Annotated in this window: 37 protein-coding genes (1 of these 37 running past the window's edge); 23 read left to right on the forward strand and 14 right to left on the reverse strand. The window is 66.9% G+C overall.

All coding sequences use genetic code 11. From position 1 onward, the window contains the following. The 6 genes from WJU27_RS18700 to WJU27_RS18725 form a co-directional block, all read right to left on the reverse strand. Positions 1–13,337, reverse strand: partial view of a filamentous hemagglutinin N-terminal domain-containing protein gene (locus tag WJU27_RS18700; protein WP_341423061.1) — the 5' portion only. It extends 6,544 nt beyond the left edge of the window; only the first 13,337 of its 19,881 coding nucleotides appear in the window; its start codon is at positions 13,335–13,337; its stop codon lies beyond the left edge, outside the window. 185 nt (positions 13,338–13,522) lie between these two features. Further along, positions 13,523–15,058, reverse strand: a complete 1,536-nt coding sequence (locus WJU27_RS18705; RefSeq protein ID WP_157257253.1) for a ShlB/FhaC/HecB family hemolysin secretion/activation protein — start codon at positions 15,056–15,058, stop codon at positions 13,523–13,525. Between the two features lie 106 nt (positions 15,059–15,164). Continuing rightward, positions 15,165–16,187 (reverse strand): trypsin-like peptidase domain-containing protein, encoded by a 1,023-nt coding sequence (locus tag WJU27_RS18710; protein WP_341423062.1) that lies wholly within the window; start codon positions 16,185–16,187, stop codon positions 15,165–15,167. Between the two features lie 64 nt (positions 16,188–16,251). Then, on the reverse strand, positions 16,252–16,809 hold the full coding sequence (locus tag WJU27_RS18715) for a flavin reductase family protein (RefSeq protein ID WP_341423063.1): 558 nt from the start codon (positions 16,807–16,809) through the stop codon (positions 16,252–16,254). Positions 16,810–16,844: 35 nt separating this feature from the next. Beyond that, positions 16,845–17,426 (reverse strand): PEP-CTERM sorting domain-containing protein, encoded by a 582-nt coding sequence (locus WJU27_RS18720; RefSeq protein WP_341423064.1) that lies wholly within the window; start codon positions 17,424–17,426, stop codon positions 16,845–16,847. A gap of 223 nt (positions 17,427–17,649) precedes the next feature. Beyond that, positions 17,650–19,425 (reverse strand): glutamine--tRNA ligase/YqeY domain fusion protein, encoded by a 1,776-nt coding sequence (locus WJU27_RS18725; RefSeq protein ID WP_341423065.1) that lies wholly within the window; start codon positions 19,423–19,425, stop codon positions 17,650–17,652. Positions 19,426–19,891: 466 nt separating this feature from the next. Here WJU27_RS18725 and leuA point away from each other — a divergent pair, with 466 nt between their 5' ends. Then, entirely contained in the window at positions 19,892–21,598 is a 1,707-nt protein-coding gene (gene leuA, locus WJU27_RS18730) for a 2-isopropylmalate synthase (protein WP_445928444.1), read from the forward strand. Between the two features lie 9 nt (positions 21,599–21,607). Here leuA and WJU27_RS18735 read toward each other — a convergent pair whose 3' ends face one another. Next, a complete protein-coding gene (locus WJU27_RS18735; RefSeq protein ID WP_304011526.1) occupies positions 21,608–22,021 on the reverse strand; it encodes a SoxR reducing system RseC family protein in 414 nt (137 codons plus the stop codon). Positions 22,022–22,500: 479 nt separating this feature from the next. Here WJU27_RS18735 and nifA point away from each other — a divergent pair, with 479 nt between their 5' ends. After that, entirely contained in the window at positions 22,501–24,144 is a 1,644-nt protein-coding gene (nifA, locus tag WJU27_RS18740) for a nif-specific transcriptional activator NifA (protein WP_341423066.1), read from the forward strand. Positions 24,145–24,176: 32 nt separating this feature from the next. Here nifA and WJU27_RS18745 read toward each other — a convergent pair whose 3' ends face one another. The 3 genes from WJU27_RS18745 to WJU27_RS18755 are packed head-to-tail and all read right to left on the reverse strand — an operon-like array spanning position 24,177 to position 26,410. After that, on the reverse strand, positions 24,177–24,419 hold the full coding sequence (locus WJU27_RS18745) for a hypothetical protein (RefSeq protein ID WP_020166000.1): 243 nt from the start codon (positions 24,417–24,419) through the stop codon (positions 24,177–24,179). A 14-nt stretch (positions 24,420–24,433) separates the two neighbouring features. Further along, positions 24,434–24,868: an Ohr family peroxiredoxin gene (locus WJU27_RS18750; RefSeq protein ID WP_341423067.1), complete on the reverse strand. Its 435-nt coding sequence runs from the start codon at positions 24,866–24,868 to the stop codon at positions 24,434–24,436. 30 nt (positions 24,869–24,898) lie between these two features. Next, positions 24,899–26,410 carry a protein adenylyltransferase SelO gene (locus WJU27_RS18755; protein ID WP_341423068.1) on the reverse strand — a complete coding sequence of 504 codons (1,512 nt, stop codon included), beginning with the start codon at positions 26,408–26,410 and terminating at the stop codon, positions 24,899–24,901. A gap of 253 nt (positions 26,411–26,663) precedes the next feature. Between WJU27_RS18755 and WJU27_RS18760 the strand changes: the two genes are divergently transcribed. The 17 genes from WJU27_RS18760 to WJU27_RS18840 all read left to right on the forward strand — a co-directional run bounded on the left by WJU27_RS18760 (position 26,664) and on the right by WJU27_RS18840 (position 37,685). Then, positions 26,664–28,226 (forward strand): flavin monoamine oxidase family protein, encoded by a 1,563-nt coding sequence (locus WJU27_RS18760; RefSeq protein WP_341423069.1) that lies wholly within the window; start codon positions 26,664–26,666, stop codon positions 28,224–28,226. Positions 28,227–28,392: 166 nt separating this feature from the next. Further along, entirely contained in the window at positions 28,393–29,967 is a 1,575-nt protein-coding gene (gene nifB, locus WJU27_RS18765; RefSeq protein ID WP_020165996.1) for a nitrogenase cofactor biosynthesis protein NifB, read from the forward strand. Positions 29,968–30,020: 53 nt separating this feature from the next. Then, positions 30,021–30,230 carry a 4Fe-4S binding protein gene (locus WJU27_RS18770; RefSeq protein WP_019916611.1) on the forward strand — a complete coding sequence of 70 codons (210 nt, stop codon included), beginning with the start codon at positions 30,021–30,023 and terminating at the stop codon, positions 30,228–30,230. Positions 30,231–30,237: 7 nt separating this feature from the next. Further along, the gene (locus WJU27_RS18775) at positions 30,238–30,663 is read left to right on the forward strand and encodes a HesB/IscA family protein (protein ID WP_020165995.1); all 426 of its coding nucleotides are present in this window, start codon (positions 30,238–30,240) and stop codon (positions 30,661–30,663) included. Between the two features lie 10 nt (positions 30,664–30,673). After that, the gene (locus WJU27_RS18780; RefSeq protein ID WP_341423070.1) at positions 30,674–31,234 is read left to right on the forward strand and encodes a hypothetical protein; all 561 of its coding nucleotides are present in this window, start codon (positions 30,674–30,676) and stop codon (positions 31,232–31,234) included. Beyond that, on the forward strand, positions 31,231–32,031 hold the full coding sequence (locus tag WJU27_RS18785; protein WP_341423071.1) for a 4Fe4S-binding leucine-rich repeat protein: 801 nt from the start codon (positions 31,231–31,233) through the stop codon (positions 32,029–32,031). The genes WJU27_RS18780 and WJU27_RS18785 overlap by 4 nt, the downstream gene beginning before the upstream one ends. Continuing rightward, positions 32,024–32,377, forward strand: a complete 354-nt coding sequence (locus tag WJU27_RS18790) for a nitrogen fixation protein NifZ (protein WP_341423072.1) — start codon at positions 32,024–32,026, stop codon at positions 32,375–32,377. The genes WJU27_RS18785 and WJU27_RS18790 overlap by 8 nt, the downstream gene beginning before the upstream one ends. After that, positions 32,370–32,639, forward strand: coding sequence for a nitrogen fixation protein NifZ (locus tag WJU27_RS18795; protein WP_029143858.1), 270 nt, complete (start codon positions 32,370–32,372; stop codon positions 32,637–32,639). Before WJU27_RS18790 ends, WJU27_RS18795 begins: the two co-directional genes overlap by 8 nt. A 14-nt stretch (positions 32,640–32,653) precedes the next feature. Next, positions 32,654–33,025 carry a DUF3024 domain-containing protein gene (locus WJU27_RS18800; RefSeq protein WP_341423073.1) on the forward strand — a complete coding sequence of 124 codons (372 nt, stop codon included), beginning with the start codon at positions 32,654–32,656 and terminating at the stop codon, positions 33,023–33,025. After that, positions 33,022–34,158: a cysteine desulfurase family protein gene (locus tag WJU27_RS18805; protein WP_341423074.1), complete on the forward strand. Its 1,137-nt coding sequence runs from the start codon at positions 33,022–33,024 to the stop codon at positions 34,156–34,158. The genes WJU27_RS18800 and WJU27_RS18805 overlap by 4 nt, the downstream gene beginning before the upstream one ends. Positions 34,159–34,188: 30 nt before the next feature. After that, positions 34,189–34,404, forward strand: a complete 216-nt coding sequence (nifT, locus tag WJU27_RS18810; protein ID WP_019916619.1) for a putative nitrogen fixation protein NifT — start codon at positions 34,189–34,191, stop codon at positions 34,402–34,404. 1 nt (position 34,405) lies between these two features. Then, positions 34,406–34,669: a hypothetical protein gene (locus WJU27_RS18815; RefSeq protein ID WP_029143857.1), complete on the forward strand. Its 264-nt coding sequence runs from the start codon at positions 34,406–34,408 to the stop codon at positions 34,667–34,669. 14 nt (positions 34,670–34,683) lie between these two features. Continuing rightward, positions 34,684–35,832 carry a DegT/DnrJ/EryC1/StrS family aminotransferase gene (locus WJU27_RS18820; protein WP_024300787.1) on the forward strand — a complete coding sequence of 383 codons (1,149 nt, stop codon included), beginning with the start codon at positions 34,684–34,686 and terminating at the stop codon, positions 35,830–35,832. A 21-nt stretch (positions 35,833–35,853) separates the two neighbouring features. Next, positions 35,854–36,687, forward strand: a complete 834-nt coding sequence (locus WJU27_RS18825; RefSeq protein ID WP_232416080.1) for an SIR2 family NAD-dependent protein deacylase — start codon at positions 35,854–35,856, stop codon at positions 36,685–36,687. Positions 36,688–36,719: 32 nt separating this feature from the next. After that, positions 36,720–37,016: a 2Fe-2S iron-sulfur cluster-binding protein gene (locus WJU27_RS18830; RefSeq protein ID WP_020165988.1), complete on the forward strand. Its 297-nt coding sequence runs from the start codon at positions 36,720–36,722 to the stop codon at positions 37,014–37,016. A gap of 50 nt (positions 37,017–37,066) precedes the next feature. Beyond that, a complete protein-coding gene (locus WJU27_RS18835) occupies positions 37,067–37,300 on the forward strand; it encodes a hypothetical protein (RefSeq protein WP_296813149.1) in 234 nt (77 codons plus the stop codon). Between the two features lie 19 nt (positions 37,301–37,319). Further along, positions 37,320–37,685: a hypothetical protein gene (locus WJU27_RS18840; RefSeq protein ID WP_296813150.1), complete on the forward strand. Its 366-nt coding sequence runs from the start codon at positions 37,320–37,322 to the stop codon at positions 37,683–37,685. Between the two features lie 12 nt (positions 37,686–37,697). Here the strand turns inward: WJU27_RS18840 and WJU27_RS18845 are convergent, their stop codons facing one another. After that, positions 37,698–37,997: a DUF6156 family protein gene (locus tag WJU27_RS18845; protein ID WP_341423075.1), complete on the reverse strand. Its 300-nt coding sequence runs from the start codon at positions 37,995–37,997 to the stop codon at positions 37,698–37,700. Positions 37,998–38,019: 22 nt separating this feature from the next. Here WJU27_RS18845 and WJU27_RS18850 point away from each other — a divergent pair, with 22 nt between their 5' ends. Further along, the gene (locus tag WJU27_RS18850; RefSeq protein WP_198291268.1) at positions 38,020–38,181 is read left to right on the forward strand and encodes a hypothetical protein; all 162 of its coding nucleotides are present in this window, start codon (positions 38,020–38,022) and stop codon (positions 38,179–38,181) included. A 28-nt stretch (positions 38,182–38,209) separates the two neighbouring features. Here WJU27_RS18850 and WJU27_RS18855 read toward each other — a convergent pair whose 3' ends face one another. From WJU27_RS18855 to WJU27_RS18865, 3 genes are all read right to left on the reverse strand, one after another. After that, positions 38,210–38,641, reverse strand: coding sequence for an ArsC/Spx/MgsR family protein (locus tag WJU27_RS18855; RefSeq protein ID WP_341423076.1), 432 nt, complete (start codon positions 38,639–38,641; stop codon positions 38,210–38,212). Between the two features lie 109 nt (positions 38,642–38,750). Next, on the reverse strand, positions 38,751–39,344 hold the full coding sequence (locus WJU27_RS18860; RefSeq protein ID WP_341423077.1) for a hypothetical protein: 594 nt from the start codon (positions 39,342–39,344) through the stop codon (positions 38,751–38,753). Beyond that, entirely contained in the window at positions 39,325–39,792 is a 468-nt protein-coding gene (locus tag WJU27_RS18865) for a group II truncated hemoglobin (protein ID WP_341423078.1), read from the reverse strand. The genes WJU27_RS18860 and WJU27_RS18865 overlap by 20 nt, the downstream gene beginning before the upstream one ends. A gap of 457 nt (positions 39,793–40,249) precedes the next feature. On the opposite strand from WJU27_RS18865, the gene nifH reads away from it, so the two are divergent. The 3 genes from nifH (at position 40,250) to nifK (ending at position 44,359) form a co-directional block, all read left to right on the forward strand. Next, complete coding sequence (nifH, locus tag WJU27_RS18870) at positions 40,250–41,125, forward strand: nitrogenase iron protein (protein WP_029143855.1); 876 nt, start codon at positions 40,250–40,252, stop codon at positions 41,123–41,125. A 109-nt stretch (positions 41,126–41,234) separates the two neighbouring features. Further along, a complete protein-coding gene (gene nifD, locus WJU27_RS18875; protein ID WP_020165979.1) occupies positions 41,235–42,689 on the forward strand; it encodes a nitrogenase molybdenum-iron protein alpha chain in 1,455 nt (484 codons plus the stop codon). A gap of 110 nt (positions 42,690–42,799) precedes the next feature. After that, complete coding sequence (nifK, locus tag WJU27_RS18880; protein WP_024300794.1) at positions 42,800–44,359, forward strand: nitrogenase molybdenum-iron protein subunit beta; 1,560 nt, start codon at positions 42,800–42,802, stop codon at positions 44,357–44,359. The last annotated feature ends 762 nt before the right edge of the window (positions 44,360–45,121 follow it).

Consider the following 45,121-nt stretch of genomic DNA (forward strand, 5'->3'; position numbering starts at 1 on the left):
GCCACGGTGAAGCTGCCGGTGTTGACGAAGCGGATCGGGCTCCAGAAATTGAAGGTGCCGTTGCCCTGCTTCACCAGCGTGCCGGCATTGACGAAGCTGCCGGCGCTGCCGCTCTGGTACCAGGCGCCGCCATTGGTGTTGCTGGCGGTATCGATGTACAGCGTCGCGCCGGCGGCATTGGTGAAGGTGGCGTTATCGCCGAGATAGAAATAGCCGCCCGGCTTGTAGAGGCTGCTGTTGCCGGAGGCGTTGGTATGCACCATGGAGCGGCCGTTGAGACCGAACGAGTTGCCGCCGGAGAGCTGCAGCACGCCGCTCACGGTCAGCGTGCCACTGCCGCTGACATCGCCACCGGTCCATTCGTAGCGACCCGTCAGCGCGTTGTCGCCGCTGCCGGCGAGATAGCCGCCGCTCTGCCGCACGGTGATACCGAGGTCAAGGCCGTCGGCCAGCATCAGCGTTCCGCCACTGATCATCAGCGGACCGCTGCCGGAGAAGGTCGCTGCCGCGCCCGCGTTGGCCGTTACCGTGGTTCCCGGGGCGGTGACGATTTCAAGGCTGCCGTTGGCGCCGATGACGTGGTGGCCTGCGAGCAGATGAGCCGGCGCGGTCGTGCTGATCACACCGAGCGTGACGCGTCCCTGTTCGATCTGCAGCGTACCGTTCTGCGTCAGCGCGGCCAGGCCGAAGCTGCCGAAGTCGAGGCGACCGCTGCCCGACTTGATCAGCGTGCCGGTATTCACGAAGCTTCCGGCGCTGCCGGAGTCGTGGTCGATGTACATGACGCTGCTGCTGCCGGCCACGTCCAGCCGCAGTACGCCGCTGTTACGGAACACGGCGCCGTTTTCGAGATTGAAGCCGCTGGCTGACGTGTTGGCGATGCGGCTGTCGCCGCTCGCATTGACGTGGTCGAGCAGCGTGCCGTCGCGCAGATAGACCGTCGTGTTGCCGGTCTGCAGGAAGCGGCCGCGTTGCGTCAGCGTGCCGCCGCCGTTGATCGTGCCACCGGTCCAGCTCAGGTCGCCGGTCACCTCGGCGGCGTTGGCGCTGCCGATGGACAGCGTGCCGCTGCTCAGTTCGACGTCGGCGGCGACCGTCGTGCCATGACCCAGCACCAGCGTGCCGCCGCCGACGGCCAGAACGCCATTGCCATTGACGGCGAAGCCGCTGGCGGTGGTCGTGCTCCCGGCGCGCACCAGCACGCGTGCGCCGTCGGCGATGGCCATGCTGCCGCCGAGCGCGATCGATGTGCCACCGAACTCCACCGTGCCGGCGTTCACCGCGAAGCTGCCGCTCTGGTTGAAGGCGAGGGAGCCGTAACTGCCGAAGTCGACGCGACCTTCGCCGCTCTTGACCAGGGTGCCGGCGTTCTCGAAGCGACCGCCGCTGCCCGCGTCGTGGTCGATGTACATGATGCTGCCGGCGCCGGCGGTATCCAGCGTGAGCACGCCGGTATTGCGGAATACGGCACCGTTCTCGACGTTGAAACCGCTGCTCGACGCGTTGGCAATGCGGCTGTCGCCGGCGGTGTTCGTGTGCAGCATCTGCAGGCCGTCGCGCAGATAGACCGTGGTGTTGCCGCTCTGGATGAATGCGCCATTCAGCGTCAGCGTACCCGCGGTAGCCAGATCGGCCGCCCGCACGGTGCCGCTGTTCCAGATGAAGTCGTCGTTCATCGTTGCCGAGCCGGTCAGTGACAGCGTGCCGGATGCCTGCGTATAGGCCACGTCGATGCGCGCGCCATCGGCCAGCGTCAACGTACCGGACTCGTGCAGCAACTGACCGTCACCGGAGAAACGTGCCGTGGCGCTGATCGTGCTGGTGTGCGAACCGGTGAGCTGCAGCGCGGTACCGTCCGCCAGAGCGGTGTTGCCGGACAGCAGATGGCCGCTGCCGCCCTGGACGATGATGCTGCCCTGCTGGAGGTTGAGCTGACCGGCCTGTTGCAGGCGGGTCGGGTTGTAGATGTAGAGGGCGCCGCTGCCGGTCTTGTTCAGCGTGCCCTGGTTGTGCAAGGTCCCGCCTGCGCCGCTGCTGTAGTAGGTGCCGAAGTTGCCGCCGCTGGTATCCACCGTCAGCACGGCGCCTGCGGCATTGCGCAGTTCGCTGGTTCCGCTGAGGTAGAAATAGCCGCCCGTCTTGGCGATGCGGCTGTTGCCGCTGGCATTGGTGTGTACCAGCGTCGTGTCGTTCAGTCCGAAGGAGTTGCTGCCGCCGCCCACGTTCAGTACGCCACTCAGCGTGAAGGTGCCGCCGCCGCCGATGTTGCCGCCGGTCCAGTCGAGATCGCCGCTTGCTGCGGTCGAGCCGGCAACGTTCAGGGTGCCGCCGCTGAGCGCAACGTCGGAGCTCAGGCTGCTCAGGTTCAGGTTCAAGGTACCCGACACCACCTCGATCCGCGTCTGTCCCTGGTCGGCGTTCAGATTGGCGGTGTGGCCAGCCACTCGCAGCAGCGACGAAGGCAGCGCAAGTGCCGCGTTGTAGTTGACCGTGCCGCCGCGGATGTCGATCGCGTCGAACGCCAGCCCGGCGCCGGCGAAGGTGCTGGTGCCGTTGTTCTGCACGAAGCTTGCGACGTGACCGGCACTGTTCGCGACGAACTGGCTGCTGCTGTTCAGCGTGATCAGATCAAGGTCGAGCGGCCCCTGTGCAGTGAGCCGGCTGCTGCCGTTGAGCGTCAGGCTGCCGGTGACGCGGGTGAGTCCGGCGACGGTGAGGGTGCCGCCGTTCATCGTCAGATTCTCTTCCGACAGCAGCGAGCCGACGGACCAGTCGCCGCTCGATATCGTGATCGTCGGCGTCACGCCGACGCGGTCCGCGATGACGGTCTGTGTCGGGTCGTTGGGCGCCACGCCGAGTGACCAGTTGGTACCGGTGGCCCAGTCGCCACTTGCATTGCTGATCCACTCGTTGATGCCGGTCAGTGCCGAACCGATACCCAGCAGGAAATTGCCGTTGCCGTAGTAGCTGCCATAGCCGAAGCCGGCCGGCACGTCGAGCGATGCGAACTGCGAACTGCCGACGCGCGAGCCGAAACGCAGCACGCGGAACGCCTCAGTGCTGCCCGGGGTGAATCCATTCACGTGCGTGGCCTGCAGCGTACCTCCGAAGGTGAGGCCGCCCGAGACATCTACGGCACCGTACTCGCTGCCGCGCGTGCGCCCGCCAATGTCGATACGCAGCGTGCTGTCCTGCGTCAGCACCAGATTGCCGCTCAGGTTCAGCACGCCGCCCTCGGCGAATATCGTTCCGGTATTGGTCAGCGTGCGTCCGCTGGCGTCGAAGGTGCCGGCGCCGCGCAGCAGGCCCGTGCTGATGAAGCTGTCGCCCGCGTGGAAGCGACCGCCGGCCAGGCGCAGCGTGCCCGTGTTGGTCCACACGTCCGTGCTGGCCCAGCTGTTCAGCGAAATTTCCTTGCCGGCGGTGTTCGCGGAAATGGTGCCGGCGTTGGAGCCGTTGTTGCCGAAGTAGATGTGACCGCCGTTGGAGCCGGCGACGGTGACGCCGGCGCCGATGGACAGCGAGTAGGAGCCGGAGCCATAGCCGAGGTAGTTCGCCGCGCGCACGGCGTTGTGTGACCCGCCGAAGAGGACGGAGCCGTTGCCACCGATGGACCAGGCACCCGAGGTGCCGCGCAGGAAGGTCGAGTTGCCGCTGGAGGCGAGAGTGACTTCGGCGTTGTCCAGCGTGAGTGCGCCGACGATGTTCAGGTCGCCGTTGTTGGCGATGGTCATGCGGCCGCTGTCGGCGACGCCGGCGACATTGGCGAGGGTGACGTTGGCAAGCGCCGCGCCGTTGCTGCCGCCGAAGGACGAACCGGAGAAGCCGGCGTAGCCGGTGTTGAGCGCGCCGCCGTCGGCGTTGTTGATGCGCACGACGCCACCGGAAATGGTGCCGCCGGAGGCGAGGGCGCCGGTCGCGCCGTTGAGCAGCAGAGTCGAGTTGGCGTTGTTGAGCGTGCCGACGAGGTTGAGCGCGCCGCGGTCGGCGTCGGCCGGGCGGACGAGGGTGTTGAAGGAGGCAGTATTGAAGGAGCCGCCGAGGAAGAGGATGCCGGAATCGAGCCTGAGGGAGCCGGAGCTGGACCAGGTGTCTGCGGTGGTGAGGATGCCGCCGTTGGCACGCAGGGTGCCGGAGTTGTTCCAGGTATCGGTGGTGGCCCAGCTCTGGACGAGGATTTCCTTGCCGGCGGTGTTCGCGGAAATGGTGCCGGCGTTGGAGCCGTTGTTGCCGAAATAGATGTGGCCGCCGTTGGAGCCGGCGACGGTGACACCGGCGCCGATGGACAGCGAGTAGGAGCCGGAGCCATAGCCGAGGTAGTTCGCTGCGCGCACGGCGTTGTGCGACCCGCCGAAGAGGATGGAGCCGTTGCCACCGATGGACCAGGCGCCCGAGGTGCCGCGCAGGAAGGTCGAGTTGCCGTCGGAGGCGAGAGTGACTTCGGCGTTGTCCAGCGTGAGTGCGCCGACGATGTTCAGGTCGCCGTTGTTGGCGATGGTCATGCGGCCGCTGTCGGCGACGCCGGCGACATTGGCGAGGGTGACGTTGGCAAGCGCCGCGCCGTTGCTGCCGCCGAAGGACGAACCGGAGAAGCCGGCGTAGCCGGTGTTGAGCGCGCCGCCGTCGGCGTTGTTGATGCGCACGACGCCACCGGAAATGGTGCCGCCGGAGGCGAGGGCGCCGGTCGCGCCGTTGAGCAGCAGAGTCGAGTTGGCGTTGTTGAGCGTGCCGACGAGGTTGAGCGCGCCGCGGTCGGCATCGGCCGGGCGGACGAGGGTGTTGAAGGAGGCAGTATTGAAGGAGCCGCCGAGGAAGAGGATGCCGGAATCGAGCCTGAGGGTGCCGGAGCTGGACCAGGTGTCTGCGGTGGTGAGGATGCCGCCGTTGGCACGCAGGGTGCCGGAGTTGTTCCAGGTATCGGTGGTGGCCCAGCTCTGGACGAGGATTTCATTGCCGGCGGTGTTCGCGGAAATGGTGCCGGCGTTGGAGCCATTGTTGCCGAAGTAGATGTGGCCGCCGTTGGAGCCGGCGACGGTGACGCCGGCGCCGATGGACAGCGAGTAGGAGCCGGAGCCATAGCCGAGGTAGTTCGCCGCACGCACGGCGTTGTGTGACCCGCCGAAGAGGACGGAGCCGTTGCCACCGATGGACCAAGCACCCGAGGTGCCGCGCAGGAAGGTCGAGTTGCCGTCGGAGGCGAGAGTGACTTCGGCGTTGTCCAGCGTGAGTGCGCCGACGATGTTCAGGTCGCCGTTGTTGGCGATGGTCATGCGGCCGCTGTCGGCGACGCCGGCGACATTGGCGAGGGTGACGTTGGCAAGCGCCGCGCCGTTGCTGCCGCCGAAGGACGAACCGGAGAAGCCGGCGTAGCCGGTGTTGAGCGCGCCGCCGTCGGCGTTGTTGATGCGCACGACGCCACCGGAAATGGTGCCGCCGGAGGCGAGGGCGCCGGTCGCGCCGTTGAGCAGCAGAGTCGAGTTGGCGTTGTTGAGCGTGCCGACGAGGTTGAGCGCGCCGCGGTCGGCATCGGCCGGGCGGACGAGGGTGTTGAAGGAGGCAGTATTGAAGGAGCCGCCGAGGAAGAGGATGCCGGAATCGAGCCTGAGGGTGCCGGAGCTGGACCAGGTGTCTGCGGTGGTGAGGATGCCGCCGTTGGCACGCAGGGTGCCGGAGTTGTTCCAGGTATCGGTGGTGGCCCAGCTCTGGACGAGGATTTCCTTGCCGGCGGTGTTCGCGGAAATGGTGCCGGCGTTGGAGCCATTGTTGCCGAAGTAGATGTGGCCGCCGTTGGAGCCGGCGACGGTGACGCCGGCGCCGATGGACAGCGAGTAGGAGCCGGAGCCATAGCCGAGGTAGTTCGCTGCGCGCACGGCGTTGTGCGACCCGCCGAAGAGGACGGAGCCGTTGCCACCGATGGACCAGGCGCCCGAGGTGCCGCGCAGGAAGGTCGAGTTGCCGTCGGAGGCGAGGGTGATTTCGGCGTTGTTCAGCGTGAGCGCGCCGACGATGTTCAGGTCGCCGTTGTTGGCGATCAGTACCTTGCCGGCATCCGCAGCGCTGCCCAGTCGCGACAGCGTGACATTCGACAGCGTGCCGCCGGTCGCCCTCAGTTGCGATCCCAGCATCAGCTGAAGCGCACTCAGCGTGCCGCCGCTCATCGCGCTGCCGCTGCCCGCGGTGATCAGGCGGCCACCGGCAATGGTGCCGCCGCTCAGTGTCAGGGCGCCGGTTTCCAGCTGGGTGCCGATGTTCAGCGTGCCGCCCGACATGGTCAGGCGGCCGTTGATGACCGAGTCGTCGACCAGCGTCAGCGTGCTGCCGCTGATGACGATGTTCTCGTTCGAATAAAGACTGTTGACGACGAAGTTGCTGGCCGGCGAGGTGTTGCGCACGGTGACGGTCAGGTCGCCTGCCTGATCGATCACCACGTCGTTCTGTGCGCCCGGAATGAAGCCGCCAGCCCAGTTCGACGCGACGTCCCAGAAGCCGGAGGACTGCGCTATCCAGGTGCTGGCGATGCTGCCGGTGGCGAAGCTGATGGCGTTCGAGAAACTGGTGGCGGTGAGGCCCAGTGTGCCGCTGTCCACAGTGTCGAACGTGCCGCTGAGGCAGCCGTCGGCACCGCAGGACAGCACGGTGTAGCGATCCTGCGCGCCGAAGCTCAGGCCGTTGGCCGGTGCGAGGCGCAGGTCGCCGTCGAGTGCGGCGTTGCCGCTGACGACCAGGTGGTCCTGCTCGGCCGCGAGCGTGCCCAGCACGTCGGCCTCGATGATGCCGCTGGCGGTCTGGGCATAGTGGCCGGTGAGGGTCAGCGTGCCGGCTGCGCCGTTGCCCCCCGGGCGCAGCGTGCCGGCGTTGGTCAGCGTGGCGCCGCCGAGATTGATCGTGCCGCTGCCCTGGACGACGCCGTCGTTCTGCAGCGCGCCGGCGATCAGCGTGGCACCGTTGAACACATCCAGCGTGCCGGCATTGACCGGGAAGGCGCTGGCGGTGAGCACGCCTTCCTCGACCCGCAGCGTGCCGCTGTTGGTCAGCGGCATCGCCAGCGTCACGGCAGCGGTGCCGGTCTTGCGCAGCAGGCCGGCGTTGTCGATGCGCCCGCTGCCACTGAAGGTGAAGCCGGTACCGCCAGCGATCTCGAACTCGCCGGACGCGAGTACGGACAGGCGGCCGCCGTCCTGGATCTGCAGAGCGCTGGTAGCCGAGGTCGTCCGCGCGGTGCCGGCGATTTCCAGCGTTCGTGTCAGTGTCTTGGCGCTGGTGGTCAGGAAGCGACTGCTGCCATTCAGGCGCGTGACGCCGCTGCCGCCCATGCTGCCGCTGCTCCAGTCGAATCCGGTGTTCACGCTCAGTGTGCCGACACCATTGATCGATCCGGAGGTGAAGCTCAGCAGACCCGACCCGTTGATCGCGCTGTTGCCGCTGGTGCTCAGCGTCGCGCCGGACAGCTCGAACAGACCACTGCCGATGCTCGCCGATTCGCCGCTATTCAGTGTCAGCAGGCCGGAGTCCGCACGCACGCGTGCGCTGCCGGTGGACGAGAACACGGCGCCGGCGATGCTGCTGCCCGCCGTATTGCCGTAGATCGACAGCACGCCGCTGCCTGCGGTGAAATTGCCGCGCAGGTCGAGGTAGCGGATGTAGGCGACGCCGCTGCCGGCGGACTTCGATACGGTGCCGAGGGCGACGATGCCGCCGCTGCCGCCATTGCTGGTCGAGCGCTCTATCCGTACGTCGTCGCCGAGGGTGAGCGTATGTCCGGCGGCGATTTCAAGGGTGCGGTTGAGCGTGCGAACGGGATTGCCGGTGAGGCTGGCCGAGGTGACCAGGCGCGTCGTGCCGCTGCCGGCCATGATGCCGCCGGTCCAGTCGAAACCCGAGGCGATGGTGAGCGTGCCGGCGCCGTCCACCGTACCGGCCACCTGGCGGAAAGTGCCACTGCCGACGATGGATGCGTTGCCAGCGGTCGACAGCGTGGCACCGTGCAGTTCAAGACTGCCGGCGGAAACGGTGGCCACCTGTCCGATGGTCAGCGTGAACAGGCCCGAGTCGAGGCGCAGCGAACCACTGCCGCTGGTCGAGAACGCGGTGCCGTCCAGGCTGGTTCCCTGCGTGTTGCCGGTCAGCGACAGGATGCCGCTGCTGGCCGACAGATTGCCGCTGATGTCGAGGTAGTTCAACGACGCCGTACCGGTGCCGGCGGACTTCGTGAACAGACCCAGTGCGACGATGCCGCCGCTGCCTCCGCTGCTGGTCGAGCGGTTCAGCGCGACGCCGTCGCCGACGGCCAGCGTGCGGCCGGCCGCAATCTCCAGCGTGCGGTTGACGGTGCGCGTACCGCTGCCGGACAGCGTCACGTCGCGCAGCAGGCGCGTGGTGCCGCTGCCGCTCATCGATCCGCCCCCAGTCCAGTCGAAGACCGACGCGATCGACAGCACCGCGCTGCCGGCCAGCGTTCCGCCACCTGACAGCAGCAGGCGGCCGTCACCGGTGAAGGCGCTGTCGGTATCGACGCTCACCATGCCCGAATCGAGATGCAGCTGTCCTTCGCCATTGAGGTCGAAGCTGCCGGCCAGGCGGTTGCCGACATTGCCGTCGGCGCGCAGCGTCAGTTCGGTACCGGCGCCGAGCACGATATCGCCGTCGGCATCGGCGCTGAACAGTGCGCTGCCGCCGTTGCCCGACGCCAGATAGATGAGGCCGTTGCTGGCGGAAGTGCCCAGCGACCCGCCAGCGGCGACGTGCAGATGACCGCCATTGTTCAACTGCAGGTAATAGCCGCTGGTGTTGCCGAAGACCAGACTGCCGGTGACGTCAAGCCGGCGGCCGAGGTACTTGTAGGCACTGGTGTTGTCTATCGTGCCGTTGCCGCCGACGGTGGTCGTGCCGCTGCCGGTCATCGTGCCGCCAGCCCAGGTGAAGGCGCCACCGATGTCTACGTTGCCGCTGCCGCCGAGCGTGCCGCCTTCCATGCGGAAGGCGGAATCGATGGTCAGTGCGTGATTGGCGTTGAACGTGGCGCCGCCGCTGAGGCGCAGCCGGCCACTGCCGTCGAAGCGGGTTGTGGCACCGGTGCCGATCACGCCGGAATCGAGGTGCAGATCGCCGCTGCCGCCCAGTTCGAAGCTGCCGGCGATGCGGTTGCCGCTGTTGCCGTCACTGCGCAGCGTCATGTCGAAGCCGCTTGCCGCATCGAGGCGCGCGCCGTCGTCCGCGCTGAAGGTGGCGGTGCCGCCGCTGCCCGCCGCCATGTAGATCAGGCCGCTGGCAGCCGTGGTGAACAGGCGCCCGGTGGCCCCGAGGTGCAGCGTGCCGCCGTTGTTGATCTGCAGGTAGTAACCGCTGCTGTTGCCGAATTCCAGATTGCCGGCGATGACCAGGCGACGCGACAGATATTTGTAGGCCGAGGTGTTGTCGATGACCGCAGTGCCACTGACAGTGGTGGTGCCGCTGCCCGCCAGCGTGCCACCGGCCCAGGTCATCGGACCGCTGATCAGCAGATTGCCGCTTCCGCCCAGCGTGCCGCCCTCGAAGCGGAACTGCGTCGAAATGGTCGACGCGTGATCGATGCTCAAGGTCGTGCCACCGCTGATGCGCAGCAGGCCGGTGCCGCCGAAGCTGCTGGTGGCGGAGGTCGTGAATACGCCGGAATCGATGTGCAGCGCGCCGTCGCCATCGAGTACGAACTGCCCGCCCAGCGTGTTGCCGGCGTTGCCGTCGCTGCGCAGCGTGAGCGTGGTGCCGGTGCCGACCGTGATCGCGGAACCGGCGGCGGCAGAGAACGCCGCGTTGCCGCCGCTGCCTGCCTGCATGTAGATGAGGCCGCTGCTGCTGGTCGACAGCCGTCCGCCGGCCGCCAGATGCAGTGAGCCGCCGTTCTCTATGCGCAGGTCGTAGCCGGTCGAATTGCCGAAGGTGAGATTGCCGGACACTTCGATCCTGCGGCTTACGTACTTGTAGGCCGAGGTGTTGTCGATGACGGCGTCGCCGGTCAGGCGGGTGGTGCCGCTGCCGCCGAAGCGGCCGCCGCGCCAGTCGAAATCACTGGCGATAATCAGCGTGCCGCTGCCGTTGATTGCCCCGCCGCCGCTCATGCGCAGCAGGCCGTCACCGCCGAAGGTCGCGTTGCCGTCGACATTGAAGGCGCCGCTGTCCAGGTGCAGCACGCCGGCGCCGTCGAGATCGAAGGAGCCTGACAGCTGGTTGCCACTGCTGCTGTCGCTGCGCAGCGTCAGCAGGGTGCCGTCAGCGACGTCGATGCGACCGCCGGCATCGGCGCTCAACGTAGCCGTGCCGCCGGTGCCGGCCTGCATGTAGATGAAGCCGTTCGTCGTGCCGGTGGCGAGCGTGCCGGTCGAACCGATGTGCAGACGCCCGCCGTTGCCGATGCGCAGGTCATAGCCGGTCGGGTTGTCCAGCGTCAGCCTGCCGTCGATGCGCAACGTGCGCTGCAGGTAGCGGTAGGCGCTGCTGTTGTCGATCAGGCCATTGCTGCTCAGCACCGTGCTGCCGCTGCCGTCCATGCTGCCGCCACGCCAGTCGAACAGCGTACCGACCGTGAGTAGGTGGCTGCCGCCGATCACGCCGGAGTTCGCCAGACGCAGCGAGCCACTGCCGCTGATGGTCGTATCGGCACCGGTGTTTATCCGACCGGCCGCCAGCAGCAGCACGCCGTTGCCGGTGGTGGTGAAGCTGCCGGCGATGAGGTTGCCGGCGGCGCCGTCGGAAGACAGGTTGAACGTGCTGCCGTCGCCCAGACTCAGGCTGGCGCCGCTTTCCGCACTGAATGTGGCGGTGCCGGCCGACGCGGTCAGGCGCAGGAAGCCGTTGGCGCTGGCGGTACCGACGCTGCCGCCGGCACTGATGTTCAGTCGCCCGCCATCGCGCACGTACAGGTCGTAACCGGCGCTGTTGGCGAATTCGAGCTGGCCGGTCACGTCGAGCCGGCGATCGAGGTAGCGGTAGGCGGCGCTGTTGTCGATCAGGCCGCTGCCGGTCAGCGTCGTGGTGGCGCCGCTCAGCATCTGACCGCCTTGCCACAGCAGGTCGCCCAGCGTCAGCGCGGAATTGCCGCCGAGGTTGGCGGCCAGCGTCAGGCGTCCGCTGATCGACGATGCGGCGCCATTGAAGGTGAGCGTGCCCGATGACGCGCTGTAGTCGCCGTCGATGTGCGTGCCGTCGGCCGCGTTGAAGGTAACGCCGCCAGTGACAGTGCCCGCTTCGATGTCGATGCCGGCGCCCGAGTTGTAGCTGCTGCCGCGCAGGTCCACGGTCGAACTGCTGCCGGCGCGGATCAGGATGCCGCCGCCTGCCGCCTGCAGCACCGGCAGGATGATGTCGGCGCGCTGGTCGCCGATGGCGCTGCCATTGCTGTAGCCGGTCTGCATCGTGATGCTGCCGTCGCCCTGGGTGACGATGCGCAGGCCTGCGCCATGCCAGCCGCCGGTGACCAGGTCGATGCCGGCGCTGGCGCCGCCTTCTCCCGCGCCGAGGTTGCGCGTTTCGATCAGCAGACTGCTGCCTTCGGCCAGCGTGAGCTGGCCCGCCGTTTCGCCGGCGGCATTGCCGCTGCCGGTGTAGCTGAACTGCGAGGTGCCCACCGTCACCGAACGTTGAGCGCGCAGGATGATGTCGGTGGTCTTGCTCTGTTCCTCGATTTCGCTTTCGTAGATTACCGTCGGGCCCAGCGCCTCGGCGGTGAGGGTGCCTGGCGCGCCGCCGTTGAAGGTCAGGCTGCCATCGTTCGATCCGTCGCCGCTGCCACCCTGGATCACCATCGCCAGCGGGTCGAGCAGCAGCACGCCGTTGCGGCCGCGTGCCGCCGAGGTGTCGGTGCGCCCGCGATAGAGCAGGGCGACCTTGCCCGAAACCTCGACCTGGCCGCCATTGCCGCCGCGCTCGCCGCCGCGCGCCCAGATGTTGCCGTGGAAGGCGGTGGCCTGGTCGGCCCACACCACCACCTTGCCGCCATCGCCCTCGAACAGCGCGTCGGCCAGCAGGCGGGCGCCGCCGCCGATCCAGCTCACCTGGGCGTTGCGCACCTGCGGATTGGCGCCCTGCCAGTCGCCGCCGACCAGCACTGAGCCGCCGCCGGTGTCGCCGGATGTGTCCAGCGTGGCGGTGCCACCGACCAGCACGGTGTCGGCGGTGACTTCGATGTGGCCGCCCTTGCCGGCGGCTTCGCTCGTCGTCGCGACGGGCGCCGGGCCGGACCCGGTCACGGGCAGTTCGATATCCTCGGCCGTGCTTGCCGGGGCCGGTGCAGGAGCGGCAGCGACGGGCAGCGTGCCAGTGGCGCGCAGCGTGCCGTCGACGCTTGCCTTCTGCGTGGCCGCGATATCGATTCGGCCGCCCTGGGTGCCGCTGGCCTCGACCAGGGCGCCGGCCTCGATCTTCACCTCCGGTGCGGCGATATCGATGTCGCCGCCAGCGCCGTCGGCGGTCTTTGCTGTCGTTTCCGACTGTGCGGTCAGCGTGACCGACTTCGACCCGCGCAGCACGATGCGGCCGTCGGCGGTGCGGTGCGCACCGGTGGCGCTGATCTTGCCGGCCTGCGTCAGCGCGGCACCGAACATGCCGACGTTGCCGCCACGGGCGATCAGCTGACCGAGGTTGATCGCCTCGCCGCCCGCCTCGACCCGCACCCGCAGTGCGGGCTGATGCGGGTCGGCGATTTCTACGCTCTTGCCGGCGGCGAGCACGATATCGCCGTTGTCGGCGGTGATCAGGCCGGTGTTCTCGATGTCGGTGGCTATCAGCAGCAACGGGCCGCCGGTGGTCTTCAGCGTGCCTTCGTTGCGCAGCTTGCCGGCCGCGCCTTCGGCGTTGAACTTCAGGCGCCCGGCGGTGAAGTCCTCGTTGCTGATGTTCAGCGTCGAGGCGACCAGCCCTGCGGTGTCGACCTTGGCGCCGGCGCCGAACAGCACGCCGTTCGGGTTGATCAAGAAGACGCGCCCGTTGGCGATCAGATTGCCCAGTATCTGCGACGGATCCTGCCCGACCACGCGGTTGAGCACGGTGGCGGTCGAGTGCGGCTGGATGAAGCGGGTGGTTTCACCCGGCTGGATGGAGAACTGCTTCCAGTTGATGATGGCGCGGTCGCTGGCCGTGATGTTCAGCGTGCTGCCCTGGGTCTGGATCCCGACCTGGCCCTGCACGATCTGGTGTCCGGTCGGATTGGCGATGACCAGGCCGGGCAGCGCTGCGGCCATGGCTGCAACCAGTCGGCGCAGCGCGCGACCGCCACTGTTCTTGCCGCGCGCACAGGTTTCTTCCGGTACCGGCACATAGCTGCGGTGTTCGTCGGAGAAAACCAGTCTGTAGCGACCCTTGTTCATTTCGGCCTCAAGTTCTTCTGAAACGGGCCGTGAACAGGATGCGCGTGTGTTCGCGACGCAAGGTCCGGTGCCCGTGCTGCTGCTGCTTTGTGTCGCGCAGGCAGACGTTGCATGCGCGAGTTTTCGCGATTCGGGGTGTTTCGCCGGAACCGGCCGCATGCCACCGGGAGGTGGCTTTCAGGCGGTCAGAAGTTCAGGCTGAACGTTGCGTGCACGCGGTGGCTTCCGGAGTCGTATCTTCCTGCTCCGTCAATAAGTTGAGCGTAGTCGATCCGCCCAGATAGCCACGTGGAAAAGTTGACGCGTAGCCCCACGCCCGCCGAAAAAACTGCCTGACTTGCGTCTTCTCCGGCCAGCGGCCGCACGCGATAGAGGTGGGCGGTGTCGGCGAACAGCACGCCGCGCATCACCCAGGTGTCGTGCACCCAGGCCGGCGTATCGAGATCGGCACTGACACGCCAGCCGCGGTCGTCGGCGAGCACGCGCTCGCGCAGACCGCGCACCGAATCGGCGCCGCCGATACCGAACTGTTCGCCCGAAACCAGCTCGTCGTTCGTGTATTGCGCCTGTGCCTGCAGACGCACGCGCCAGTCCCGGGACAGCAGCTGCAGCCAGGAGGCGCCGGCCCGGATCACCGCGAAGCGCGCGTTGGCGCCGCCGCGCGAGGCGGCGAAATCGCTGTCGCGGCCATGTTCGCCACCGGGCAGGTTGCGCGCATAGCTGACGTTCAGGCCCGCTTCGCGCAGATCGTTGCGCCAGTTTCCGCTCCACGACAGGCTGACCGGATGGGTGATCACCCGCGGCACCAGACTGCCCGGCACATTCTCCAGGACGAAGCTGCTGTCGAAATCGCGCCAGTCGGCCGCCAGGCTGACGCGCTGCGTCAGCTCCCCATCGCGTGGCAGGTGCCAGTTGTAGCGGGCGGAAAAGATGCGGCCGGCGCCGGACACGCTGGCCGTTGAATTCAGCACCTGCACCTGGCCCGAATTCACGCTCGAGTAACCGGCGACCAGATCGATCGAATTGCCGCTGCTATACAGCGGAATGCGGTAGCCAAGGCCGAAGATGGTGACTTCGGACGGCTTCTCTATCGAAGTCGTGTACTGGAAGGTCGCCACATGGTCGCGGTTGAACAGGTTGGCGTGCTGCAGCCCGATGGCGACGCGGTGGGTGCCGGTCGATGGCGTGCCGCTGTTGTCCACGGTGACGAAGCGGCGCAGCGGCTTGTCGTCGGCCACGGAAATCGTCGCCGCGATCTCGCCCGGCTTGCGGCCGGACTTGAAGGTCACATCGGTCTGCTTCGACGAATTCTCGTTGGCCAGCGACAACTGGCGCGCCACGTCGGTCGTGTTCGGCATGCGGCCGTCGGCCAGAGCGGGCAGGCTGGCGCGGATGTTCTGTTCGTCGTGGTGTTTGGCGCCCTGCAGCGTGATTTCGGTCAGCTTGGGTTCCAGAACTTCCAGCACGACGGTGCCGCCACTCAGTTCCTGTTCCGGAATGCTGACCTGGGCTGCGCCGAAGCCGCGCTGGTGGTAGGCGGCCTGCAGTGCGGCGCGCGCCGCTTCGAGCTGTCCGAAGCCGACTTCGGCGCCGGTATAGGGCGACAGCATGGCGTCGATTTCCCCCGGCCGGAAAACCGTTCCGCCGGCCAGCGAGTAGGCGCGCACCTCGAAGCGGGGGCCGTCGGCACTCTCCTCGGCGCGCGCGTCGGCGAACGACAACTGGACTGCACAGATGCACAGCAGGAGGGAAAGTCTGGGCGACACCGAGGACCCCGTCGATCTTCAAGTTCTTGTATTCGACGGAGTTTAGTGTGTTTGTATGTCTTTAGCAGTAGGCCGAACAGTCTAAGGCCTGGTCCAGTTTGCCCAGCAGCTCGGCGTCCGCGAGGGCCAGCCGGTCCCGCGCTTCGCGGGCGGCCTCAGTCGAGCCGCTGCGCGCCAGCGCCAGTGCCTGATGGAAGAGCACGTCCGGGTGGTCCGGCGACAGCATGCGGGCGCGCTGCAGCGCCTCGTTTGCCTCGACCGGCCGCTGGTCGCGCAGCAGCGCAACGCCGGCCTGATGCCAGGCGTCGGCGTTGTCCGGTTCGGCGCGTGTCCATTCCAGCGCCAGATCGGCGGCGGACTGCCAGCGCGACAGCGCGCCGAGTCGCGCCACCCGCAGGAACCAGGGCTGTTCCGCGTCCGGCCGCTCCCACAGCGCCAGCCCGGATATCGGCGCGATGTCGGATTCGGGCTGCTTGCGCAGCCGGTGGATCAGATCGGCCGGCATCGCGAAGTAGCCACCCGAGTGGCCGGAGGCGAGAAACGTGGTGATGCCGATCAGGCGACCGTCGGCGTCGAACAGCCCGCCGCCACTGCCGCCGAGCGCGAAACCGCTGGACGTTTCGAACACCGCACTGCCGTCGTGCGGATGCAGCGTTGCCACCCGCCCCGGTGCGAAGAAGGCTTCTATCCCTCCCGAGTAGCCGTAGTAGAACGACTTCTCGCCGGGTCTGACCGACGCCGCGTCGCGCAGCGCGACGGTGCGCAGCGGCATCGGCGAGGTGCGCAGCAGACAGAGGTCGTTCGCCATGTCCACTTTCTGGCCGAACACTGGAAACACCAGCGCGCCCTTGGCAACCTCGACGCGCACGCCCTGACGCGTGACGTGACAGTTGGTGACGACCTCGTTCTCCGCCACCACGACCCCCGAACCGAAGAAACCCTTGCCTGCCTCATTGGCAACGCGCACTTGCACCACGCTGATCGACAGGCCGGTATAGAAGGCGGATCCGAATTCGCTGGCCGAACCGCCGGCGTGGGCGTTCAGGGCCAGCAGACAGCAGGAGGAGGCGAGCAGGCGGCGCATGGCGGGCTCCATCGACGGGGTTGTGTGAACAGCCGTCTTGGGAGCGCGCTACAGGCGCGAAAGTTCAGCTGCCGCCGACCGCTTCACCGGTCATGAAGAAGGCGCCGCCGGCGACGTGATGCAGCGTGCGCAGCGCGTCGTCATCGAAGTGCCAGCGCCCGTTGCGGAACACGCGGCTGTCCGCGCGCGCTGCCACCACCTCGCCGATGAACAGGTCGTAGCGGTCCTGGTTGCGGGCTTCCGGCACGACCTTGCATTCGAGCCAGGCGACGCAGCCGCCGACCAGTGGCGCGGCGATCTGCGTCGCCGGGAAGCTGGGCAGGTCCAGCGCGGCGAACTTGTCCGTATCGCGGCCGCTGTCGTTTCCGGCCGCGACCGTGGCGTCGAGCAGCGCACGTGGCGGCACGTTGATCGCGAACTCGCCCGACGCGCTGATCAGCTCACGCGTGAAGGTCGATTTGTCGATCACGACGACGATCTTGGGCGGGTCGAAATCGAGCGGCATGCACCACGCCGCCGCCATCACGTTGCGGCGCGCGCCGGCTGCGCTGCTCACCAGCACGGTGGGGCCGTGGTTGAGCAGCCGGTAAGCCTGCGGAAGGGGGACGTCCTGGATGGGCATGGAGCAGGGGAGCGCTGCCGCGCTCCCCGGAAGGATCAGGTGCGACGGCGGGCCGCAGCAAGCAGCGCGAGCAGGCCGAGGCCGCCCATCATCGACGCCCAGGTCGAGGGTTCGGGTACGGCCGCCGCGAAAGTGCGGAAGGTGTAGTCGAAGTTGGGGAAGCCTGCATAGCCCGAGGTCGCGAACGTCTGTCCGTTCGGATAGGGGTTCAGCGTGCTGCCCGCCAGACCCAATGCGGACGGGCCGGAGAAGACCAGGAAGTAGGTGTCCCCCGGCGTAACTGTTACAGGCGTCCAGAACACGTCCACCCAGCCCGGACCAAGACCGAGTGCCGAGCCGCCGGCCAGCAGGCTGCCGCCCTGGTTCGGCAGCTTGCTCCACAGTTCGATGGTCACGTTCGCCGACTCCTCCGGGCTGGCGAGGAGGAGGTAGATCCCGGCGCCGGACACGTTGTCTGCCATCTGCTTGAAGGACTGCGCCAGTCCGCTCTGGCCGAAGGTTGCTATCAGGTTGTTGCGCTCTGGCGATTCCTGGTCGGTCACATTGGGGATCACGGCGAGCGCCGGCAGCGCGGTGGCAAACAGAGTTGCGGCGAAGAGGCTGCGTATCGATTTCATCGGGACACTCCCTGCACGAAGGTTGTCGTCACCCGTCGCGAGCCGGACCGGCCGACGGATTCAAAAATGTCAAAAACTGTTAGCAAGCGGTGTGCCTGCATCGCTGCATCGGCACGCATCGGGGCGCAGCGCGCCTTGCAGGCGATCCGGTCCTTGGGCGGGTCGAGCCGGATGTAAAAAAAACCGACGCTGCGTCGGGGGCCGCCGCCGGGTTGCCCCGACCTCAACGGCTCCAGCTGTCCTTCAATGTGACGGCCCGGTTGAACACCGGGCGGCCTTCGACCGAATCGACCCGGTCGGCGACGAAGTAGCCGTGACGTTCGAACTGGAACTTGTCGTCGGCCGCGGCGGTGGCCAGGCCGGGTTCGACAAAGGCTTGTACCGATTTCACCGAGTCCGGATTCATCACGGTCAGGAAGTCGCGGCCGCCGGCGTCCGGGTGCGCTTCGGTGAACAGCCGGTCGTACAGCCTTACTTCGGTCGCCAGTCCTTCGGCCACGCTGACCCAGGTGATGACGCCCTTCACCTTGACGCTGTCGGCGCCCGGCGTGCCGCTCTTCGTATCCGGCACGATGGTCGCCAGCACCGCGGTGATGCGGCCGTCGGCGTCCTTCTCGCAACCGGTGCATTCGATCACGTAGCCGTACTTGAGCCGCGCCTTGTTACCCGGGAACAGGCGGTGGTAGCCCTTGGGCGCCTCTTCCATGAAGTCTTCGCGCTCTATCCACACTTCCCGCGTCAGGTTGAAGCTGCGCGTGCCGCGTTCCGGGTGGTGCGGATGCACCGGTGCGGAGCAGGGCTCGGCCTCCTTGCCGGCGAACAGTGCGTCCCAGTTGGTGAGCTTGAGCTTGAGCGGATCAAGCACCGCCATCGCGCGGGCGGCGCGGCCGTCGAGGTCGTCGCGCAGCGCGCCTTCCAGCGTCGAATAGTCGATCCACGAATCGGCCTTGGACACGCCGATGCGCTCGGCGAACAGCTGCAGCGCCTCCGGCGTGTAGCCACGGCGGCGCAGGCCGACGATGGTGGGCATGCGCGGGTCGTCCCAGCCGCTGACATGCTTTTCGGTGACCAGCTGCATCAGCTTGCGCTTGCTGGTGACGACATAGGTCAGGTTGAGCCGTGCGAATTCGTACTGCTTGGGCAGCGGGTGAGCCAGCAGACCGCCTTCGGCCAGACGTTCCAGCACCCAGTCATAGAACGGCCGCTGGTCTTCGAACTCCAGCGTGCAGATCGAGTGGGTGATGCCCTCGACTGCGTCTTCCAGCGGGTGGGCGTAGGTGTACATCGGGTAGATGCACCACTTGTCGCCGGTGTTGTGGTGGTGCGCATGCTTGATCCGGTAGATGGCCGGGTCGCGCATATTGATGTTGGGGCTGGCCATGTCGATCTTCGCGCGCAGCACCATGGCGCCGTCCGGGTGCTTACCGTCGCGCATCTCGCGGAACAGCGCCAGCGATTCGTCGGCCGGACGATTGCGCCACGGTGAATCCTTGCCTGGCTCGGTCAGTGTGCCTCGGTTGGCGCGCATCTCGTCCGGCGTCTGCTGGTCGATGTAGGCGTGGCCGGCGGTGATCAGGTATTCCGCCGCGCGGTACATGAAGTCGAAGTAGTCGCTGGCGAAATAGAGCTGCGAAGCGCCGAAGGCGTCCCAGCCGAAGCCCAGCCACTGCACCGCTTCCTTGATCGATTCGACGTACTCGACGCTTTCCTTTTCCGGATTGGTGTCGTCGAAGCGCATGTGGCAGACGCCGCCGTAATCGCGCGCCAGGCCGAAATTCAGGCAGATGGACTTGGCGTGGCCGACGTGCAGATAGCCGTTCGGCTCGGGCGGGAAGCGCGTGCGGATCTTCGCCGGATCCGGTTCGCCGGAGGCGTGATGGGCGGCGTCGCCCGGGCTGCGCGCCCAGCGGCGGCTGGCGTAGGTGCCGTTGGCCAGATCCTTCTCGATGACGGCACGCAGGAAATTGGAAGCCGGTGCGGGAGCGTTGCGTTCGGACATGGTGGGCAGCAGAGTCTGGGGATCGGTGTCTTTGCCAAGGCATGAGCGGAAGCCGGCAGGCTGTCCGCTCGATGCTTGGGCCAGACCGCGGTCTGGCGAAAGAACACGATTCTAGCTGCTTGCTGGCGAAATTCAGGCTTGACAGCTTTTCGCGGCTTGCCTATGGTCGAGACCATGCTCTCGCACCAGACCCAACTGCTGTCCCTCTCCTCGACGCTGCTCGCGTCGGGTCTGCTGCTGCGCCCCGCGCGCACATAAAACTCCCCCCTCCTGTCGTGCAGTACCTGCCTCCGGTCGATGGACCGGGAGGTGAATTCCGTTTTTCCGGAGCGTTCCCGTCATGTTCGAGCTGTTTCAAACCGTCCCGATGCTGCGACTGCGCAGCGGTTGTCAGGCCAGGAAACCCGTGGCCGCCTGACAGCCCCGCATTCCGGCCACGCATCCTTCCCATTTGCCGGAGCACATCATGTTGAAGCAGCCGAATACGAAGTACCGTCCCGTTACCCCGATCGCGCTCGCCGATCGCCAGTGGCCTTCGAAAACCCTCACGCGCGCACCGATCTGGATGTCGACCGACCTGCGCGACGGCAACCAGGCCCTGTTCGAGCCGATGAACGGCGAACGCAAGATGCGCATGTTCAAGATGCTGGTGGACATCGGCTTCAAGCAGATCGAGGTCGCCTTTCCGTCGGCGTCCGACACCGACTTCAGCTTCGTGCGCACGCTGATCGAAGGCGGCCACATCCCGGACGACGTGACCATCGAGGTGCTGACCCAGGCGCGGCCGCACCTGATCGAACGCACCATCGAATCCTTGCGCGGCGCGAAGCGCGCCATCGTGCATGTCTACAACGCGACTTCGCCCACCTTCCGCCGCGTCGTGTTCGACATGAGCCGCGACGAAGTGAAGCAGCTCGCGGTCGACAGCACCCTGCTCATCAAGCGCCTCACTGATGCCCGCCCGGAAACCGAATGGGTGTTCCAGTACAGCCCGGAAACCTTCACCGCCACCGAGCTCGACTTCGCGAAAGAGGTGTGCGATGCCGTGGTCGAGGCCTGGGGCGGCACGCCTGAGCGGCCGGTCATCCTGAACCTGCCGGCGACGGTGGAGGTGGCCACGCCCAATCACTACGCCGACCAGATCGAGTGGATGCACCGCAATCTTGCCAAGCGCGAGTCGGTCATCCTCAGCGTGCATCCGCACAACGACCGCGGCACCGCAGTCGCGGCGGCCGAACTGGCGGTGATGGCGGGCGCCGACCGGATCGAGGGCTGCCTGTTCGGCCACGGCGAACGGACCGGCAATGTCGACCTCGTGACACTGGCGCTCAACCTCTACACCCAGGGTGTCGATCCGGGCCTCGATTTCTCGCGCATCAACGACATCGCGCGCACGGTCGAACAGTGCACGCAGATTCCGGTGCACGCCCGCCATCCTTACGCCGGTGACCTCGTGTTCACCGCGTTCTCCGGCTCGCATCAGGACGCGATCCGCAAGGGTCTCGCCGCGCAGCAGCCGGACGCGCTCTGGGAAGTGCCTTATCTGCCGGTCGATCCGGCCGACGTCGGTCGCACCTATGATTCGATCATTCGCGTGAACAGCCAGTCGGGCAAGGGCGGTGTGGCCTTCCTGCTCGAAAGCGAATATGGCGTCACCTTGCCGCGTCGCCTTCAGGTCGAGTTCAGTACGGCAGTGCAGCAGCTCACCGACACCAGCGGGCAGGAAGTGCGCGCTGCTGACATCTGGAAGCTGTTCGCGCAGCAGTACTTCGAACCGGCAGTTCCGTTCGAGTACGTCACCCATCATTTGAGCGAGATCGGCGACGAGCAGGGCATCGAACTGGTGGTGAAGGTCGAGGGCGTCGAACGCACGCTGTCGGGCCGCGGCAACGGCCCGATCGCTGCCGTGATCGAGGCACTCAAGGTGCCCGTCCGCCTGCACGACTACGAGGAGCGCGCGATCGGCCACGGCGCCGACGCGGCGGCGGTGGCCTTCGCCGAATTCGTCATCGACGGGCTGCCCGGCAGCACCTTCGGCGCCGGCATGCACCGGAATATCGTGACGGCGTCGGTGCTGGCCATCCTGAGCGGGCTCAACCGCGCCTGCACCAAGCTCGATCCGGCGGCGCGCCGCGACTTCCTCGCTTCGACCCGACCGCCGGCGCTGGCCTGATCGTCGGCCTCAGTCACGGCGGCCGCAGATTCTGGGCCGCCAGTTGTCCCGCCAGTGGCCGGCGAGCAGGCGGGCGATGACCGCGCCAAAGCAAAGGCCGCTGCCGCCGCAGGCGAGCACGGCGACATCCGGCAGGCCGGCCACACTGCCGGCGCCGATGCCGCCGAGCAGGCCGGCCAGCGGCGGCAGATAGGCCAGCATCACGGCGCGCAGCGGCGCGTCGTCGTCGACGCCGAGTGCAATGAGGTCGCCGGGCCGCAGCGAGGCGGCCTGCGCAGCAGGCAGTTCGAGCTGGTGCAGGGTGTTCGGCGCGCTGCCACAGACCGTTTGCGAGCGACAGCCGCTGCAGGCCGCCGCGCTGTCGACGCCGACGGTGACGCGGGTGCCGTCGACCTGCACCACCCGGGTATCCCTGACCGTCATGTCTCTTCCCTCCCGCCGGGTGTCTCGCAATCCTCGTGCCAGCCGCCGTGCGGTGATCCGCTTGCCGCCGCCGACGCCGGTCCAGCGCGCCTTCGGTACGTTTCGTCTCTGCCGGGGCGCGGGTGCGGTCCTGTGCTGTTTGCGACAAGTCCGACAAGCGCTGTCGAGGCACCGTTTTGTGACGCCTTGCACCAAAGCGGACGCGCCCGCTGGCCGATCGCCCGTCCCGTTTCCAAGTACCTGCCCGCAAACGGCTTTCCTACGCGCTGTTACGCGGGCGTCTTACGACTGACCGCTTTGTGACACTGGGTACGCGCCTTGCTTGATGCTGCTAGGCGTGGAGAAGCGCATGCGGATTTCCGCCGTGGCCGGCTGTACTGCCGACCGTTCCCCGACAATAAGAAAAGACGCAGGGGCCACTGAATGGAAGGGCGTACCGGCTCGACCGGAATCGCCTCGGGAAGCAATCGGGGGCTGTCATGACTGCGAACGGCATCGAGACGAATGCGCGCGCGAATGTTGAACTGGTGACGGTGTACGAGCTGAGCAAGATACTCAGCTCGTCTCTGGACGTAACGAAGACCCTGCGCGAAGCACTGAACGTGCTGTCGCACTACCTCGACTTCAGACGCATGATGATTGCGCTTGTCGAGGACGACGGCGAGGCGCTTAGCCTCGCTGCGGCTGTCGGCCTGTCGGTCAAGGAATGGTCGAGCGGGCGCTACCGGTCGGGCGAGGGCATCATCGGCCGCGTGTTCGCCTCCGGCTCGCCTGTCGTGGTGCCGGACATTTCGGTCGAACCGCTGTTCCTGAACCGCACCGGCGCGCTCGATGATGCCGGCGACGAAGCCATTGCCTTCATCGGCGTACCGATACGCGCAGGCGCCGACATGCTGGGTGTGCTGTGTGCCGACCGCGTCGTATCGCGCCGCGGCGGCTTCGGAAGCGATGTGCGCGTGCTGTCGATGGCGGCCAATCTGATGGGGCAGTCGGTGGCCCTGCAGCGCGTGGTGACCGACGAGCACGAACGTCTGCTGCACCAGGCCAAGCAGGCGCGGCGTGAGGCGCCGCGTGGCCGCTTCAAGCTAGACAACGTGGTTGGCACCTCGCCGCGCATGCAGCAGGTGTTCGCTGAGGCGCATCAGGTTGCGCCGTCGCGGTCGACCGTGCTGTTACGCGGCGAAAGCGGCACCGGCAAGGAAGTGATTGCCCGCGCCATTCACGAACTGTCCACACGCAAGTCCGGCCCCTTCATCAAGCTCAATTGCGCGGCGCTGTCCGAGTCGCTGCTCGAATCGGAACTGTTCGGTCACGAGAAGGGCTCCTTCACCGGTGCCACCGGCGAACGCAAGGGCCGTTTCGAACTGGCCGACGGCGGCACGCTCTTCCTCGACGAGATCGGCGACATTTCGCCGGCTTTCCAGACCAAGCTGCTGCGCGTGCTGCAGGAGCGCGAGTTCGAGCGCGTCGGCGGCAGCAAGCCGATCAAGGTCGATGTGCGGCTGATTTGCGCGACCAACCGCAACCTCGAAAAGATGGTGGCGGCAGGCACCTTCCGCGCCGACCTGTACTTCCGCATCAATGTGGTGAGCATTTTCCTGCCGGCGCTGCGCGAGCGGCGCGAGGACATTCCGGCACTGACGCAGCACTTCCTGGAGCGCTTCAACCGCGAGAACGACCGCAACATGAAGCTGACCCAGGGTGGGCAGGCGGTGATGATGCACTGTTACTGGCCGGGCAATGTGCGCGAGCTGGAGAACTGCATCGAGCGCACCGCGACGATGGCGCATCACGACGCGATCGAGGCGTCGGACTTCCCCTGTTCGGTCAATCGCTGCCTGACGCAGGTGCTGCATTTCGTGAAGAAGGACGACGCGGTGTCGCCGGTGGCCAACGAGTCCGCCGACCGCGATGCCGAGTCCTGTAGCCCGCCGGGCGACGCGGCGCCGGTGTCGCGCCCGGCGCCGTCCGATGACAAGCCGGACGGCGAACGCGACCGTCTCGTGTGGGCGATGGAACAGTGCGGCTGGGTGCAGGCCAAGGCCGCCCGCCTGCTCAATATCACGCCGCGGCAGATGGGCTATGCGCTGAAGAAGTACGACATCGAGGTGCGGCGCTTCTGACGGGGCAGCGAGGCGTACGCCCCGCTGCCCGATCACCACTCGTTGCGCATGCCCCAAGGGTGGGAGCCGGGCACCAATTCAGCGGTGATGCCCTTCTTCGCGATGTCCTCCAGCGTGCGGTAGAAGGTCGCCTCGTGCATCAGTGTGCCGCCCTTCGAATAGAGCGCCACGTACTTCGACGGCATGTCGACCTCGACCGTGAAGTTGCCGCCGGCGTCCTGCACGCTGCGCGCGTTGCCGTTCCAGTCGATGAAGTATCCGGTTTCCGACGTCATGACCGCTGCTCCCTTCACGCCAGCGCCGGATCTTCCAGCACCGCGGTGGCGCTGACGGTCACGTTGTTCTTCGTCGCATCGGTGTAGGGGCACACCTTGAGCGCGCGCTCCACCAGCGAATCGGCGGTCGGCTGGTCGATGCCATGCAGGACGGCGGTAAAGCGGATGGCCATGCGGTAGGCCTCCTCGAAGTTCTTGAACAGCGACACCTCGGCTTCGACCATGCAGCCCTTCACCGGCAGTCGGTCGGCGCGGACGATGTGGCGTACCGAATTCTCGAAACAGGCGGCATAGGCGGCGGCGAACAGCTGTTCCGGATTGACGCCCTGCTTCTTGCCGCCCATTTCCGCCGGTGCGGCGAGGTCCAGCTTCAACAGGCCGTCTTCGCTCTGCACGCGGCCATTGCGGCCACCCTGGCTGAAGACGCGGGTTTTGTAGATGAGGTCCATGACAGCTCCCGGTGTGGATGGTCGGTATCGTCAGCTCGAACAGCTGACGGTCAGTCCGTCCGCCCAGTCGGGCGGCGGCGCGGTGTAGTGCGCGTACTGCGGACGTTCGTCGAAGGGGCGGCGCAGGCAGTCGAGCAGCGCCCGCACCTCGCCGAAATCGCCGTCGCGGGCGCGCCGGATCGCCGACTCGGCCATCCAGTTGCGCAGCACGTAGCACGGGTTGGTGGCGAGCATGGCGGGCTGGCGCAGCGCATCGACGCTGCATTCGCCGGCCAGCCGTGCGCGCCAGCCGAGCAGCCAGGCGTCGCAGGCTTCGCGATCGACGAACAGGTCGCGCAGCGGCGCGTCGCGCGCTGCGCGATCCTCGCGTTCAACGCTGCCGGGCAGGCGACTCAGGGCACGGAAGAAGAGGGTGTAATCGACACGCTGCAGTTGCAGCAGACCGAGCGTTGCACCGATGAAGTCGTCGTCACCTCGCTGCGCAGTGGCGAAACCGAGGCGTTGCCTCATCAGGGCGCCGAAGCGCGCGTCGAAGGCCGGCTGGAAGTGGTCGTCGACCAGCGCACGCGTTCGGTCCGGATGGCCGATCAGCGGACCGAAGGCATCGGCCAGCACATAGAGGTTCCACTGTGCGATGCGCGGCTGGGTGCGGAAGGCGTAGCGCCCCCAGGTGTCGGAGTGATTGCAGATGCGACCGGCATCGAAGGTGTCCATGAAGGCGAACGGCCCGTAGTCCAGCGTCAGCCCCAGCGCCGACATGTTGTCGGTGTTCATCACGCCGTGCATGAAGCCGATCGCCTGCCAGTGCGCGACCAGCTCGCCGGTGCGCTGCGCGATGTCGGCCAGCAGCGCGGCACAAGGCTGCGACGTATCGCGCAGCTGCGGCCGGAAGTGATCGATCACGTGGTCGGCCAGCGTGCGCAGCGAGGCGACGTCGTCTTCCGCCGTGAAGTGCTCGAAGCTGCCGAAGCGCACGAAGCTCGGCGCAACGCGGGTGACGACGGCGGCGGTTTCCGTCTGCTCGCGCTGTACCGGCAGCGGCGATCCGATCACGCACAGTGCGCGGGTGGTCGGCACGCCGAGCGCGGCCATCGCTTCCGAACAGAGGAATTCGCGGATCGACGAGCGCAGCACAGCGCGGCCATCGGAAAAGCGCGAGTAGGGCGTCGGGCCGGCGCCCTTCAGCTGCAGTTCCAGCCGGCCGTGCGGTGTATCGACGTCGCCGAGCAGATGGGCGCGGCCGTCGCCCAGACGACCCGACCAGCTGCCGAACTGGTGGCCACCGTAGACCGCGGCCAGCGGCTCCGCGCCATCGGGCAGGCGGTTGCCGGAGAACAGTTCGACGAATTCGGGGCGCATCGTCTCGGCCGGATCGAGTCCGATCAATGCCGCAACGTCCGCGCTGGCGGCAACCAGATGCGGCGACGGCAGCGGTGCCGGCGCCAGCCGCGTGTGGAAGGCGTCCGGCAGGCGGGCATAGCGGCTGCCCAGGCGCAGCGATTCGAGCGCGGACAGCGGAGGTCGGGACAGGGGCGCGTTCATGAGTGCATTCCGCAATGATCACGACGCGCAGCAAGAATCGGGCAAGCGACGGACGGACGACGGCGCGGTGCGGCAGTGGCTCCTGGCGTGCCGGGTCGCGGTGTCGGTCGATTGCGTGCGGCGCTGTTGCAACTGCGACAAACGCGACGCGCCTGTCGTGCCGACGCCAGCAACAGCCGACGTGCGGCGGTGTCGTCGGTGGTGGCGCGATGCTTGCTGACCCCGTGCATCTGATGTTCGAAGGAGTGATCCCATGCTCGATACCCTCATCGTCGGTGCCGGACTGTGCGGCCTCGAGATCGCCCGCCGGCTCGAAGCGGCCGGACGCAGCGTGCTGCTGGTCGAGGCACGGCCGCGCGCCGGCGGGCGCGTGGATACGGTCCCCGCAACAGCGGGGGCGGCTGCCCTCGATCTCGGCCCCGGCTGGTACTGGCCGCAGTCGCAGCCGCGCATGGTCAGGCTGATCGCGGATCTGGGGCTGGAAACCTTTCCGCAGCATGACGAGGGCGTCGTGCTGCATCTGCAGCAGCCGGACGGCAATCCGGAAGCGCTCGGCAGCGAGGCGATACACAATGGCGCGCGGCGGCTGGTCGGAGGCATGGCGGCGCTGACCGGTGCCTTGCTGCGCCGGCTGTCGCACGACCGTCTGCGCACCGGCTGCACGGTCCGCCGGCTGGTCGCACGCAGCGACCGCGTCGAGGTGCACTGCACCGGGGGCGGTGAGTCTTTCGTCATCGCGGCGCGCAGCGTCGTGCTCGCGCTGCCGCCGCGGCTGGCGGCGGAACAGATCGTGTTCGAGCCGGCGCTCGACGCGCCGCTGCGTCAGGCGATGCAGGACCAGCCGACCTGGATGGCGGCGCAGGCCAAGGCCTTCGTACGTTGTGATCGCGCGCACTGGCGCAGCGACGGACTTTCCGGCAACGCCTTCGTGTCGCATCCGCAGGCGGTACTCGGCGAGGTGTTCGATGCCTGCGACGGCACCGGAGAGGCGGCTGCGCTGGGCGGCTTTGTCGCACTGTCGCCGGCCCTGCGCGCGGCCAGCGCACCGGCGCTCGAACTGATGGTGCGCAGTCAGTTCGCGCAGCTGTTCGGCCCGACGGTGGAAGCGGGCGACCTGCATCTGCGCGACTGGGCCCGCGAGCCGATGACATGCAGCGCGCTCGATCTGGCCGAGCACGGCGGGCATCCGGAGGACGACGTGCCGCTGCTTGCCGCACCGCACTGGTCAGGCCGCCTGCACCTGGCCGGCAGCGAGACGGCCACCCGCGGCGCCGGCTATCTCGAGGGCGCTCTGGATGCCGCGGCGCGGGTGGCGGCACGCCTCATCGCCGCGTCGCCTTCGCTGCCACCTTCGCCGGCCAACGACGGCAGCGTTGCCGAATTCGTCGACTGGGTGGGCGCGCTGCGCAATCAGGCCGGCGAGCTGTACCGGCAGAGCGTGGTGCGCGCACTGAGCGCACAGCGCAGCATCGACATGACGCACGCCGTGCTGTGTGCGGTTGTCGACCACGTGTATGCCGAGGCGCTGCGCCGGCTCGAAACGCTGGACTTCGACCTGAGCGAGGTCGCCATCGAGCGCGGCCGCTGTGCGCTGACGCCATCGCTGCTGGCGCCCTTCTCCGGCTTCAGCGACGGGCTGGTGGGCGAGGCGCTGCAGCACAACCGTACGTCCTGTGCGCTTTCCAACTTTCCGGACGAACACGCGCCGTCGCCCGACTACGTCGCGCGCATCCGCCACGACCTCGCGCTCGCCTGGCGCGCATTCGCCCAGTCGCTGAACCAGATGCTGGTCGACCGCATGCCGGTGCGTGGCTGACGCCGCTTTGTGTGCTTTGTCGCAAGCGTAGGTTTCCGACCACCGGACGAATCCTGTCCGGATCGCGCCAAGTCAATGAATCGAATGACGAAATCACTTTGGCACGGAAATGGCTATCCCTCGTTTGCCAGCCCACATCGCGCGTCAGCAGAACAAGGAGTAGGTCATGGAAAGTGCAGCAGCGAGCTATGTCAGCCTGGCTGACCTGAAGTCCAGCCACAACGTGCTGGCCACCCCGGCGGAAGCGCCGGCTCACGTCGGCTGTGGCACCTCCGGCGGCGAAGGCAAGGCCAGTTGCGGAACGTCCGCCGGGCCCGACGACATGCCGGCCCACGTGTGGGAGAAGGTGAAGAACCACCCCTGTTATTCGGAAGAGGCGCATCACCACTACGCCCGCATGCACGTGGCGGTGGCGCCGGCCTGCAACATCCAGTGCAACTACTGCAACCGCAAGTACGACTGTTCGAACGAGTCGCGCCCGGGCGTCGTGTCGCAGAAGCTGACGCCGGAACAGGCGGTCAAGAAGGTGGTCGCGGTGGCCAGCGAGATTCCGCAGATGACGGTGCTCGGCGTGGCCGGTCCCGGCGACTCGCTGGCCAACCCGAAGAAGACCTTCGATACCTTCCGCATGCTCCAGGAGCAGGCACCTGACATCAAGCTCTGTCTGTCGACCAACGGTCTGGCGCTGCCCGATCTGGTCGACGAGATCTGCAAGTACAACATCGACCACGTGACCATCACGATCAACATGGTCGATCCGGAGATCGGCGCCAAGATCTACCCGTGGATCTTCTGGGATCACAAGCGCATCACCGGCGTCGAGGCCTCGCGCATCCTGCACGAGCAGCAGATGAAGGGGCTGGAGATGCTGACCGCCCGCGGCGTGCTCACCAAGATCAACTCGGTGCTCATCCCGGGCATCAATGACGCACACATGATCGAGGTGAACAAGGCGGTCAAGGCGCGCGGCGCCTTCCTGCACAACATCATGCCGCTCATTTCCGAAGCCGAGCACGGCACCGTGTTCGGCCTGACCGGCCAGCGCGGCCCCACGGCGCAGGAGCTGAAGGCGGTGCAGGACGCCTGCATGGGTGGCGCCAACCTGATGCGCCACTGCCGCCAGTGCCGCGCCGACGCGGTCGGCCTGCTGGGCGAGGACCGCAGCGAGGAATTCACGCTCGACAAGATCGAAGAGATGGAAGTGGTCTATGACCTCGACCGCCGCCGTACCTACCAGGAGCGCGTCGAAGCCGAGCGTCAGGCGCAGCACGCTGCCAAGGTCGAGGCGCTGGCCGCGACCGAAGGCAACGAGGCGGCGAAGGACATCAAGGTGCTGGTCGCCGTCGCCACGACGGGTGGCGGCCGGGTGAACCAGCACTTCGGTCATGCCGACGAATTCCAGATCTTCGAGGTGTCGGCGGGCGAAGCGCTGTTCGTCGGTCACCGTCGGGTCGACCTGTACTGCCAGGGCGGCTACGGCGAGGACGAACAGCTGCCCTCCATCGTCAATGCGATCAACGACTGCCACGCCGTGCTGGTTTCGAAGATCGGCGCCTGCCCGCGCGACGAACTGAAGGGCGCGGGCATCGAGCCGGTCGACGCCTATGCCGACGAGTTCATCGAGAAGGCCGCGCTGTCGTGGTTCGCCGACTACACCGGCCGGGTTGCACGCGGCGAGATCGCGCACGCCGAGCGCGGCGACGCATCGATCCGCCAGGGCGCCTTCACCGCAGCCGCCTGACGTTTCCGGATGGACCGCGGCGAAGGCCGCGGTCCGAACGAAAGGAGAGAACCATGTCTTTGAAGATCATTGCCAACCTCTGTACGGGCTGTTCGGCCTGTGAGCCGGAATGCCCGAACGAGGCGATCAGCGAGCTCAAGAACCTGTTTGTCATCGATCCCGACAAATGCACCGAATGCGAAGGCGATTACGACACCCCGCAGTGCGTCGCGGTGTGCCCGATCGACGACTGCATCCTCCCACTCCAGACCCAGGCTGCCTGAGGACAACATGACCCAACTGACCCTGACGCCGGCTGCGGCGAAATTCATCCAGCGCATGGTGCGCTTTTCCGGCGAACCGGAAGGTGCCGGCTTCCGCCTGCTGGTCAGCGCCGGCGGCTGCTCCGGCCTGAACTCCGAGTTCACGGTCGTGGCGGCACCACTGAGCGGCGACTCGGTGGTCGAGGCCTCCGGCGTGCGGCTTTTCCTGCCGGCCGAGTCGCGCCTGCTGCTCGAAGGCGTGACCGTCGATTTCGCCGACACGCCGACCAAGAGCGGGCTCACCTTCATCAACCCGAACCAGGCGCCGTGCGCATGCAGCAGCAGCGCACCGGCCGGCGCACCGGGCGTGCAGCAGCATGCACACGGTCACGGCCACGGCCACGCGATGCCCGGCGTCGCGACGGTCGGCCTCGACAGCATCCGTCGCGGTTGAGGAGGCGGTCATGCAGGCGATCGATGCCCACGACGATCTGGCCGATCCCGGCCTCGCCGTGCTCGGTCGCGGGCTGCCACCCGAGGCCGAAGCGCTGATCGCGCGCGCCGGCCAGATCCGCAACCGCGTTGCCGAAGCGCAGGCCTTGCTCGACGAGGCGCACGCACTCGCGCCTTCGCACCCGGCGACGCTGATCGCGCTCTATCGCTTCCACTTCTATGGCAACCGGCTGCGCGCGGCGCGCGACGTCGGCGAGCGCGCCATCGCCTGTGCGGCGGCGGCGCTCGGTCTGCCGGCGGACTGGCGGCGAGTCGAGGCCGACGCGCGCTTTCGCGCGCTGGAGCCGATGCCGCGCTTCTGGCTGTTCTCGCTCAAGGGCTACGCCTATCTGAGCGCGCGTCTGGGCGAACTCGACGTCGGTCGCGCCGCGCTGGCCAGGCTGGCGGTGATGGATCCGGAGGACAAGGTCGGTCACCGGGTGATCGGCGACGTGCTTGCGCGCATGGGACGCGACGACCTCGGTTACGAGGACTGCCCGGACATCGCGACAGCGCTTGGAGCCGCGCCATGATGAGCACGCTGCCGCAGGCCTCGTACGACCCGTCGGACGATATTCCGCCGCTGGCCTGGAGCGGCGACGATCTCGACTGTTCGCTCTGCGACGCCGAACTGCTCGGTGCCCGCTGCGAGCGCGGGCGCGCCTGCGTGCAGGACCGCTACGCCAAGCGCATCGACCGCTTCTTCCGCTGGAATCCCGAGCTCAGCAATACCTTCCTGCATCACCCTTATTTTGAAGTGCGCGCCATCGCCTGCCGCCGTGCCGACGTGTTCCGCCTGCAGTCGCTGATCGACGACGAGGACGAGACGGTGCGCCTGTCGGTGGCGGTGCGCCTGCCGCTGGCGCAGGTGGTGAAGCTGCGCGACGACCCGCATCGCGAAGTGCGCATCCGCGTCGCCATGCGGCTCGAAGGGCGAGAACTGCTCGCCATGGCCGGCGACGAGGACTACTACGTGCGCAAGCTGGTGGCGCAGCGCCTGCCGGCAGCACTGCTGCCGCGCATGCTCGACGACAGCGATCCCGAGGTCAGGCTGGAGGCGGTGCGACGGCTGGACATGCCGGCGCTGCTGCGCATGTGCGACGACCCTGAGATATCGATACGCAAGGAGGTGGCGCAGCGGCTGCCGACGGCCCAGCTCTACCGCATGGCGCACGACCCCGCCTGGGAGGTGCGCTGGCTGGTGGCCGGCCGCGCCGGCCGTGCGCTTGCGCTGCAGATGTCGGCCGGCGACGAGGAAGCGGATGTGCGCGCCGAAGCGTGCGCGCGCCTGAACGAACTGGATCGGGAACAAGGAGATCGACATGGGTGACATCAGTCGCGACAGCGATACCGTCGAACTGACCGCGCCGCCGATATTCAAGTACGGCGAGCGCGTGGTGAGCCGCTACACGATACGCAACGACGGCACCTATTGCGGCAAGGACATCGGCGAGGTGCTGGCGAAGAAGGGCGACGTCGGCTTCGTCACGTCGATCGGCACCTTCCTGCAGCAGTACTACATCTACGCCGTCGAGTTCCTCGGCACCGGCCACCGGGTTGGCATGCGCGGGCGCGAACTGGTGTCGCTCGACAACCTGCCGCCGCACGTGGTCGAGGTGCTGGGCGAGCGCGTCCATCAACTGGCAGCCATCAAGGTGGGAGGCGACGGTGTTTGAATTGCGCGAACCGAAGTTCCGCTGGGGTCAGCGCGTCGCCGCGACGATAGACCTGTTCAACGATGGCTCCCATCCCGAGGTGCCGCTGGACGCACTGCTGGTGGCAGAGGGGGCGGCCGGCGAGGTGGTGCAGATCGGCCACCACGAAGAAGCCAACATTCCGATCTACATGGTCGAATTCGCCGACGGTCCGAGCGGCGTCGATGGCGCGCCGCGCCCCTGCGTGATCGGCGTGCTGGAAGAGGAGATCGCGCCGGTCTGACCGGTGCGCGCGCGATGAACGTCCATGCCCTGAGCCCGCTCCGCAACGCGCCGGCGCCCGGCCGCAGCGTGGTCGTCGCCGAGACCGAACTGCTGCGCCGGCGCGTGCTGCGCGCGCTGGCGGCACGCGAGCGCTATCGCTACGTGCATCCGGCACTGCACGACACCGACGACGGCTGGATCATCACCAGCCCCTGTTGCTCGCGCAATGTCGACCCCGAGGGCGGAACGATAGATATCGCGCGCATCCGCCACGAGGACGCGAGCTGGGTGCTCTATGCCTGCGACCATCTGCTCGGTGGCTGGGTGCAGCACTCGCGCTCGAACAGCCTGGACCGCCTGCTCGACCTCATCGTGCACGACCCGCACCGGGTGTTCTGGCCATGATCTACCTCGACCACAACGCGACCACACCGCCGCTGCCCGAGGTGATCGAGGCGGTCACCGAGTGCCTGCGCGATGGCTGGGGCAATCCGTCGTCCAAGCACGGCTTTGGTCAGCGCGCGAAGTCGGCGCTGGCGGCCGCGCGCGCCGAGGTGGCGGCGCTGGCCGGCGCGCAGCCGGTCGAGGTGGTGTTCACCAGCGGCGCCACCGAGGCGAACAACCAGGTGCTCGCCGGCGCGCTGTCGCGCCCCGGTGTGCCGCCGCGCGTGCTGCTGTCGGCGGTCGAGCACGCCGGCTTCCTGAAGGCGGCGCAACGCATGCGCGACTTCGGTGTTGAGGTCGAACTGCTGCCGGTGGATGGGCGCGGCGTGCTGCGCCTCGACGCACTGCACGCCGCGCTCGAACGCCCGGCCGCGCTGCTGTCGGTGATGGCGGCGAACAACGAGACCGGCGTGCTGCAGCCGGTGGTCGAGGTGGCCGCCGCCGCGCGCGCGGCCGCCGTGCCACTGCATGTGGATGCCACCCAGCAGGCCGGCCGCCTGCCGCTGGATTTCGCCGGCTGGGGCGTGGACCTGATGTCGATGTCCGCCCACAAGTTCGGCGGACCCAAGGGCTGCGGCGCGCTCGTCGTTCGCAAGGGACTGAGCTGGCCGGCGCTGCTGCCGGGCCAGCAGGAGCGCGGCCGCCGCGGCGGCACCGAGAACATGCCGGGCATCGCCGGCTTTGCCGTCGCGGCGCGTCAGGCGCGCGCGACGATGCAGGCCGAAACGCTGCGCCTGGGCGCGCTGCGCGACGCGCTCGAAGACGCGCTGCGCGAAACGCTGACCGGCCTGACGGTGTTCGGCGAAGGCGCGCCGCGCCTGCCCAACACGCTTTTCATCGCCGTTGCCGGCCAGTCGGCCGACCGTTTGCTGGGCCGGCTGGAGCGCGAAGGCATCCTCGCCGCATCGGGGGCAGCCTGTTCGTCCGGCGGCAGCGAGCCGTCGCACGTGCTGGCCGCGATGGGCGTGCCGCCGGCGCTCGCACGCGAGGCGATCCGCCTGTCGCTGGGTCGCGATACCGACGGCGAACACCTCGCCCGCGTCGTCCATGTACTGCGCAGTCTGCAATCCGAAACGGCCGCCGCGGCGGCCTGAAGTCGACACGTCACCACGAGGAAGTCCGCCATGAAAGTCATGATCCGCAAGAGCAGCAAGGGCGAACTGTCGCTCTACGTGCCGAAGAAGGACCTGGAAGAACCCATCGTGCAGATGGAGCGCCCGGACATGTGGGGCGGCCAGATCACGCTCGCCAACGGGTGGACGCTGGACCTGCCCGAGATGGCCGCCGACACCCGGCTGCCGATCACAGTGGAGGCCCGCCTGACCGGCGGACGCGAGTGACGTGGCGCTGAGTGCAGATCAGTTGGGCGAGATCGCCCGCATCGCGCTGGCGGCACCGACGCTGGGCGAGGCCATTGCCGGCGTGCGCCTCGCTCTGCCCGGCGTCCGCGCCTCGGCGGTCGACGCATTCGACATGCGCGGCGAGAAGCCCGCGCTGCGCATCGGCGACCGCGATCTTTTCCTGATGCACAGCGACGGACATTGCTGGTCGGTTACGCCCGACCCGCTGGCAGCGCACGGCATCGTGCTGACCCAGCACACCTGAACCGGGAGATGAACATGGACAGCGACTGGATACCGCTTTCACTCGCCGACGTCGGCGAACGCGAAGCTCAGCTGGTGGAGCAGGTGATGCGTTCCGGCCGGCTGTCGGGCGGCCCGATGGTGGAAGCTTTCGAGTCGGTGTTCGCCGACCTGCACGGGCGCCGCTACGCGGTGGCCGTGTCGAGCGGCATGGCAGGTGCCTGGATGGCGCTGCGCGCGCTCGGCATCGGCCCGGGCGACGAAGTGATCGCCAGCGCCTACAGCTGGCACCACATCGCGCACGCCATCGTGCATGCGGGTGCCACGCCGGTGCTGGCCGACATCGACTACTGGTCCGGTGCGGTGGCGCCGGAATCGGTGCTGACGCGCATCACGCCGAACACGCGCGCCATCATCGGCAACAACTGCAACGGCCATCCGGCCGCGTGGAAGCCGCTGCGCGACATTGCCGACGCGCATGGGCTGGCGCTGATCGAGGATTCGACCGAAGCGATCGGCTCGCGCTACCTCGGCGAACTGGTCGGCACCTTCGGCGACCTGTCCATCTTCGACTTCTCGCAACCGCTGGCGCTGAACTGCGGCGAGGGCGGCATGGTGCTGACCGACGACGCACGTCTGGCCAGCGAACTGCGCTACCTGCGTGCGCACGGGCTGAGCGATCGCAACTCGGTGTCGGTCGGCAGCCGCGTGCCCTTCTCGGCCAACATGAGTGACGTCACCGCGGCCATCGGCATCGCCCAGGCTGAGCGCATCGACGAGATCCACGCGCGGCGCAAGCAGGTCGAGGTCTGGTACCACGAACAGATGCAGACCTTCGAGGGCATCAAGCCGCCCTATCTGGCGCAGGACGTCGATGAGGTGCACTGGATGCTCTACGTCGTGCATCTGGGCAAGCGCTTCACCGCCAGCGCGCGCGCGCAGCTGATCGAGGATCTCGATACCGAAGCGATCGAGGCGGCCGCCTACAGCCGGCCGCTGCACCAGCAGTTCCATTACCAGAGCTACGGCTACAAGCGCGGCCAGCTCGCCAACACCGACCGCATCGCCGACCGCTCGCTGGCCTTGCCCTTCCACGGCTTCATCGAGCAGGACGAAGTGCGCTTCGTGGTGAAGACGCTGAAGGACGCGGCCACCAACGTCGGCGCCGGTGCCGCCATCTACTGAACCGCGTTACGAGGACGAGTCATGACATCCCCCCTGACCCAATTGCCCGCCGAGATCGAAGCAGGGCTGCGCGCCGGTCGCGTCGTGCCCTATCTGGGCCCCGGCATGCTGTCGCTGGTGCCGCAGTACGCGGTGCCCGGCACGCCGGAGGCGCTGGTCGCGCTGCTCACCGCCAAAGTGACCGTGCCGCACAAGATACGCAGCCGGCTGACCCAGGCTGCGCAGTTCATCGAGAACTTCAAGCACCGCAAGACGGTGGTCGATCTGATGAACAACGCCTTCGCCGCAGCCCCCTCGGCCTCGCCGCTGCATGCCTGGCTGGCGAGTCTGAATCTGCCGCTCATCGTCGACACCTGGTACGACGAGGCGATGTCGACCGCGCTGCACGAAGCCGGCGTCAAGTGGGGCGAAGTGCAGGGACTGTCGCAGTCCGAACATTTCGGTAACTGGACCGGCTGGTATGACCGCGACGGCAATCCGCTGCCCGATCGCGCGCCCGACTGGGCGACGCTGCTGTACAAGCCGATCGGCTCGACCAGCCCGGCGGGCAACTACCTCGTGTCGGATTCGGACTATGTCGAAGTACTGACCGAGATCGACATCCAGACGCCGATCCCGCAGGAGGTGCAGGCGCTGCGCAGCGGCCGCAGCTTCCTCTTCCTCGGTTGCCGCTTCAACGATCAGCTCACCCGCTCGTTCGCGCGCCAGATCATGAAGCGCTCCAGCGATCGCCACTGGGCGCTGCTGCCCGACGAGCCGACGCGCATGGAAGCGAAGTTCCTGGCCGAACAGAACATCACGCGCATCGCGCTGCCGCTGGACAGCCTCGCCGCCTTGCCGGCGCAGGCGGCCTGACCCGATTCACCCACCGACAAGGAGATAACGCCATGCCACAGCTCACCATCATGCCGTCCGGAAAGGCGCTCGACGTCGCTCCCGGAACCACCCTGCTTGCCGCCATCCTGTCCGCCGGCGAGAAGCTGATCAGCAAGTGCGGCGGCCAGGCGCAGTGCGGCGCCTGTCACATCGCGGTCAACGAGGGCCGCAAGAGCCTGTCGAAGACGACCCGTGCAGAGAACGAGAAGCTCGACGCGCTGGTCGGCGTCAGCTCGAAATCGCGCCTGGCCTGTCAGGCGCAGATGGGCGAAGAGAACGTGACGGTCGAGCTGCTCAGCTTCGTCTGATCGCGTCCACGCCACCCCGACAAGAACCGGACAACGGGAAGAACATCATCATGAGTTACGACGCAATCAAGGCCGATCGCGGCCTCTGTACCGGCAACCGCCTCGGCGCTGCCGGCAAGTGCAACGGCCAGACCTTCCAGTGCGAGTGCGGCCATATCGGCTGCCGCCAGACCTACGACGACAGCTGCACCAATCAGGCCTTCTCGGCCGGCTGGCGCTGCGTCAAGTGCGGCGCCGTGGGCAAGATGACACGGCTGAACTACGAGTACCGCATCGGCGCCTGAGCCCGGAGCGCACGGAACCATGACCGAAGCGCTGTTCAGCGCCGCTTCGCTGGCCATGCTGGACGAGGCCTGCAGCGGCGTGCTCATCCTCGGCGAAGGGCTGGAGCGCGACGAGTTCCTGTCGTCGCGTCTGACCCGCGCCGAGGTGGGCCGCCTGCTGCTGATCATCGCCCGTCTGATGGATGGCCTGCCGATGGAAGCCAGCCGCCGTCTGCCGGAGATCGACTGGGCCGGCTGGTCGCTGCTGGCGCGCACCTTGCCCGACCAGGGGCCGGCCAGCGACGACACGCTGTGGTTCGCCCTCACTTCGCTGGTGCCGGCCACGCTGATGTGGCTGCGGCTCTACCGCCAGCGCGAACCGGCGCTGTTTGCGTTCGCCGGCTGAGGTGCGTGCCGTTCAGGCGGGGAAGTCGACCACCTGCGGCTCTTCGTCACCGATGACGATGCAGGCGCGCAGCAGACGGCCGTCGGCGCTCCAGCTGTATTCGTGACGCATTTCGGTTTCACCGTAGACCTTCTTCTCGGCGCGCACGATGCGACCGGCTGCGTCGTAGTCGACCTGGAACCAGGTATTGCGGTTGCGCAGCGCATCCGGCTGCAGTTCTTCGGCGAACTGCAGCGGCAGTTTCACGCCGCGGTAGGTGAGGAAGTAGCGGCTGGTCGTCGAGGGCGAAGGGGGGAGCGATGGCGAGGACATGGGTGAGCGGATGTCGATGACAGTGAAACAGTTGATCGTGGCCTTGCAGGGGCTGCCGGCCGACGCCACCGTGCTGCTCGAAGGTGACGACGGCTACTCCCCGCTCGGTGCGCTGGAACTGCTGGGCAACGGTGGCGTGCTGCCCGACGAGGTGGTGCTGCAGCCAGACATGACGCCGGACTGAGCGGCGTCGCCGCCCGAGCGAACTGTCTTCATTCCGGCGGGCGGCACGATCGCAGTCCGCCGGCAGCACAGCCCTCCGACGTTTCACGCAGCCGTGCCGCGGCGTCCGGCGTCAGCCCTATCCAGCGGTCCACTGCCGGCGGATCGAAACCGACCCGCCGCTCCGCGCCCACCTGCAGCAGAGGCCGCCGTATCAGCAGCGGCTCGGCCAGCAACATCGCCAGCGCCTCTGCGCGGCCGAGCGATTCGGGCCGCACTTCGCCACTCTTCACGCGTGGCGCAGCGCGGTTGAACCAGTCGGCCACCGGCAAGGGGTCGAGGAAGTCGAGCAAGGACTCCGCCGTCCATGGCTCGGTCAGCAGGCTGCGCACCGTCAGCAGATGGCCGGCATCGAGCAGCCACTGCTTCTGCCGCGCGTTGCCGGTACAGCCCGGCTTCTCAAAGAAGACGACGTGAGCCATGTCAGCGATCCGTCAATGTCAGGCGGTGAGCGGCGATGCGCCGGACGAGCGGGTGGCCCTGCAGAGCCGTCCCGCCACTGGCGGCGGAGCGAACGTGGGCGCTTTCACCTCAGACCGGACGGTTCTCGTACAGATTGCGCACCGGGCCCATCAGCTTCAGGCCATCTTCGTAGCTGATCTCCGGGAACTTGCCGGTGAACTTCATCGCGGCGTCGACGACCGCGTCCAGCTTGCCGGCGGTGTCGAGCTTCTTCAGGTCGTTCTTCTCCAGATAGAGCAGTTCGAGCGTCTCGTTGTAGACGGTCGCTTCATCGATCGGCAGCACGTAGAAGGTCGCGCCGCCGTACTGCACCTGGTACTTCTTCGACAGATCGATGTTGTCGCAGAACAGGAAGTACTTGCCTTGCGGCGACAGCGCGTCGCCCAGCACCTCGGCCAGCATCTTCAGGTACTCGAAGGACAGCAGGAAGCAGGTCAGGAAGGCGATGTGCGTTTCGCCCTCATGCGCGGCGGCCATCACCTGGTCACTGCTGATCTCGGGCGGACGGGCCTCGTCTGCGAACTGCTGCGCGAACTTCAGTGCGATGTCGCCGCGGAAGCCGACACGGCCCGGCTTGTGCGTCGGACCCTTGAATACGGCGTTGAGCAGCCGCTTCTCGTTTTCCAGTGCGGCAAAGGCGGAGCTAGCGATGGTGATGCTCATGGTGATTCCCCTGATCGTTGCGGATGAAATCCGCGGTCTTGAAAAAGGCCTGCTCCAGTTGCATGCGCAGTTCGCCGTCGCTCACCACTTCGTGCAGGGCGGCGCGCATGCAGTTCATCCACGCGTCGCGTTCGGCTGGGCCGATCGCGAATGCGAGGTGCTTGCGTCGCAGACGCGGATGGCCACGTTCGACCGAGTAGCGCTGCGGACCGCCCATCCATTCGACGAGGTAATTCACCAGCACGCGCTTGACGTCGGTCAGGTCGACACCGTGCATGGCGCGTATGCCCTGTGCGTCCGGGCGTTCGCTCATGTGTGCATAGAAGCGCTCGACCAACTGAACGATCGCCGCTTCGCCGCCGATGCGGGCGAAGTGCGGGTTCTGCGTACCTGCGGTCGAACTGACCGAAGGCGCGACGGCTGGAACGACGGGTTCTTGCGTGGACATGGACGTGTCTTTGCTGGGCGGATGCGTGACCACAGCAAGTGCCGTACCCGTTGCGTCTTCTCTGTCCGGCATCACGGCGGACTGCGCGCCGGAACGCCCGCTGGCGCGCCCGATGACGCATGGACCACAGAGGAGAGGGAAGCCTGTGTCGGCTCTGTCGCAGCCCGGTCAATCCTCACAGCGCTGGGCTGATTGTCGCGTTTGTCGTACCGCCCGCCGACCCATCGAAACGCTGATCTGAATCTCTGAAACGACGTCTGTAAGCCGTTTATCGAGAATGCATCGGGAATGGCACGGCTGTTGCTGAACAGGCCATGCACCGACCATGACTTGCCGCCAATGGCTGACCACGAAGACCAACAATGGGCACAAGGGGCTGCATCCGGTGGCGCGGTACGTGGCCAATGATCACTTGGTCAGCGGCAATCAACTGTTCATCGACTCAGGAGAATCAAACATGGCATCTCTCAGACAAATCGCCTTCTACGGCAAGGGCGGCATCGGCAAGTCGACCACCTCCCAGAACACCCTGGCCGCTCTGGCCGAAATGGGTCAGAAGATCCTCATCGTCGGCTGCGACCCGAAGGCCGACTCGACCCGCCTGATCCTGCACGCAAAGGCACAGGACACCATCCTGTCGCTGGCCGCCGAAGCCGGTTCGGTCGAGGACCTGGAGCTCGAGGACGTCATGAAGATCGGCTACCGCGACATCCGCTGTGTCGAATCCGGTGGCCCGGAACCCGGCGTCGGCTGCGCCGGTCGCGGTGTCATCACCTCGATCAACTTCCTCGAGGAGAACGGCGCCTATGACGGCGTCGACTACGTGTCCTACGACGTGCTGGGCGACGTCGTGTGCGGTGGCTTCGCGATGCCGATTCGCGAAAACAAGGCGCAGGAAATCTACATCGTCATGTCCGGCGAAATGATGGCCATGTACGCCGCCAACAACATCTCCAAGGGCATTCTGAAGTATGCCAATTCGGGTGGCGTGCGTCTGGGCGGCCTGGTGTGCAACGAGCGCCAGACCGACAAGGAACTGGAACTGGCCGAATCGCTGGCCAAGATGCTGGGTTCCAAGCTGATCCACTTCGTGCCGCGCGACAACATCGTCCAGCACGCCGAACTGCGTCGCATGACGGTGCTCGAGTACGCGCCGGATTCCAAGCAGGCCAACGAGTACCGCGACCTGGCGCAGAAGGTTCACGCCAACGCCGGCAACGGCACCATCCCGACGCCGATCACGATGGACCAGCTCGAAGACCTGCTGATGGAGCACGGGATCATGAAGCAGGTCGACGAATCGGAAGTCGGCAAGGCCGCCGCTGCCGCCTGAGCACCCGAGAGTCGAGGGTCGGGAGCCGCGGGCGTCGCCCGCAGGCTCCCGGCCTCCGCCGGCGACAACCGTGGTTCTCTACCCTCAGCTCTCGACAAGGAGTGATCAAATGAGCATGACCATAGACGAAAAGAAGGCCCAGAACGCAGCGCTGATCGAAGAAGTGCTGAAGGCCTATCCCGAGAAGACCGCGAAGAAGCGCGCCAAGCACCTCAACGTGCACGAAGAAGGCAAGCCCGACTGCGGCGTGAAGTCGAACATCAAGTCGCTGCCCGGCGTGATGACCATCCGCGGCTGTGCTTACGCAGGTTCAAAGGGCGTGGTGTGGGGCCCGATCAAGGACATGATCCACATCTCGCACGGCCCGGTCGGCTGCGGCCAGTACTCGTGGGCGGCTCGCCGCAACTACTACATCGGCGTCACCGGTGTGGATACCTTCGTCACGATGCAGTTCACCTCCGATTTCCAGGAGAAGGACATCGTGTTCGGCGGCGACAAGAAGCTGGAAGTCATCATGGACGAGATCCAGCAGCTGTTCCCGCTCAACAAGGGCATTTCGGTGCAGTCCGAGTGCCCGATCGGCCTGATCGGCGACGACATCGAAGCGGTGTCGAAGAAGAAGTCGAAGGAGTACGCCGGCCACACCATCGTGCCGGTGCGCTGCGAGGGCTTCCGCGGCGTCAGCCAGTCGCTGGGTCACCACATCGCCAACGACGCGATCCGCGACTGGGTGTTCGACAAGACCGAGGACAAGCGCCCGGACTTCGTGTCGACCCCGTACGACGTGGCCATCATCGGTGACTACAACATCGGTGGCGACGCCTGGTCGAGCCGCATCCTGCTGGAAGAGATGGGTCTGCGCGTGATCGCCCAGTGGTCCGGCGACGGCACCATCGCCGAGCTGGAGAACACGCCGAAAGCCAAGCTCAACGTGCTGCACTGCTACCGCTCGATGAACTACATCTCGCGGCACATGGAAGAGAAGTACGGCATTCCCTGGGTGGAATACAACTTCTTCGGCCCGTCCAAGATCGAGGAGTCGCTGCGCGAGATCGCCTCACACTTCGACGACAAGATCAAGGAGAACACCGAGAAGGTGATCGCCAAGTACAAGCCGCTGATGCAGGCGGTGATCGACAAGTACCGTCCGCGCCTGGAAGGCAAGAAGGTGATGCTGTTCGTTGGCGGTCTGCGCCCGCGTCACGTCATCGGTGCCTATGAGGATCTGGGCATGGAAGTGGTCGGCACCGGCTACGAATTCGGCCACAACGACGACTATCAGCGCACCACGCACTACGTCAAGGACGGCACGCTGATCTATGACGACGTCACCGGCTACGAATTCGAGAAGTTCGTCGAGAAGGTGAAGCCCGACCTGGTCGGTTCCGGCATCAAGGAAAAGTACGTGTTCCAGAAGATGGGCGTGCCCTTCCGTCAGATGCACAGCTGGGACTACTCCGGTCCGTACCACGGCTACGACGGCTTCGCCATCTTTGCCCGCGACATGGACATGGCGATCAGCTCGCCGATCTGGGGCCTGACCAAGGCTCCGTGGAAGAAGTAAGCGCAGTGCAACGTAGGGTGGGTTGAGGGCACCGAAACCCACCGTTCCCGACATCCGTGTCGCAGGGCGGGGCGCAGCCCCTGCCCACCCTACACTCAGGAGTGTTCAACATGCCTCAATCAGCCGACAAGATCCTCGACCACGAACTGCTGTTCCGCGAACCGGAATACCAGCAGATGCTGGCGGACAAGAAGTCCCAGTTCGAGTTCAACCACGCCGACGCCAAGATCCAGGAGATCGTCGAGTGGACCAAGACCGAGGACTACAAGCAGAAGAACTTCGCCCGTGAGGCGCTCACGGTCAATCCGGCCAAGGCCTGCCAGCCGCTGGGTGCCGTCTATGTCGCCAACGGCTTCCACAAGACGCTGTCCTTCGTGCATGGCTCGCAAGGCTGTGTCGCCTACTACCGTTCGCACTTCTCGCGTCACTTCAAGGAGCCGACCTCCTGCGTGTCGTCGTCGATGACCGAGGACGCGGCGGTGTTCGGCGGCCTGAACAACATGATCGACGGCCTGGCCAACTCGTACAACCTGTACAAGCCGGACATGATCGCGGTGTCGACCACCTGCATGGCGGAAGTGATCGGTGACGACCTGAACGCCTTCATCAAGACCTCGAAGGAAAAGGGCAGCGTGCCGGCCGAGTTCGACGTGCCGTTCGCTCACACGCCGGCCTTCGTCGGCAGCCACATCACCGGCTACGACAACGCGCTGCTCGGCATCCTGCGTCACTTCTGGGACGGCAAGGCCGACACCGCCGCCAAGCTCGAGCGCAAGGCGGATGAGTCGATCAACTTCATCTTCGGCTTCGACGGCTTCGTCGTCGGCAACATGAAGGAAATGAAGCGCATCCTCGACCTGTTCGAGATCGACTACAACATCCTGTGCGATCCGTCCGAGGTCTGGAATACGCCGACCGACGGCGAATTCCGCATGTACGAGGGCGGCACTACCAAGGAAACGGTCGAGCGCGCGATCAACGCCAAGGCCACGGTCATCTTCCAGGAGTTCTGCTGCGAGAAGACCGCGAAGTTCATCGCCGAGCATGGTCAGGAGGTGGTGCTGCTGAACAGCCCGATCGGCGTCGCCGGCACCGACAAGTTCCTGATGGAACTGTCGCGCCTCACCGGCAAGCCCATCCCCGAAGTGCTGGAGAAGGAGCGCGGTTACCTGGTTGACGCGATGGCCGATTCGCAGGCTCACCTGCACGGCAAGCGCTACGCGATGTACGGCGATCCGGACATGATGCTGGGCCTGACCGAGTTCCTGCTGGAACTGGGTGCCGAGCCGGCACACATCCTGGCCACCAACGGCGAGAAGGAATGGGAGGCACGTGTGCAGAAGGTGCTGGACGCCTCGCCCTACGGCGCCGGCTGCAAGGTGTATCCGAAGCGCGACCTGTGGCACATGCGTTCGCTGCTCTACACGGAGCCGGTCGACTTCCTGATCGGCAACACCTACGGCAAGTACCTGGAGCGTGACACCGGCACTCCGCTGATCCGCATGGTGTTCCCGATCTTCGATCGTCACCACTACCATCGCTACCCGATCTGGGGCTACGAAGGCGGCATGCGCGTGCTGGTGATGCTGCTCGACGAGTTCTTCGAGTCGATCGACGTGAACACCATCGTTCCGGGCAAGACCGACTACTCGTACGACATCATCCGCTGATACAGCGTCCTCTCACGCCGCGCCTGCACGCATCGTGCCGGCGCGGCGTCTTTTTTGGGGCAGGGTGTGCAGGCATCGGCCCGGGCTCCGGCAGCAGGTCTGGCGCTTTCCTTGTGGGAGCGGCCTTGGCCGCGATACTGCCTTGGCACGTCGCCGGCTCCGATTCAGGCCGCAATCGCGAGCAAGCTCGCTCCCACAGACGCAGGCTCTGACCGCGGACAGCGAGTGTTCTTGTGGGAGCGGCCTTGGCCGCGACTGGGCCGTCGCGGTCCGCAGGCTTGAATGCAGGGTGCCGTCGGGATCAGAAGACCCTTCCCACAGAACCCTGCCCAGGCTCGGGCAGCCGGTCGGGCGCGTTCGTTGTGGGAGCAGCCTTGGCCGCGACTGGGGCGTCGCCGATCCGCGGGCTTGAATGCAGGGTGCCGTCGGGGTCAGAAGACTCCTCCCACAGAACCTCCGCCCAGGCTTGGGCAGCAGGTCGGGCGCGTTCCTTGTGGGAGCGGCCTTGGCCGCGACTGGGGGCGGGGGGGGGGGGGGGGGGGGGGGGGGAAGAGGGGAGGGGGGGGGGGATACACACACACCAAACAAAAGAAAACACGCAACAACCACCACCACCCCCCCCCCCCCCCCCCCCCCCCCCCCCCCCCCCCCCCCCCAAACAAAACCCTCCCCCCTAGATGTAGAGTCAGGTCTCGTGGGCTCGGAGATGTGTATAAGAGACAGCAACGGCATCTCGCGCACCTGCTGCGGGCTCATGTAGGC

Origin of the sequence: Methyloversatilis sp. NSM2 (assembly GCF_038066675.1) — a bacterium.
Taxonomy (GTDB): domain Bacteria; phylum Pseudomonadota; class Gammaproteobacteria; order Burkholderiales; family Rhodocyclaceae; genus Methyloversatilis; species Methyloversatilis discipulorum_A.

What these genes read in the sequence shown, in the direction of transcription:
- WJU27_RS18710 (WP_341423062.1), bottom strand. Translation starts at nt 16,187, where the DNA reads ATGCGCCGCCTGCTCGCCTCCTCCTGCTGTCTGCTGGCCCTGAACGCC.
- WJU27_RS18715 (WP_341423063.1), bottom strand. Translation starts at nt 16,809, where the DNA reads ATGCCCATCCAGGACGTCCCCCTTCCGCAGGCTTACCGGCTGCTCAAC.
- WJU27_RS18720 (WP_341423064.1), bottom strand. Translation starts at nt 17,426, where the DNA reads ATGAAATCGATACGCAGCCTCTTCGCCGCAACTCTGTTTGCCACCGCG.
- WJU27_RS18725 (WP_341423065.1), bottom strand. Translation starts at nt 19,425, where the DNA reads ATGTCCGAACGCAACGCTCCCGCACCGGCTTCCAATTTCCTGCGTGCC.
- leuA (WP_445928444.1), top strand. Translation starts at nt 19,892, where the DNA reads ATGTTGAAGCAGCCGAATACGAAGTACCGTCCCGTTACCCCGATCGCG.
- WJU27_RS18735 (WP_304011526.1), bottom strand. Translation starts at nt 22,021, where the DNA reads ATGACGGTCAGGGATACCCGGGTGGTGCAGGTCGACGGCACCCGCGTC.
- nifA (WP_341423066.1), top strand. Translation starts at nt 22,501, where the DNA reads ATGACTGCGAACGGCATCGAGACGAATGCGCGCGCGAATGTTGAACTG.
- WJU27_RS18745 (WP_020166000.1), bottom strand. Translation starts at nt 24,419, where the DNA reads ATGACGTCGGAAACCGGATACTTCATCGACTGGAACGGCAACGCGCGC.
- WJU27_RS18750 (WP_341423067.1), bottom strand. Translation starts at nt 24,868, where the DNA reads ATGGACCTCATCTACAAAACCCGCGTCTTCAGCCAGGGTGGCCGCAAT.
- WJU27_RS18755 (WP_341423068.1), bottom strand. Translation starts at nt 26,410, where the DNA reads ATGAACGCGCCCCTGTCCCGACCTCCGCTGTCCGCGCTCGAATCGCTG.
- WJU27_RS18760 (WP_341423069.1), top strand. Translation starts at nt 26,664, where the DNA reads ATGCTCGATACCCTCATCGTCGGTGCCGGACTGTGCGGCCTCGAGATC.
- nifB (WP_020165996.1), top strand. Translation starts at nt 28,393, where the DNA reads ATGGAAAGTGCAGCAGCGAGCTATGTCAGCCTGGCTGACCTGAAGTCC.
- WJU27_RS18770 (WP_019916611.1), top strand. Translation starts at nt 30,021, where the DNA reads ATGTCTTTGAAGATCATTGCCAACCTCTGTACGGGCTGTTCGGCCTGT.
- WJU27_RS18775 (WP_020165995.1), top strand. Translation starts at nt 30,238, where the DNA reads ATGACCCAACTGACCCTGACGCCGGCTGCGGCGAAATTCATCCAGCGC.
- WJU27_RS18780 (WP_341423070.1), top strand. Translation starts at nt 30,674, where the DNA reads ATGCAGGCGATCGATGCCCACGACGATCTGGCCGATCCCGGCCTCGCC.
- WJU27_RS18785 (WP_341423071.1), top strand. Translation starts at nt 31,231, where the DNA reads ATGATGAGCACGCTGCCGCAGGCCTCGTACGACCCGTCGGACGATATT.
- WJU27_RS18790 (WP_341423072.1), top strand. Translation starts at nt 32,024, where the DNA reads ATGGGTGACATCAGTCGCGACAGCGATACCGTCGAACTGACCGCGCCG.
- WJU27_RS18800 (WP_341423073.1), top strand. Translation starts at nt 32,654, where the DNA reads ATGAACGTCCATGCCCTGAGCCCGCTCCGCAACGCGCCGGCGCCCGGC.
- WJU27_RS18805 (WP_341423074.1), top strand. Translation starts at nt 33,022, where the DNA reads ATGATCTACCTCGACCACAACGCGACCACACCGCCGCTGCCCGAGGTG.
- nifT (WP_019916619.1), top strand. Translation starts at nt 34,189, where the DNA reads ATGAAAGTCATGATCCGCAAGAGCAGCAAGGGCGAACTGTCGCTCTAC.
- WJU27_RS18820 (WP_024300787.1), top strand. Translation starts at nt 34,684, where the DNA reads ATGGACAGCGACTGGATACCGCTTTCACTCGCCGACGTCGGCGAACGC.
- WJU27_RS18825 (WP_232416080.1), top strand. Translation starts at nt 35,854, where the DNA reads ATGACATCCCCCCTGACCCAATTGCCCGCCGAGATCGAAGCAGGGCTG.
- WJU27_RS18830 (WP_020165988.1), top strand. Translation starts at nt 36,720, where the DNA reads ATGCCACAGCTCACCATCATGCCGTCCGGAAAGGCGCTCGACGTCGCT.
- WJU27_RS18835 (WP_296813149.1), top strand. Translation starts at nt 37,067, where the DNA reads ATGAGTTACGACGCAATCAAGGCCGATCGCGGCCTCTGTACCGGCAAC.
- WJU27_RS18840 (WP_296813150.1), top strand. Translation starts at nt 37,320, where the DNA reads ATGACCGAAGCGCTGTTCAGCGCCGCTTCGCTGGCCATGCTGGACGAG.
- WJU27_RS18845 (WP_341423075.1), bottom strand. Translation starts at nt 37,997, where the DNA reads ATGTCCTCGCCATCGCTCCCCCCTTCGCCCTCGACGACCAGCCGCTAC.
- WJU27_RS18855 (WP_341423076.1), bottom strand. Translation starts at nt 38,641, where the DNA reads ATGGCTCACGTCGTCTTCTTTGAGAAGCCGGGCTGTACCGGCAACGCG.
- WJU27_RS18860 (WP_341423077.1), bottom strand. Translation starts at nt 39,344, where the DNA reads ATGAGCATCACCATCGCTAGCTCCGCCTTTGCCGCACTGGAAAACGAG.
- WJU27_RS18865 (WP_341423078.1), bottom strand. Translation starts at nt 39,792, where the DNA reads ATGTCCACGCAAGAACCCGTCGTTCCAGCCGTCGCGCCTTCGGTCAGT.
- nifH (WP_029143855.1), top strand. Translation starts at nt 40,250, where the DNA reads ATGGCATCTCTCAGACAAATCGCCTTCTACGGCAAGGGCGGCATCGGC.
- nifD (WP_020165979.1), top strand. Translation starts at nt 41,235, where the DNA reads ATGAGCATGACCATAGACGAAAAGAAGGCCCAGAACGCAGCGCTGATC.
- nifK (WP_024300794.1), top strand. Translation starts at nt 42,800, where the DNA reads ATGCCTCAATCAGCCGACAAGATCCTCGACCACGAACTGCTGTTCCGC.